Below are 55,772 nucleotides of genomic sequence, written 5' to 3' on the forward strand. Positions count from 1 at the left end.
CGCCAGCGTTCGTCCTGAGCCAGGATCAAACTCTCCAATAAGGATTGTGTTTGATCGCTCGAACAACACTGACACACAGACCGGAATATGGTCCGTGTTCATTGCCAGTTGTCCAGTCAATCTCAAAGGAAACCTCTTGACGAGGTTCATAAATTTACTGGCTATTCGGCACGCTGTTGAGTTCTCAAAGAACACGCGCTCGACATCGCTCCCCGCTGGAAAGCGGCTCGCTCCGAAGGCTTGTGCATTCAGTAAGCTTGTGTTTGAAACCGAACGCCCATGGCCACAGCGACTCGATGAGTCCGGGCTGGGTCTTCCCGTTTCGCGGTCACCCACTCTACCACACTAGGTGGGAGCTTGGTTCGTGACCCCCGCCGCACTCCGTTCCGGTTTTCCCGGCCCGTTCCGCGCTGGCAGAGAGAAAGTTACACGCACCCGAAGCGGAGGTCAAATCGGGGGCGCAGCGTGGCCACACGGACTGAAACCGCAGGTCAGCAGCCCGTGCAGCACTCGCCACCACGCTATCCGACCGGCTCTGCGCGCAACAGTGTGACCGCGATCACACCAGAACGCGCACGCCGGCCGTGTTCCGCTTGCCCCGGCGCACCACCAGCCACATGCCGTGCAGCAGGTCAGCGGTGGTCGGGACCCACTCCTCGTCGGTCACCTTCGCGTTGTTCACGTACGCGCCGCCCTCCTTCACGGTGCGCCGCGCCGCGCCCTTGCTGTCGGTCAGGCCGGAGCTGACCAGGAGGTCGACGATCGTCGGGCGGTCGGCCAGGCGCACCTCGCCGGTCGGCGCCTCCGCCATCGCGGCCTCCAGCGTCGAGAGGTCCAGCTCGCGCAGCTCGCCGCGCCCGAACAGGGCCTGGCTCGCCGCGATCACCTGCTTGGTCTGGTGCTCGCCGTGCACGAGGTCGGTGAACTCCTGGGCCAACCGCTTCTGCGCGGCCCGCAGGTGCGGCGCGGACGCGGTCTGCTCCTCCAGCTCGGCGATCTCCTCCCGGGACAGGAAGGTGAACATGCGCAGGTACCGCAGCACGTCGGCGTCACCGACGTTCACGAAGTACTGGTACCAGGCGTACGGCGAGGTCATCGCCGGGTCGAGCCACACGTTCCCGCCGCCGGTGGACTTGCCGAACTTGCGGCCCTCGGCGTCGGTCACCAGCGGCGCGGTCAGGGCGTGGACGGACTTGCCGTCCACCTTCCGGACCAGGTCCACGCCGCCGATGATGTTGCCCCACTGGTCGGAGCCGCCGATCTGGAGCCGCGTGCCGTACTTCCGGTTGAGCTGGAGGTAGTCGTGCGACTGCAGGAGCAGGTAGCTGAACTCGGTGTAGGACATGCCGTCGCCGTCCAGGCGGCGCTTCACCGTCTCGCGCGCGAGCATGACGTTGATCGAGAAGTGCTTGCCGACGTCGCGCAGGAAGTCCAGCACCGACAGCCCGCCGGTCCAGTCGAGGTTGTTCACCACGATCGCGCCGGTCGGCGAGTCGTCGAACTCCACGAACCGCTCCAGCTGGCCCCGGATGCGCTGGGCCCAGTCGGCGACGGTGTCGAGCGTGTTCAGGGACCGCTCGGCGGTGTCGCGCGGGTCGCCGATCATGCCGGTCGCGCCGCCGGCGAGGACGATCGGCCGGTGCCCGGCGCGCTGGAAGCGGCGCAGCATGAGCAGCGGGACGAGGTTGCCGGCGTGCAGGCTGGGCGCGGTCGGGTCGAAGCCGCCATAGAGGGTGAGCGGGCCCGAGTCGAGGTCCTCGCGCAGGGCATCGAGGTCGGTGGACTGCGCGATCAGGCCGCGCCAGGACAGCTCGTCGAGGATGTGCTCACTCACGGGTAGCCATTCTCCCCTACCAGGGCAAAGCGGTTTGGGCAGGTGCCCGGTGGGGTATGTCGGGGCGCGAGGAGCCGGGGGGACACACCTAGTCGAGAGGACTCGGCCGATGACCTACCCCGATCGCGACCCTCGTCCCGTCGACCGTCCCACCGAGGCGCTGCGCCCGGTGGGTCCGCCCGTGCACCACGAGGAGGTCGTCGAGCGCGGCGACAGCCGGGTGCGGACGGTGCGCGCGGTGTGCGCGGTGATCGACGTGATCTGCTGGGTGTTCGCCATCGTGCTGGCGGTGCACATCTTCCTGGTGATCGCGGGCGCCAACCCGGCCAACGGGTTCGCGCAGGTGATCGAGTCCTGGTCGGCCGGGGTGTCGCTGGGGCTGCGCAACCTGTTCACCCCGGCCAACGACGGTCTGCGGACGCTGTTGAACGACGGCCTGGCGGCGATCCTGTGGCTGGTGATCGGCGCGCTGCTGACGAACCTGATCACGCGGGTCGCGCTGCCGGCCGGCGAGCGCCGCGCCTGGTACCGGCGGACCGTCCGCTAGCACTACGTTCGGTCACCGGCGGCCTCACCCGGGTGAGGAAAAATCGCCCCGCTGGTCAATTGTCGTGCGGCCGGCGGCCCGCCAGGTTTGCTGGGTGGCCAGCGACTTGCAGAAGCGGAAGAGCTCCATCGTCTTCACGGCGATGGACGCCAACGACGACGGTCTCCTGGAGCGGGCGGACTTCGAGGCGCTCACCGACCGGTGGGTGGCGATCCGCGGCGACAGCGGCGAGCCGCGGTTGCGCGAGCTGATGATGGGGTGGTGGGACACGCTGCTGTCGGCGTCGGACCAGGACCGCGACGACAAGGTGACCTTCGACGAGCTGCTGGGCGTCGTGGACAACCTCGGCACCATGCTGGACCTGGTGGTGGCGACGGCGGAGTCCATGTTCGAGGCGGTGGACGAGGACGGTGACGGCCGGATCTCCGCCGAGGAGTACTCGTGGATGATCCGGGCGTGGACCGGTGCCCAGACGCCGACGGACGAGGCGTTCGCGCGGTTGGACCTGGACGGCGACGGGTGGCTGTCGAAGAACGAGTTCGCGCGGCACTGGGTGGAGTTCTGGGCGGGCGACGACCCCGACGCGCCGGGCACGCACGTGTTCGGGGCCGTCTGACCCGGCTCAGATCGTGACGGCGAGCTTGCCGACCGCGCCGCGGGTGAACTCCTCGACCGCGCGGGTCGTGTCGGCCGGGTCGTGGACGCCGGCGAGCGGGACCCGCAGGCGGCCGGCGACGACGTCGTCCGCGAGCGCCGCCAGGGTGGCGGGGTTCGGGTCGGCCATGACCGCCGCGAGGCGCGCAGGACGTCGGTGGCGGCGGGGGCCTCGCGGCCCGTGGTGGTCGGGCGGGTGCCGGGTCTGGTCATCACGGGTGTACCGGCGGGTCGCGGCGGTACTCCGAACTGCAGCGCGCGATCGACGGGATCTCGCAGCGGATGCTGACGCTGACCCTGCGGTCGCTGGAGCGCGACGGGCTGGTGTCGCGCACGGTCACGCCGACCTCGCCGCCGCGGGTGGACTACGCGTTGACGCCGGTGGGGGTGACGCTGTCGGAGCAGGTCAGCGCGTTAAGGCGGTGGGCGGAGGAGCACCGGGGGTAGGTGGCGGAGTCGCGCGTGCGGCACGACGCCGGCAACCCCTGAGTTCAGCTCACGCGGGTGCGGCGGGTGCCTCGGCGGTACGTGCTCACCGCGGGTGAGTCGATCCAGAAGCGCCACGGCACGTCCACCGCCACCGCCACGCCGACGCGCGGCCCGGTTCGGATCTCGGTCGCCGGTTCGCCCGCGAAGAGCCGCACGGACGCGTCGGCGGACGTCAGGTCGACGCCGTTGTGCGCGCGGTCCAGGCCGAGGACGCCGGTCAGTCTGGCGGGCCCCTTCGCGAGTTCGGCGTGGCTGCGTGCCGACGGGCGGCGCATCTGGGCCAGGTCCTCGCCGTAGACGACCTCGCCCGCCCTGAGCAGCACCGCGCCGGGAACGCCGTCGGTCAGCGACACCACGTTGGCGCAGAAGTGCATGCCGTACACGAAGTACACGTACAGCCGCCCCGCCGGGCCGAACATCACCTCGTTGCGCGGCGTCTTGCCCCGGTAGCAGTGGGACGCCGGGTCGTCGCCGCCCCGGTACGCCTCCACCTCCACGATGCGCACGCCGACGACGCCCTCGGGCGTGGTGCTCTCGATGGTCGCGCCGAGCAGGAGCCGGGACGCGTCGACGGGATCGACGGCCAGCTCCCGCTCGGTGAGCTGTCTAGGCGTGTCGAGCAAGGCGTGCCTTGTCCCGCAACCGCTTGAGCTGTTCGGCGACCCGGTCGGGCGCGGTGCCGCCGTGCGCGTCGCGTGACGCGATCGAACCTTCCACGGTCAACACGCTACGCACCTCGGGCGTGAGGTGTGGCGAGATCCCCGCGAACTCGTCGTCGGTCAGGTCCTCCAGGCCCACGCCGCGCGCCTCGGCGACGCGGACGCACTCCCCCGCCGCCTCGTGCGCCACGCGGAACGGGACGCCCTGCCGCACCAGCCACTCGGCGATGTCCGTGGCCAGGGTGAACCCGGCGGGCGCGACCTCGGCCATGCGGGCGGTGTCGAAGCGCATGGTGGCGATCATCCCGGCCAGCGCGGGCAGCAGGAGTTCCAGCTGCTCGACGGAGTCGAACAGCGGCTCCTTGTCCTCCTGCAGGTCGCGGTTGTAGGCCAGCGGCTGGGCCTTGAGGGTCGCGAGCAGGCCGGTCAGGTTGCCGATCAGCCTCCCGGACTTGCCGCGGGTCAGCTCGGCGACGTCGGGGTTCTTCTTCTGCGGCATGATCGAGCTGCCGGTGGCCCACGCGTCGTCCAGCACGGCGAAGTGGAACTCGGCCGTGGTCCAGATGATGACCTCTTCGGCGATCCGGGACAGGTTCACGCCGATCATGGCCAGCACGAACGCGATCTCGGCGGCGAAGTCGCGCGACGCGGTGCCGTCGATCGAGTTCTCCGCCGGGGCGTCGAACCCGAGGTCCGCCGCGACCGCGGCCGGGTCCAGGCCCAGCGACGACCCCGCGAGCGCGCCCGAGCCGTACGGGGACACGGCGGCCCGCTTGTCCCAGTCGCGCAGCCGGTCGATGTCGCGCAGCAGGGCCTGGCCGTGGGCGAGGAGGTGGTGCGCGAGCAGCACGGGCTGGGCGGACTGGAGGTGCGTGCGGCCGGGCATGACCGCGGTCGGGTGCGCTTCGGCCTGGCCCGCCAGGGCGTCCACGACGTCCAGCACGCCCTCGGACACGCGGTGCGCGGCGTCGCGCAGCCACATCCGGAACAGCGTCGCCACCTGGTCGTTGCGGGACCGGCCGGCGCGCAGCTTGCCGCCCAGCTCGGGGCCGGCGCGTTCGATGAGGCCGCGTTCCAGGGCGGTGTGCACGTCCTCGTCGGCCAGCGTCGGGGTGAACGCGCCGGAGGCGACGTCGGCCTCCAGGGTGTCCAGCGCCGCGATCATCCGGTCGCGCTCGTCCTCGGTCAGCAGGTCCGCGCGGTGCAGCACGCGGGCGTGCGCGCGGGAGCCCTTGATGTCGTAGGGGGCGAGCCGCCAGTCGAAGTGCGTCGACGCCGACAGCAGCGCCATCGCGTCCGCCGGCCCGCTGGCGAACCGCCCACCCCACAAAGAACTCACGTCTACCTCTTCACCGTTTCCCAGCCGTCACGGCTGCGCGTATGCCTTGGTCGTGGCTCGGCCGCCGTGCAGCACGAGCCGGATCTCGCCGGACACGTCCCCCTGGGTGTGCTCGATGAAGGTGTCCAGCGCGTCCTTGAGGGGCGAGTACCACAGCCCGTCGTGCACCAGTTCACCCCAGCGCCGCTCCACCCGCCGTTTGAAGCGCACCAGGTCGCGCTCCAGGGTGATCTCCTCCAGCTCGCGGTGCGCGGTGATCAACGTGGCCGCGCCGTGCCCGCCGGAGCGCAGGTTGACCTCGCGCAGCGCCTGCATCGCGGTCACCGTCTCGCCGTCCAGCGCGACCGGCACACCCCGGTCGAAGGTGACCACGAGCTCCTGGGGGTCGTCCTCGTGCGGCACCGCGCTGCCCGACCACACCGTCCGCGCGGTCGCGGGGGCGTGGTCCAGCACGATCACGCGCAGGTCGGGGGCCAGCGCGCGCAGGCAGGTGTCGAGGCGTTCGCCGCCGCTGTGCGCGACGGTGGTCGCGCCGTGCTCGCGCGCCGCCGCGACGACGTGCTTGGCCACCAGCGGGTCGGCCAGCGCGGAGCCGGGCGCTTCGGCGGCGTTGGCCAGCAGCGCGGGCACGCAGAAGGAGTCGGCGAACTCGTCCGCGGCGTCCGCGAGCAGCTCGTCCACCGCGACCACGACCACCTCGGCGGCGGCCAGGGCGACGGCGAAGGTCTCGAACGTCTCCCGGCCGACCACGACGACCCGTTCAGCCACTGCCCTGGTCCTCGCCGGCGGCCAGGGCCAGCACGCGGGCCGCGAGGTCCGCGCCGGTCATGGGCTCGCGGGCGACCACGATGATGGTGTCGTCGCCGGCGATGGTGCCCACGATCTCGGTCAGCGCGGCCCGGTCCAGGGCGCTGGCCAGGAACTGCGCCGCGCCCGGCGGGGTGCGCAGGACGGCCAGGTTGCCCGACGAGTCGGCCGAGACCAGCAACTCGCCCAGCACCCGGACCAGCCGGGACGTGCCGCCCTGGACGCCGCGCACGGGGCTGCCGTCCTCGGGGATGACGTAGACGGGCGCGCCGCCGTCCGGGCCGCGCAGCTTGACCGCGCCCAACTCGTCCAGGTCGCGTGACAGCGTCGCCTGGGTGACCTCGATGCCTTCCATGGCGAGGGTCTTGGCCAGCTCGGACTGGCTGCGGATGGCCCGCTGGCTGACCAACTCGACGATGCGGGCCTGCCGCGCCGTTCGGGTCATCGGCTGTTCTCCAGCAGCCAGACCAGCAGGGCCTTCTGGGCGTGCAGGCGGTTCTCCGCCTCGTCCCAGATCGCGCTGTCCGGGCCGTCGAGCACCTCGTCGGTGATCTCCCAGCCGCGGTGCGCGGGCAGGCAGTGCAGCACGGTCGTCTTCACGCCGGTGGACGCGACCAGCGCCGAGTTGACCTGGTACGGGCGGAACGGGCCGACGCGGTCGCGGCCGTCGTTCTCCTGGCCCATGGACGTCCAGGTGTCGGTGACCAGCACGTCCGCGCCCTCGACGGCCTTGCGCGGGTCGATGACCACCTCGACCGACCCGCCGGTCTCGGCGGCGCGCTTGCGGGCGTCGTCCAGGGCCCACTGCTCGGGCTGGAACCCGGCCGGCGCGGCGATGCGGACGTGCATGCCCGCGGTCGCGCCGCCCAGCATGATCGAGTTGGACATGTTGTTGGCGCCGTCGCCGAGGTAGGTGACGGTGAGGCCGGCGAGCCTGCCGTGCACGCGCCGGATGGTCTGCAGGTCGGCGAGCACCTGGCACGGGTGGAATTCGTCGGTCAGCGCGTTGATCACCGGGATGCGCGACACCGACGCCATGGCCTCGATGCGCTTCTGCGCGAACGTCCGCCACACCACCGCGTCCACGTAGCCGGACAGGATGCGGGAGGTGTCCTCGATGGTCTCCTCGCGGCCCAGCTGCATGGAGCGGCCGTCGATGATGACCGGGTTGCCGCCGAGCTGGGCGATGCCGACCTCGAAGGACAGGCGGGTGCGGGTCGAGTTCTTCTCGAAGATCACCGCCACCGATTTGGGCCCGGCCAGCGGCTTCGCGCCCAGCCGGTCGGCCTTGTAGGTGTCGGCGAGGTCGAGGACCGCGGTCTGCTCGGCGGGGCTCAGGTCGTCGTCACGCAGGAAGTGCCGGACCATCAGGACTCCTCGCTGGGCGACGGCAGGAAGGACGGGAGGTCGGCCACCAGGCGGTGGGCGTCGGCCTCGTCGAGCACCAACGGCGGCGCGAGGCGGATCACGTCGGGCTGGATGGGGTTGATCAGATAGCCGGCCTGCTGCGCGGCAGCCGCGATCTTCGCCGAGACCGCCTCGCGCAGCGTGATCCCGAGCAGCAGGCCGGCTCCCCGCACACCGGAGATGAGCGGGTGGCCCAACGCCTCCACGCCGGCGGCGATCTCCTTGCCGACGGCGGCGGAGTGCTCCAACAGGCCTTCGGCGGCGATGGTGTCCAGCACGGCCAGGGCCGCCGCGCAGCACACCGGGTTGCCGCCGAACGTGGTGCCGTGGTGACCGGGCTGGAACAGGTCCTTGGCCGGGCCGAACGCGATGCACGCGCCCAGCGGCAGACCGCCGCCCAGGCCCTTGGCCAGCGTCATCACGTCCGGGACGATGCCGAAGCGCTGGAAGGCGAACCACGAGCCGACGCGGCCGACGCCGGTCTGCACCTCGTCGAGCACGAGCAGCGCGCCGTGCCGGGCGGTGATGGCGCGGGCGGCCTGGAGGTAGCCCTCCGGCGGCACGACGACGCCCTGCTCACCCTGGATCGGCTCCACGAAGAACGCGGCGGTCTCGTCGTCGATCGCGGCTTCGAGGGCGGCCACGTCGCCGAACGGGACGTGCACGACACCCGGCACCAGCGGTTCGAACGGGCCGCGCTTGGCGGGCTGACCGGTCAGGGCGAGCGCGCCCATGGTGCGGCCGTGGAACCCGCCCTCGGTGGCGACGACCTTCGTGCGGCCGGTGCGCCGGGACAGCTTGAACGCGGCCTCGTTGGCCTCCGCGCCGGAGTTGGCGAACAGCACGCGGCCGTCGCCGTCCTGACCGGTCAGGTCGAGCAGGCGCTCGGCGAGCTTGAGCGCGGGCTGGTTGATGTAGAGGTTGGACGTGTGGCCGAGCTTGCCGATCTGCTCGGTGACCGCGGCGATGATGGCCGGGTGGGCGTGGCCCAGGGCGTTGACCGCGATGCCGGTGAGCAGGTCCAGGTAGCGGTTGCCGTCGGCGTCCCAGACGTAGGCGCCCTCGCCTCGTTCGAGGGTGAGACCGGGGGTGCCGTAGTTGTTCATCATGGTGGCTTGCCACCGCTGCTGGTCAGTCACTCTCGTCCCCCAACACCATCGTTCCCACACCTTCGGAGGTGAACACTTCGAGCAGCACGGAGTGCGCCAGCCGCCCGTCGATGACGTGCGCCTCGGGCACGCCGCCGCGCACCGCGCGCAGGCAGGCTTCCATCTTCGGCACCATGCCGCTGTCCAGGTCCGGGAGCAGCTTCTCCAGCTCCGACGAGCGGATCTGGTGCAGCAAGGAGCTCTTGTCCGGCCAGTCCGCGTACAGGCCCTCGACGTCGGTCAGGACCACCAGCTTCTCGGCCTTGAGCGCCACGGCCACCGCACCGGCGGCGGTGTCGGCGTTGACGTTGTGCACCACGCCGTCGACGTCCGGGGCGACCGTGGAGACGACCGGGATGCGGCCGGCGCGCACGATGTCCAGCACCGCGTCGGGGTTGACCTCCACGATGTCGCCGACCAGGCCGATGTCCACCGGTTCGCCGTCGATGATCGCGGGCCGGCGGGCGGCGGTGAGCAGGTGGGCGTCCTCGCCGGACAGGCCCACCGCGTACGGGCCGTGCTCGTTGATCAGGCCGACCAGCTCGCGCTGCACCTGGCCGACCAGGACCATGCGCACGACGTCCATCGCCTCGGGCGTGGTCACGCGCAGGCCGCCGCGGAACTCGCTCTCGATGCCCAGCCGCTTGAGCATGGCCGCGATCTGCGGGCCGCCGCCGTGCACCACGACCGGGTGCAGGCCGGCGAGCTTGAGGAACACCATGTCCTGCGCGAACGCTCGCTTGAGCTCGTCGTCCACCATGGCGTTGCCGCCGTACTTGACCACGACCGTCGCGCCCCGGAAGCGCTGCAACCAGGGCAGCGCCTCGATCAGGACCTCGGCCTTCTCGCGCGGGTTCATGAGCTGTAGGCGCTGTTCTCTTCGACGTAGGCGTGCGAGAGGTCCGTGGTCAGGACGGTGGCGGTGCCGTCGCCCAGGTTCAGGTCCACGACGATCCCGATGTCCCGGCCGGACAGGTCGGCCTCGCTGCGGTCGGCGGCCTTGTGGCCGTCGGCGAACAGCGTCACACCGTTGATCGTGATGCCGAGTTTGTGCTGGTCCACGGTGGCCTGGGAGCGGCCGACGGCCATCGCGATGCGACCCCAGTTCGGGTCGGAGCCGAACAGGGCGGTCTTGACCAGGTTGTCCTCGGCGACGGTCTTGGCGACCACGACGGCCTCGGCCTCGTCCACCGCGCCGTTGACGGTGATGGAGATTTCCTTGGTCACGCCCTCGGCGTCGCCCTGGAGCTGCTTGACCAGGTCGCCCGCGACGACCGTGAGCAGTTCGGCGAAGTCCTCGGGGCTGGGCGTGACGCCGGACGCGCCGGAGGCCAGGACCAGGACGGTGTCGTTGGTGGACGTGCCGCCGTCGACGTCGAGCCGGTCGTAGGTCTTGGCCGTGGTGGCGCGCAGGGCCGCGTCGAGCGCGTCGCCGTCGATGACCGCGTCGGTGGTGATGACGCTGAGCATGGTGGCCATGTTCGGGGCGAGCATCCCGGCGCCCTTGACGAAGCCGCCGACCGACCAGCCGTCCGGGTGGGCCGCGAAGGACTGCTTGGGGCGGGTGTCGGTGGTCATCACGGCGGTGGCGGCGTGCAGGCCGGCCTCGGTGGTCGAGTCCAGCTCCTTGGCGGCGACCTCGATGCCCGCCTTGAGGTTGTCCATCGGCAGGCGTTCGCCGATCAGGCCCGTGGAGCAGACGGCCACCTCGATCGCGCCGACGCCGAGCACCTCGGCGACCTTCTCGGCGGTGGCGTGGGTGTCCTGGAAGCCCTCGGGGCCGGTGCACGCGTTCGCGCCGCCGGAGTTGAGCACGACGGCGTTGAGCTTGCGCTCCTTGAGCACCTGCTGGGACCACAGCACGGGCGCGGCCTTGACCTGGTTGGTGGTGAACACGCCCGCGGCGGCCTGGCCCGGTCCCTCGTTGACCACCAGCGCGAGGTCCAGCGCGCCGGACTCCTTGATGCCCGCGGCGACTCCCGCGGCCTTGAAGCCCTTGGGGCCGGTGACGCCCTTGTCACGGACGGGGTTGTTCACGGTGCCACTCCCACGGTGGACAGGCCGGTGGTCTCCGGCAGGCCGAGTGCCAGGTTCATGCACTGCACCGCGGCGCCCGCGGTGCCCTTCGCCAGGTTGTCGACGGCGGCGACCACGACCAGGCGGTTGAGGTCGGGATCGACGGTGACCTGGAGCTGCACGGCGTTCGAACCGAGCACCGCGCCCGTGGTCGGCCAGAGGCCTTCCGGCAGCAGGTGCACGAACGGCTCGTCCGCGTAGGCCTTCTCGTAGACCGCGCGCACGTCGTCGTCGCCGGTCAGGGTGGCCGAGCAGGTGGCGAGGATGCCGCGCGGGAGCGGCGCGAGGACCGGCGTGAAGGAGACCCCGACGTCCCGGCCGGCGACCTTGGACAGGTTCTGGGTGATCTCCGGGGTGTGCCGGTGCGTGCCGCCGACGCCGTACGCGGACAGCGACCCCATCACCTCCGAGCCGAGGAGGTTCGGCTTGAGCGACTTGCCCGCGCCGGACGTGCCGGACACGGCCACCACGGTGACCTCGGGCTCGACCAGGTGGATGGCGGGCGCGAGCGCCAGGGACGACACGGTCGGGTAGCAGCCCGGGACGGCGACCCGGCGCGCGGTCTTGAGGACGTCGCGCTGACCGGGCAGTTCGGGCAGGCCGTAGGGCCAGGAGCCGGCGTGCGCGCCGCCGTACCAGCGGGTCCAGGCGGCTTCGTCGGTGAGCCGGTGGTCCGCGCCGCAGTCGATCACCAGGGTGTCCTCGCCCAGTCGCGCGGCGATCTCGGCGGAGTGGCCGTGGGGCAGGGCGAGGAAGACGACGTCGTGGCCGGCGAGGTTCTCGGCGGTGGTCTCGCCCAGGACGCGGTCGGCGAGCGGCAGCAGGTGCGGTTGGTGGGCCAGGAGCGGGGTACCCGCGTTACCGCCGGCGGTGAGCGCGCCGATCTCCACGTCCGGGTGGCCGAGCAGGAGGCGCAACAGCTCGCCCCCGGCGTAGCCACTGGCACCCGCGACCGCGATCCGTACCGTCATGCGGATAAGTATGCACGCTCGTGCAAAGTCACTCAAATAGCCTTTCCCGATGGGTGGTCGCGACCTTCGTCACGGCGTGGTGACGAGGATGATCTCCGGACTGCCGTCGCCCACCGGGGAGCCGTCCCAGTCGCCGTACTGCTCCACGACCTTGAGCCCGACCCGTTCCACCAGCCTGACCAGTGGTTCGCGTTCAAGGAACCGCAGCGTGCTCCAACTCACCGCGTCTTGCGCCCATGCTGCGCTCCGGTACGTGGCGGAGAAGGTCACCAGCTCACCTTCCACGGCGTGCACCTTGTACGACACGCCCACGACGGCCCCGGAGCCGTCCACCACCTCGGTCTCCCGCTCCGCCTCCCACCTCTCCCACCCCCGTACCAGGGGGTTCCGCGTCTCGAACACGAACCGCCCACCGGCCTTGAGCGCTCGCCGCACGGCCCGCAACGCCCCGAGCACGTCGTCGTCGGTCAGCAACACCTGGAACGCGTGCCCGGTCATGACGGCCAGCTCGAACGCCCCGTCCCAGGCCACCGTCGAGAGGTCGCCCAAGATCCACTCGACGTCCTCCCGCCGCCGAGCCAACGCCACCATCGCCGCCGCGGGATCCAGCCCGCACAACCGCCCCCGATGCCCGGCCTCCCGCGCCAGACCGAGCAACTCCCCCGTGCCGCACCCGATGTCGAGCACGGACGACGCGCCCATCACCAACGGCAGGTAGAACGCGAAATCCCGACGTCCGGCGCACAGGTCGTCGTAGAGCGCGGCCAGCTCGGAATCGGCGAACAGACGATCGACCATGCCCGCCACCCTGGCAGCGCTCGCGCCGAGCGGTCGAGCCGAATTCGCCTCGCCGGGCGGTCGAGCCGAATCCGGGTTCGCCGGGTAGTCGAGCCGAATCCGGGTTCGCCGGGTAGTCGAGCCGAATCCGGGTTCGCCGGGCGGTCGAGCCGAATCCGGGTCGCCGCCGCCCGCCCGGCCGCTAGGTTGCCCCCATGAGGGCAGTGATCTTCGACTGGCGGGGCACCCTCGTGCTCACGCCCACCTTCCGGGGCTGGGTCACCGAGGCGTTGCGCCGACTGGGCCGCGACACCTCCGCGGCAGCCGACATCGTCGCGTCGATCGACGTGGACCGCCTGGACGCACCCGGGGTCGACGCCGACGCCACCCGACACCGCGAGACGTACTACGGGGCGTTCACCGACGCCGGCCTGGACGCCGACCTGGCCGACGCACTGTACGAAGTGGAGTCCGACGCAGCTTTCAACCCGTTCGCCGCGGACGCCGCGGCTACCCTGAAGTCGTTGCACGACAACGGGATCCGGATCGGAATCCTGAGCGACATCCACTTCGACATCCGCCCCGCGTTCGACGGCCTGCCGGTCGACTCGTTCGTGCTGTCGTTCGAGCACGGCGTCGTGAAGCCGGACCCGGCCATCTTCCACATCGCCTTGGGCGAGCTGGGCACAACCCCGGACGAAACCCTCATGGTCGGCGACCGCGCCACCCACGACGGCGCAGCCGTGAACGTCGGCATGCCCACCCTCCTGGTGCCCCCGCTGCGCGACGTGGACGACACCCGCCTCCACCTGGTCACCAACCTAATGCTTGCAACCGCCTCCAACCGTTAGATACCGTGGGCGCCATGCTGCTCCCCAAGATCTTCCACCGGCACGTCGAGATCGATGGCGTCCGGGTGTTCTACCGGGAGACGGGCCCGGCGGACGCGCCCACACTCCTGCTGCTGCACGGCTTCCCGAGCGCGTCCCACCAGTTCCGCCGCCTGATGGACGCACTCGGGACCCGCTACCACCTGGTCGCCCCGGACTACCCGGGCTTCGGGCACAGCGGCGACTTGGACCACCACACGTTCGAGCGCTTGGCGGACGTGGTCGAGGGCTTCGTGCGGGCGGTCGGCCTGACCGGGTTCGCCCTGTACGCGTTCGACTTCGGCGGCCCGGTGGGTTTCCGCCTGGCGACCAGGCACCCGGAGTGGATCACCGGCCTGGTCGTGCAGAACGCCAACGCCTACGCGGAGGGCTTGTCCGAGGCGGCCCAGGCGTTCGTGGCCAACCAGGACCGCGACGTGGCCCGCTCCCTGATGACCCTGGCCTTCACCAGGTCCCAGTACGAGGACGGCACCACGGACACGACGTTGGTGAACCCGGACGCTTGGACCCTGGACCAACACTTCCTGGACCAACCGGGCCGCACCGAGATCCAGGTGGACCTGGCCCTCGACTACCACACGAACGTGGCCGAGTACCCGCGCTGGCAGGAGTGGCTGCGCACGCACCAGCCACCCACCTTGATCGTGTGGGGCCGAGGCGACGGCATCTTCACCGAGGCGGGCGCGAAGGCCTACCTGCGAGACGTGCCCAACGCCGACCTGCACCTCTTCGACACCGGCCACTTCGCCCTGGAAGAACACGCCCCAGAGATCGCCCCCTTGATCGCCCAGTTCCTGGACCACCTCCCCACCTGACCACTCCAGCCGGAGGCGCAGCGGCGCTGCGGCGCGGGGACGGGGTGTGGTGGGGCTGCGCCGCACGCGGGGTGGCGCGGCTGAACTGAGGTCGCGCGGCTCGCCACGCCGGCGCGCCACCAGCCCGGCCCCGGCCGCCCCCGCTCGGCCCCCGACTGGCCCCCGGCGGCCCCACTCGCCCCGGCGGCCCCGGCCGCCCCGCTGGCCCAGCCGCCCTCTGGCCCGGCCGCCCTCGCTCGGGCCGCCCGCCCCCGCTCGCCCTCGCTTGCCCCGCTCGCCCCTGCTCGCCCCGGCCGCTCGCGCCTGCCGGACCGGCCTGGCCCGTCGTCGGGGTCAGGAGCCGAAGCGGTCCAGGGCTCGGATCTTGTTCGTCACGTCCAGGGCCGCCACCTTGTAGGCCTCGGACAGGGTCGGGTAGTTGAAGACGGTGTCCACCAGGTAGTCCACCGTGCCGCCGCACGCCATGACAGCCTGTCCGATGTGGACGAGGTCGGTCGCGCCCGTGCCGAACAGGTGCACTCCCAGCAGCTTGCGGTCCACAGTGGACACGAGCAGTTTGAGCATGCCGTAGGCGTCGCCGACGATCTGGCCGCGCGCCAGTTCGCGGTAGCGGGCCAGGCCCACCTCGTACGGGGTCGCCGACGCCGTCAGCTCCGCCTCGGTCGCGCCGCAGTACGAGATCTCCGGGATCGTGTAGATCCCGATCGGCTGCAACCCCGACAGCTCCTTCACCGGCTCGCCGAACGCGTGGTACGCCGCCAGCCTGCCCTGGTCCATCGACGTCGCGGCCAGCGCCGGGAAGCCGATCACGTCGCCCACCGCGTAGACGTGCTCCACCGACGTGCGGTAGTGCTCGTCCACCGTCAGCCGACCCCGGTGGTCGGCCTCCAGGCCCGCCGCGGCCAGGTTCAACTCCTCGGTCGCGCCCTGGCGGCCCGCCGAGTACATGACGGCCGCCGCCGGGATGCGCTTGCCGCTCGCGAGGGTGGTCACGGTGCCCTGGTCGGACACGGCGACGTTGACCACCTTCTCCCCGAACCGGAACGTGACCGCCAGGTCCCGCAGGTGGAACTTCAGCGACTCCACGATCTCCGGGTCGCAGAAGTCCAGCATGCGCTCGCGCTGCTCGACCACCGTCACCCGGCTGCCCAGGGCGGCGAACATCGACGCGTACTCGATGCCGATCACCCCCGCCCCGACCACGACCAGCGACGACGGGATCTCCTCCAACGCGAGCACCTCGTCCGAGTCGAGGACGCGCTCCTCGTCGAAGTCGACCTGCGCCGGCCGGGCCGGGCGCGTGCCGGTGGCGATCACGATCTTGTCCGCCGTGACCGTGTGGTGCTCGGCCCGGTGCGCGCCCTGCACCGCCACCGTGTGCGGGTCGACGAACCGCGCCGTGCCGGAGAGCAGATCGACCTGGTTGCGGTGCAGCTGCGCCCGCACGACCTGGACCTCGCGCCCGATGACGTGCTGGGTGCGGGCGAGGAGGTCGGAGATCGTGATGTCCTTCTTCACCCGGTAGTCCGCGCCGTACAGCTCGCGCTGACTCATGCCGGTCAGGTACATCACCGCTTCCCGCATGGTCTTCGACGGGATCGTGCCGGTGTTGGCGCACACGCCGCCGACCATGTCCGCCTTGTCCACGATCGCGACCCGCTTGCCGAGCTTCGCGCCCGCGATGGCCGCCTTCTGCCCGCCGGGACCCGATCCGATGACAAGCAGGTCATAGTCGTACTCGCTCATGACCGAAGCGTGTCACACCGAGCCGCTCTACGGTGGTGTCGTGAACGGACTCGTCACGGCGATCCACGAAGGACTGAGGTCGGCCGCCGACCCGGCGAAGGCCCCGGAGATGCAGCGCTACATGAAGTCCGAGATGCCGTTCCTCGGTGTGCCGAAGCCCGAGCGCGCCCGACTGGCGCGGTCGCTGTTCGGCGAGTTCCCATTCACCTCCCGTGACGAGTGGTTGGACGCGGTGCTGGAGCTGTGGCGCGGTGCCACCTACCGCGAGGAGCGGTACCTGGCGCTGGACCTCGTGGGCCGCTACCCGAAGTGGCAGGACCCGACCCTGCTGCCGGTGTACGACGAGCTGGTCGTGACCGGCGCGTGGTGGGACTTCGTGGACGAGATCGCGTCCCGCCGCATCGGCCCGCTGCTGCGCGCGCACCCCGACGACGTCGAACCGGTGGTGCGCACCTGGATGACCGACCCGGACCGCTGGCGGCGGCGGGTGTCGATCATCTGCCAACTGGGGTCGAAGGGCGAGACGGACCTCGACCTGCTCCGGGACGCGATCGAGGCGAACATCGCGGACCCGGACTTCTTCCTGCGCAAGGGCATCGGCTGGGCGCTGCGGCAACACGCCCGCGTCGATCCCGGCTGGGTGCGCGCGTTCGTCGAGGCGCACCCGGAACTGTCTCCTCTCTCGCGACGTGAAGCGCTGAAGCACCTGTGACGGGGAAGCACCTCTCAAGGGGAAGCGCGTGTGAGGGGAGCGCTTGTGACGGGGTGGCGGGCGCAGCGTGACGGCCGGGAGCTGGGTGGTCGCGGGAGGCGGCCGGTGCCTACCGCGGACCGGGGACGGCCGGGCTGCGTGCGCTGGACTGGGCGGCGGTCAGTCGAGCACCCCCAGGGAGTTGCGGCGCACGGTGGGCGTCGGGTTGGTGGCCGGGGTGTAGGCGTGGCGCAGGTGGTCGGCTATCAGGCTGATCGCCTCGCGGGCCACCTCGACCGGACGCGCGTGGGTGAAGCCGTGGTCGACGCCCTCGAACTCGCGGTAGGTCACGGGCACGGCCTCGGACTCCAGGATCTTCGCGAAGTCGCTCATCTCCTCTCGCAGTGTGTCGTGCTGGGCGGTCAGCACGAGCGTCGGTGGCAGGTCCGCGAGCCTCGGGTGGCGGATCGGCGAGGCGTGCGGGTGCTCGGGGTCCACGCCCGCGAAGTACGTGCGGCGGACCAGGGACATCAGTGACCGACGCACCACGGGTTTCTCCAGGATCGAGGTGCGGCTGGAGTCCGGGCGGCCGAGATCGACCGTCCCGCACTCGACGGTCAGCGCCACCGGCACCGGTAGCCGGGCCTCCGCCGCCCGCAGCGCGACGTTGACCGCGAGCTTGCCGCCGGCGCCGGCGCCGCCGACCGAGACGCGGGCGCCGTCCCACCCGTACGTGGCCGACCGCAGCCACCGGTACACGTCGAACAGCTCGTCCTCCGCCACCGGGAACCGGACGGCGGGTGCGGTCGAGTAGTCGGGCACCACCACGTACGCCCCGACCTCCGAGGCCAGGAACCGCGCGACGTTGTCCTCCTGCTCGGGCACCCGCGCGATGAACGCCCCGTCGTGGGCCACCAGGTGCACCGGCGGGCGGTCCACCGGATCGGGTGGCGCGTACACCAGGGCACGGACCTCGCCGTGGCGCGTGGGGATGCGGATCTTCGCCGGTCTGGCCACCTTCCTCGGGGCGAACTGCAACTCGGGCGACGCGTACCGGAGCCGGTGCAGGACCGGGAACGCCGCCCGGAAGGCGGCGGCCGACAGCGCGGGACGCCAGGCGATCAACGGGTCTTTGCGGATCATGACGAACCTTCCTTTCCAACTGGTTGGTTAGGAGCTTGCCGGCCCTGTCCGGATTTGTCAACTAACCGGTTAGAAGATAGTCTCGCCGGCGTGATCAGAGACGCGGACGCCACCCGCCAACGCCTGCTCGACGCGGCCCTCGCCGAGTTCGCCGAGCACGGCATCGCCGGCGCGCGGGTGGACCGGATCGCCGCCCAGGCCAGCTCGAACAAGGCGCAGATCTACCACTACTTCGGCGGCAAGGCGCAGCTCTTCGACGCCGTCTACGGCTCGATCGTGCGACGGCTGGTCGAATCGACCCCGATCGACGTGCACGACCTGCCCGGGTACGCCGCGAAGCTCGCCCGCATGTACGACGTGCACCCCGAGGTCATGCGGCTGGCCGTGTGGCACCGGCTGGAGCCCGGCGAGTCCGAGGTCAGCGCCCTGGCGGTCGAGGCGACCGGTCGGAAGGTCGAACTCATCGCGACAGCGCAGGCGGAGGGGGTGCTGCCGAAGCGCTTCCCGCCCGCGGTGCTGCTCGGGCTGGTGCTGCACCTGGCCGCGACCTGGACGGAGGCCAACCCGGAGTTCCCGGGCGAGCTGCCCGAGGCTGAAGCACGCTACGAGTACGTCGCCGAAGCGGTGCGCAGGTTGATCGAGGCTTAGCCGCAGGGGCCCGGCCCGAGTTCGAGGCCTAGCGGCGGGAGGCCCGGCCCGAGTTCGAGGCCTAGCCGCGGGTGGCGCGGCCCGAGTAGGTCAGCGGGAACACCGAGTCCTTGCAGGCGTCCGGCACGTCCGGGGAGATCTGCACGACCATCTCCACCTCGACCACCCCGGCGGGCGGGATGGCCACCGGCTCGGCCATCGGTCGCACGCTCAGCACGCCGGACGGGCAGTCGACCACCCGGTTGTGCGCCTCGTCCAACGGCTGCCCCGGCACGGCCTGCAACGTCATCACGACGATGTCGACGCTGTTCGGGTTCGACAGCCGCACCAGCCGCGAACCGACCCCTCCGGGCGTCAGCTCGACCGGCGCGCCGGACACGTCGTTGATCTCGAACGGCTTGAGGTCGGAGACGCCCGGCTCGCCGTTGCTCACCGCGTAGGCCATGGCGGGCAGTTCGGGCTCGGGCCAGGTCAGGTGCATGGCGGCCACCACGGCGGCACCGACACCCAGGATGGTCATGGCGACGGCGACTTCCATCCGTGGTCCCAAGCTGCGCATGAGGCAACCTCACTAGATTGCTGCATCAGGCGGTGGGTTCGCCGCTAGCTCCCCGTCGGACCGGCGACCAGACTCGCCCGGCGGTTCATCGCTTCGCCCCTCGGCCCAGCGGGCCGCGAAGCCAATCTTGGAGAACGTTCAACCTTGGCGCAAGAACCAAGCAGGCCCGGAAATACAGGTCCAAAGACCCCTTGACACGTCACGCAGGGTGGCCTGAACAGCGCGTTCCCTCTACCTCGGCGACCGCCGGTTTCACCCGGACGGCGCAATCCTGGACCCGCACTGCTGCGGGTCCAGGAACTCTGCGTCAGCCTCTCAGGACCGCCCCGAAGCGGGACGACGCTTCCGCCACCGCCGCGTCACGGGCCACCGTGGCCTCCTCGACGGTCAGCGTCCGGTCCGGCGCGCGGAACCGCAGCGCGTACGCCAGCGACCGCTTGCCCTCGCCGACCTGGTCGCCCGTGTAGACGTCGAACAGGCGCAGGTCTTCCAGCAACCCGCCACCGCCGGCGGTCAGCGCCAGGGCCACCTCGGCGGCCGGCACGGCGGCGTCCACCACCACGGCCACGTCCAGCAACACCGGCGGGTACGGCGACACGATCGGGGCGGGACGGCGGTCCTCCACCGGCAGCGCGTCCAGGTCCAGCTCGAACGCCACGGTCCGCTTGGGCAGGCCCAGCGCTTCCAGGACCTTCGGGTGCAGCTCGCCCGCGTGACCCACCGGCCAGTCGCCGACGCGCAGTTCAGCGCACCGACCCGGGTGCCACGGCGCCAACGAGGACGCCTTGACGGTCAGCTCGACGCCATAGGCCTCACCGACCAGCCGTGCGGCCTGCACCGCGTCCGCCCAGTCCGCCGGACGACCCTTGCCCCACCAGCCCGCGTGCTCACGCAGCCCGGTCAGCACCGCGGCGACGTGCACCGGCTGCTGCGGCAGGGACGCCACCAGCGACGCGACCTGCTCGTCGGACGGCCGCGCGCCCACGCCCACCTCGGGCACCGGCACCGGCTGCGTACGCGGCAGCGTGACCTGCGCGACCGTGTAAAGGGCCACGTCACGCGCGCCACGCGCCAGGTTGCGCTGGAGCGTCTCCAACAGGCCCGGCACCAGCGTGGTCGCCAGCGCGTGCTTGTCCGCCTCCAGCGGGTTCAGCGCGCTGACCGTGCGCCGCCGCACGTCGTCCTCGGCCAGCCCGAACGCGTCGAACACCGAGGGCGCGATGAACGGGAACGGCTTGACCTCGACGAACCCGTTCTCGGCCAGCGCCCGGGCGACCGTCCGGCGCCGCCGCTGCTGCTCGGTCAGACCGCGACCGGCCGGGGCGGGCGGCAGCGTGGACGGGATCGTGTCGTACCCCTCCAGCCGCAGCACCTCCTCCACCAGGTCGGCGGGCTGGGTGAGGTCCGAGCGCCACGTCGGCGGCACCGCGGTGACCAGCGTCGCGCCGTCGTCACCGGTCGAGACCTCGACCTGGCAGCCGATCTGGCCCAGCCGCCGCGCCGTGACGCCGCGCGCGTAGCGCACGCCTGCCACCCGGTCGGGCAGGTCGATCGGCATGGTCACCGGACCGGGCAGCACCGGGGAGCCCACGTCCGTGCGACCCGGCTTGATGCTGCCCTCGGCGAACATGTGCAACAGGCGCGCCGCGCGCTCCAACGCCACCGGAGCCAGCGCGGGGTCCACGGTCCGCTCGAACCGCTTGGCCGCCTCTGAAGGCAGCTTGTGCCGCCTTACAGTGCGCGCGATGGACGCCGGGTCCCAGTTCGCCGCCTCCAGCAGGATGTCCGTGCTGGTGTCGCGGACCTCGGTGGACGCGCCGCCCATGACGCCCGCCAGCGACACCACGCCGCTGTCGTCGGCGATCACGATGTCGTCCGGGTCCAGCGCCCTGACCTGCTCGTCCAGCGTGGTGAGCTTCTCCCCCGCCGCCGCGCGCCGCACGACCAGGCCGCCCTGGACGGTCGCGCCGTCGAACGCGTGCAGCGGCTGGCCCAGCTCCAGCATCACGTAGTTGGTGACGTCGACCGGCAGCGAGATGGACCGGATGCCGGCCAGCATCAGCCGCCGCCGCATCCACCACGGGGTGGGCGCGGTCGGGTCCACGCCGGTGACCCGCCGGGCCACGAACCGCGAGCACGCCGACGCGTCCTCGATCCGGACCGGCAGCACCTCGCCCTCGGCCTCGGGCACCTCGGCCAGGCCGGGGTCGCCGAACGGCACGTCGAACGCGCAGGCGATCTCGCGGGCCAGGCCGCGCACGGAGAACGCGTAGCCGCGGTCCGGCGTGGGCGCGACCTCGATGACCGTGTCGTTGAGGCCCAGCAGCTCGACGGCGTCGTCACCGGGCTGCGCGGTGCCGCTGGGCAGCACCAGGATGCCCGAGTGGTCGTCGCCCAGGCCCAGCTCGCGGGCCGAGCAGATCATGCCCTCGCTGACGTGGCCGTAGGTCTTGCGCGGGGTGATGGCGAAGTCACCGGGCAGCACCGCGCCGGGCAGCGCCACGACGACCGTGTCGCCCTCGACGAAGTTCGACGCGCCGCACACGATGCCGTTGACCTGGTCGGGACCGACCTCGACCTGGCAGTAGCGGATGGGCTTCTTGAACTCGGTGAGCTCCTTGATCTCCATCACCCGGCCCGCGACGAGCGGACCGGTGACGGGACCGAGCTGGTGGACGTCCTCCACCTCCAGGCCGATCCGCACGAACGCCTCGGCGAGCCGCTCGGGCGTCGGGGTCTCGGGGAATTCGAGGTTCTCGACCAGCCAGGTAACCGGGATACGCACCGGTCATGCCTCCGTTCCGAATGGCTGGGTGAAGCGGACATCGCCTTCGACCATGTCGCGCATGTCGGGCAGGCCGTTGCGGAACTGCAGCGTGCGCTCCAGGCCCATGCCGAACGCGAACCCGGAGTACACGTCCGGATCGACGCCGCAGTTGCGCAGCACGTTCGGGTTGACCATGCCGCAGCCGCCCCACTCGACCCAGCCGGCGCCGCCCTTCTTCTCCGGGAACCACACGTCCACCTCGGCGGACGGCTCGGTGAAGGGGAAGAAGCTGGGCCGCAGGCGGGTCTTGGAGTCCTCGCCGAACATCGCGCGGGCGAACGCGTCGAGCGTGCCCTTCAAGTGCGCCATGGTCAGGCCCTTGTCCACGGCCAAGCCCTCGACCTGGTGGAACACCGGCGTGTGGGTGGCGTCGAGCTCATCGGTGCGGAAGGTGCGCCCGGGGCACACCACGTACACCGGCAGTTCGCGTTCCAGCAGCGTGCGGGCCTGCACCGGGCTGGTGTGCGTGCGCAGCACCAGGCCGGAGCCCTCGGGTGCCACGTAGAAGGTGTCCTGCATGGTGCGGGCCGGGTGGTCCTTGCCGAAGTTCAACGCGTCGAAGTTGAACCACTCGGTCTCCAGCTCGGGGCCCTCGGCGACCTCGTAGCCCATCGCGACGAACACGTCGGCGATGCGCTCGGCGAGGGTGCTGATGGGGTGGCGGGCGCCGCGCGGGACCCGGTCCCAGGGCAGCGTGACGTCGACCGACTCCTCGCGCAGGACCCGCTCGTCGCGCTCGGCCTGGAGCACGGCGCGGCGCTCCTCGAACGCGTTCTTCACCGCGTTCTGCGCCTCGTTCACCCGCTTGCCCGCCTCGGCCTTGGCGGCGGGCGGCAGCGCGCCGATCTCCCGCCTGGCCAGCAGGACGGGCGAGCGGTCACCCAGGTGGCTCGGCTTCACGGCGGCGAGCTCGTCGAGGTCGGCCGCCTTGGCGAAGGCCTCCCGCGCTTGCTCCACCGCCGTGTCGAGCGCCTCCGGTGAGAGCGCCGCGACCTGCTTGGGGTCGTACGGGTCGTTGGCTCCGGACATGGTTGGTGGACAGCTCCCGTCGCGTGCCGCGTGTGGAAACCACCCCGTGAAGGGCACGGAGCGGCGGGTCGATCCTAGGTGATCGGGCCGGGGCGGGATCCACCGCGGCCGTGACTGCGCCGTTACCCCGGCGGGTCGGCCGCGCGGGATTGTCGTACCCCTCGTGCACACTGATCTTCGAGTGAGCCGCCGGCCCGGCGGGCGAAGCGCCGAAAACCGGGTCCGCCGCCACCGTGGCGCACCTAGAATCGACCGTCCTACGTGACCTGACCCGAGGTGGATTCCACTCCCATGGCACACACCTTCGGTGTCGACCTGCGCGGGATCATCGATCTGCTCAGCCACCACCTCTACAGCAGTCCGCGCGTGTACGCGCGGGAGTTGCTGCAGAACGCGGTGGACGCGATCACCGCCCGCCGAGCGCTCCAGCCGGACGCGCCGGGCGAGGTGGTGATCGAGCCGATCGACTCCGGCACGGGCGGCACCCTCCGCATCTCCGACACCGGCATCGGCCTGACCGAGCGCGAGGTCCACGACCTGCTCTCGACACTGGGCCGCACGTCCAAGCGGGACGAGCTGGGGTTCGCCCGCCAGGGCTTCCTCGGCCAGTTCGGCGTGGGCCTGCTGTCCGCGTTCCTGGTCGCCGAGCGCATCCGACTGGTGTCCCGGTCGGCCAAGGGCGGTCCCGCCGTGCGGTGGACAGCCGACGCGGCCGGGAACTACGAGGTCGAGGTCGACGAGACGGCGCGCGCCGAGATCGGCACCACGATCGAGCTGGTGCCCAACCGGGACTCCGAGCACTGGCTGGAGCACGCCGTCGTCAAGGCGCTGGTCAGCGAGTACGGCGAGTTGCTGCCGGTCAAGGTCAGCGTCGGCGGCGAGGTGCTCACCGCGGAGCGGCTGCCGTGGCTGGACGAGCCGCTGGAGTACGGCGCGAAGGTGCTGGGCGTGCGGCCGTTCGACGCGATCCCGGTCGAGGTGCCGACGGTGGGCCTGACCGGCGTGGCGTACGTGCTGCCCGGCGGCGTGCACCCCGGCGCGCGCCAGTCCCACCGCGTGTACCTCAAGCGGATGCTGGTCGGCGACGCCATCGAGGGCCTGCTGCCGGAGTGGGCGTACTTCGTGCGGTGCGTGGTCGACTCGTCGTCGCTGCGGCCGACGGCGAGCCGCGAGGCGCTCTACCAGGACGAGACGCTGCTCGCGGTGCGCGAGGAGCTGGGCCGGCAGGTGCGCGACTGGCTGGTGCGGCTGGACGCGACCGACCCGGACCGCACGTCGGCGCTGCTGGACGCGCACCACCTGGGCATCAAGTCGCTGGCGCGGGTGGACGACGAGATGCTGCGGCTGGTGGAGCGGTGGCTGCCGTTCGAGACCACCGACGGCGGGCAGTCGCTGCGCCAGTTCAAGCGCAAGCACGGCTCGATCGCGTACGTGCCGGACGTGGACGAGTTCCGCCAGCTCGCGCCGGTGGCCCACGCGCAGGGGATGGGCCTGCTCAACGCGGGCTACGCCTACGACGTGGAGATCATGGACCGGCTGGTGGCGCTGGACGGTCCGGCGGCGGCGCGGCGGGTCGCGCCGACCGAGGTGCTGGCCGCGCTCGGCGACCCGGAGCCGGAGCTGGAGCGGGCGCTGCGCGACCGGTTGGCGCTGGCCAAGGAGGTGCTGGAGCGGCACGACTGCGAGGCCGTGCCGCGCGACTTCGACCCGGCGTCGCTGCCCGCCCTGCTGGTCACCAACGTGGAGGGCGAGCGCCGGCGCGACGTCGAGCAGGTGGGCGAGCAGGCCGACCCGCTGTGGGCGGAACTGCTGGGCAGCCTGGTGTCGCGGGAGTCCGACGCGGCCCAGCGGCTGGTGCTCAACGTGCGCAACCCGCTGGTGCGGCGGCTGGCGGGGCTCAACGACTCGGCGCTGGTGGAGCTGACCGTGGAGTCCCTGTACGTGCACGCGCTCCTGCAAGCGCGCCGGCCGATGCGCCCCAAGGACACGGCCGCGCTCAACCGCTCTTTCCTGGAACTGCTGGACCGCGCTGTCGGAGGGCAATCGTGAGCGAGGAGAAGACCGCGGCCGAGCAGCAGTTCGTCGAGGCGTACCACATGCCCGAGGGCATGGCGCGGCACGAGGCGCTGGAACGCGCCGCGCGCACCGCGGACGCCGTCGACCACCTGCCGCTGGGCGTGAGCTGCCGGATCGCGCTGATCCGGTCCGCCTACGACCTGGGCCGCTACGACCTGATGCTGGCGCCGTTCGCGTGGTGCGGCGCGGCGGAGAAGCGCGACCCGACGGCGTTCGACGAGTGGGAGACCCACAGCTTCGACTGGGCCCACAAGTGGATCGTCAGCGGGCTGATGGCCGACCCCCGGTTCACGCTGGAGCAGGTCCGGTCGGTGATCGCCCAGCTCGGCGAGCGGTACCAGTCCCACGGGTACTCGATGCAGCCGGTGTACGGGGCGCGGGCGCAGCTCGCCGAGCACATCGGCGACGAGGAGGGCTACCGCGACCACTTCGCCCGGTACCTGGCCATGGACCGGGGCCCGATGAGCGACTGCGAGGCGTGCGTCGTCGAGGACCAGGCCGGGCACCTGATCCGGCAGGGCCGGTACGCGGAGGCGGTCGCGCACGCCGAGCACCAGTTGGAGAAGGACACCGGGTGCGCCACCCAGCCGCAGGGCATCCTGACCACGCTGACGCCGGCGTTCGTGGCCCTGGGCGACCTGGACCGGGCGCGGCAGGCCCACGTGGTGGCGCACCGGCTGGTGCGGGACGACCAGTACGGCGGCTACGTGGACGACCACCTGGTGTTCTGCGCGACCTCGGGCAACGTCCAGCGCGGCATCGACCTGCTGCACCGGCAGGTGCACCGGGTGCACCACTCGCCGTCGCCGTCGCAGGAGATGCACTTCGCGGCGGGCGCGGCGGTGCTGCTCAGCCGCGTGGACAAGCACCAGGACTTCGTCGTGCCGCGCGACGGGCAGACGGAGATCCACAGCGCGCCGAAGCTCCGGGAGCTGCTGGAGGCAAAGGCGCTGGAGATCGCGGAGCGGTTCGACCGGCGCAACGGGACGGACGCGGTGAGCCGCCGCATCCGCGCGAAGCTCGCGTCGGCCGACACACCGCACGTGCCGCTGGCGGTGCCGGTGCCCGCGGTGGTCGCCCCGGAGCCGGAGGAGGAGCCGACGCCGGTCGCCGACCCGGTCGAGCTGGCGCACGACATGAACCGCGCGTTCGACCACGGCGACTTCATCACCGGCATGCGGCTGCTGCGGTCCCTGCCCCGCGACCTCGACCCGCTGCTGCCGGAGGGCCTCGCGGCGCGGGTCGCGGCCCGGCGGGCGCTGGCGGCGCGGCAGAGCCCGCTGCACGAGGAGCACACGACCGCCCTGGACGAGCTGGACGCGGCGGTCGCCCGGCTGGCGGCGGCGGGCGAGCACGACTACGCCAACCGGTACCGCAGCCGGGGCACGGCGATGCGGGCCGAGCAGGTCGGGGTGGAGGCGGCCCTGGCCGAGGCGCGGGAGTGCGTGGCGGAGGCGGACCGCGCGGGCACCCCGTACACGCGGGTGCTGACCCGGCTCGTGGTGGTCGACCTGCTGGGTGAGCTGGACGCGACCGACGAGCGGGGCGAGCTGGTGCGGGAGGCGTTGGCGCTGGCCGAGGCGGACGTGCCCGAGCTGGTGTCGCGGGTGCGGTGCGACGTCGCGCAGCACCTGGCGTCCATCGGCGAGCTGGACGAGGCGTCCGCGGTGGTCGCCGAAGTGCTGGCCGGTGCGCCCATGCCGGGCGTGCGGTTCGACGCGCTGCGGCTGCGGTTGAAGATCGAGACCGTGCTGGGGCTGCCCGCCGCGCTGGAGACGGCGGAGGAGTTCGTGGCCGCCTTCAGCACACCGCGCGGTCCGTGGACGGCGGAGGCGCACCGGCAGCGGGTGGCGTCGATCGACCGGCTGGAGGTCGAGGACCGGCAGTTCGAGCAACTGCGCGAGGCGATCTCCGTGGGGCACGAGCTGGGCGTGCCCGAGGACGTGGCGCACGCCTGCTACACGCTGGCCGGCGGCTACCTCAAGACCGGGCGGTTCGTGGAGGCCGCCGAGGCGCTGGAGGAAGCGGTCCGGGTCATCGAGAGCCACGACGTGCGCGACGACATCGAGGTGCCGGTGCGGTACCGGTTGGCGCAGGCGTGCTCGCGGCTGGACGAGAACGAGACGGCGCGAACACACCTGGAGACGGCGCTGCCGCTGATCCCCGAGGAGGAGCCGTGGCGGCGGGCGCTCGCCTACGACCTCCTGGGCGGCGTGCTGCGGCGGCTGGACCGCGCGTCGGCCGGCGCGCGGGCGTACGCGGAGGCGGCGCAGCAGTGGGAGCGGGTGCCCGACCCGGCGGAGGCGGCCGGGTCGTGGGTCGAGTCCGCGGCGGCGCTGCCGGACGACGAGCGCGACCGGTGCGGTGCGGCACTGGACGCGGCGGAACGGCTCCTGCCCGCGATGGACAACGAGGACCACCGGACACACCTGTCGGCGCGCATCGCGGCGATCCGGGCGTTCCTGCACTTCCAGGCCGGGGAGTACGCGGAGGCGCTGGAGCGCAACGGGGTGGCCGAGGAGTTGGCGGCGCGGCTGGGCGACGTCGACTGGCAGTCGTTCCTGGCGCAGCGGGGTGCGCGGTTCCTGTTGCAGTCGGGCGACGCGGTCAACGCGGAGGCGGAGGCGCGGCGGGCGGCCGGCTTGCTGACGGAGAACGCGCCGCTGCAGATCGTGGGCGACACGGCCAACGTGCTGGAGGAGGTGCTGCGGGCTTTGGACAAGCCGGTCGCGGGCGACCCGGTGCTCCGAGCACTCAACGCACGCCTGCAGGACTGACGGCGAGTCGGGACGCGCGGCTGGACGGCGGACGCGCGGCTGGACGGGCTGGGCACATCGAGGCGAGGTGCCCAGCCGGGTCCAGACGTGCGGAAGCAGCGGCGCGGATGGTGGGCGCGGCGCAGGTGGCGGCGGCGCTCGGGCGGCGCGGCGCGCAGGTGGCGGCAGCGGGCGGCGTGGCGCGGCGCTCGGGCGGCGCGGCGCGTGGTCAGGTGCGTTGGGCTCGCGCGGAGGCGTAGAGGCAGACCGCGGCGGCCGTGGCGAGGTTCAGGCTTTCCGCGCCGCCGTAGATGGGGACCTTCAGCGACGTGTCGAGCTTGGTCACCACGTCGTCGGGTAGGCCGTGGGCCTCGCTGCCGAACACCCACGCCGTGGGTTGGGCCAGGTCGCCGCGCAGGTCGGCCGTGACCAGGTCCTCCTCGGCGTAGCCGTCGGCGGCCACCAGGCGCAGGCCGGCGGCTCGGCACGCCGCGAAGACCTCGTCCGCGTCGCGCGAGCGGGAGATCGGCAGGTGGAAGACGCTGCCGGTGGACGCGCGCACGCACTTGCCGTTGTGCGGGTCCACCGTGTCGCCGGCGAAGATCACCGCGTCGGCGCCGGCCGCGTCGGCGACCCGGGCCACCGTGCCCGCGTTGCCGGGGTCGGCCACGCCGTGCAGGACCGCCACCAGCCGTGCGCCGGTCAGCGACAGGGGCACGTCGAGCAGGTCGCACACCGCGACCAGGCCCTGGGGCGACACCGTCTCCGACAAGCCCGCCGCCGCCTTCTCGGTGACGGCGCTCACCGGCACCCCGGCGTCCACCGCCGCCCGGACCAGCTCGGGGTTGCGGTCGGCGGCCACCGAGGTGACGAACAGCTCGTGCACCCGACCGCGCCCGGCGGCGGCCCAGGACAGTGCTTCGCGCACCGCCTGCGCCCCCTCGGCCAGGAAGCGGCCCGCCCGTTCCCGGCCGGACCGCCGCGTCAGGTGCCGAGCGGCAACGACCCGGGGTGTCCGTTCGGTGAACGGAGCAGCCCCGGGTCGTGGTGCGTCGCTCAGGCCTTGTCCTCGACGGGCGCGTTCACGTCGGCGGGCAGCGCGGCCTTCGCCAGCTCGACCAGCGCGGTGAAGGCGCCGGGGTCGCTGACGGCCAGCTCGGCCAGGATCTTGCGGTCGACCTCGATCTCGGCGAGGCGCAGGCCCTGGATGAAGCGGTTGTAGGTCATGCCGTTGGCCCGGACACCCGCGTTGATGCGCTGGATCCACAGCTTCCGGAAGTCACCCTTGCGCGCGCGGCGGTCGCGGTACGCGTAGTTGAGCGAGTGGAGCACCTGCTCCTTGGCCTTGCGGTACAGCCTCGAACGCTGGCCGCGGTAGCCGCTGGCGAGCTCAAGGGTGGTACGGCGCTTCTTCTGGGCGTTCACGGCCCTTTTGACGCGTGCCACGGGTCCATCCTGTCGATCTCGTGGGGCTCGTGGCCCCGGTGTTCATGGGGGAGCGGGAGGATCAGATGCCGAGCAGCTTCTTGATCCGCGGCACGTCGTTCTTGGCGACCTCGGTGGTGCCGCTGAGGCGACGGGTCAGCTTGCTGGACTTCTTCTCCAGCAGGTGGCGCTTGCCCGCCTTCTCACGGATGATCTTGCCGCTGCCGGTGACCTTCACGCGCTTGGAGGTACCGCTGTGGCTCTTGTTCTTCGGCATTCCTGTCCTCGTCTCCTGCCGGCCGCCCCGCAGACGCGGGACGGCCACGCTTGCGCCCGACCGGGAGCCGGGCCACTGCTTGCGCCCGGCCGCGGTGGCCGGGGTCACTCCTCGACAGACTCCGCCGGGGCGTCCTGGTCCTGCTCGTGCTTCACCGGGCGGGTCTTCGTGGTCTTGTGCGGCGCCAACACCATGATCATGTTGCGGCCGTCCTGCTTCGGGTTCGACTCGACGAAGCCCAGCTCCGCGACGTCCTCCGCCAGCTTCTGCAGCAGCCGGTAACCGAGTTCGGGCCGGGACTGCTCTCGGCCGCGGAACATGATGGTCACCTTGACCTTGTTCCCGTGCGACAGGAAGCGGGCCACGTGGCCCTTCTTCGTCTGGTAGTCGTGCGGGTCGATCTTCGGCCGGAGCTTCTGCTCCTTGATGACCGTCAGCTGCTGGTTGCGGCGCGACTCACGGGCCTTCTGGGCGCTCTCGTACTTGAACTTCCCGTAGTCCATGAGCTTGCAGACCGGCGGCCGAGCCTGCGCGGCGACCTCGACGAGGTCGAGATCCGCTTCCTGCGCGAGTCGGAGCGCGTCCTCGATGCGAACGATCCCGACCTGCTCGCCGTTCGGCCCGACCAGACGAACTTCCGGCACGCGGATGCGCTCGTTGATTCGCGGCTCGGTGCTGGCGGGAGCACCTCGGTTCGAGGGACTTGTCATTCACGTCCTTTGTGACTCGTTGTGCGCCAAAGACAAGAGGCCCCACACCTGCCCGGTGTGAGGCCCGCTTCCGACCGATCGCACAACGAAGGGCGCAGTCCACCCGTCGAGGTGACCGGACCCGGCCACCTTCAGGCGGTGGAACGCGGGTGGGAGCGGGGCTCCACTTGCCGTCCCCACGTGGGTGGGGACTGGTCGCGCGGAGAATAGTAGCAGACCGGCTTGTCAACCCCCGAACCGGCGACCGGCGAGGCGCGGTTGCGACAATGGCCGACGTGACCGACCTGCCTCCGAACAACGTCCGCGAGCTGTCCGATGTTCCCAGCATCGAGGTGATCAGCAAGGCGGCCATCATGCTGCTGTCCGCCGCCGCCGAGCGCCTCGGCCTGGCCGACGAGGACCCGGACTCCAGCCCCCGCCGCGACCTCGACGAGGCCCGCCGCCTGATCACCGCCCTGGCCGGCCTGGTCACCGCGTCCGCCGAGTACCTCGGCCCGCACGCCGGCCCGCTGCGCGAGGGCCTGCAGTCCGTGCAGCGCGCGTTCCGCGAGGCCTCCGCCGTGCCCGACGAGCCGGGTCAGGGCCCGGGCGAGAAGTTCACCGGACCGGTGTACTGACCGGCCGACACCGCACCCCCGCGCGTTCGCTGGGTCGCCGCGCTGAGTGACCCAGCGAACACAGCAGGACACCTGCGGATAAGTTGTGAAAGTCCTCCTGGGAAGCCCGTTCGTTGTGGTTGGCTGTGCGCGCGAGAGGGATCACTCGATCGAGTGAGATCACCTCTGGCTCGCACTTGGCAGCCACATTGAGGGGGCACCCAGTCATGGGAGATTTCGGCGCGTCCTGGAGACGGATCGCCGGTGTCGGGACGGTGGCGGCGATCGCCGCCCTGGGTCTCAGCGCGACGCCGGCGAACGCGCAGCAGGGTGAGATCATCGGCGCCAACAGCGCGAACGCGGTCGAGGGCCGCTACATCGTCGTCCTGAAGGACCGCTCGCGCATCAACGCGGTCGCGGGCCGGTCCGGGGTCCAGGTGACCCACCGGTACCAGACGGCGCTCGACGGCTTCGCGGCCAAGATGAGCGAAGCTCAGGCCAAGCGGCTCGCGGGGGACCCCGACGTCGCCAAGGTCGTGCAGGACCAGCGCGCCAAGATGACCGGCACGCAGGCCAACCCGCCGTCGTGGGGCCTGGACCGGATCGACCAGCAGAACCTGCCGCTGAACAGCTCGTACGCCTACCCGAACCTCGGCGGCGGCGTGCACGCTTACGTGCTCGACAGCGGCATCCGGACCTCGCACACCGACTTCGGCGTGCGGGCCAGCTTCGACTACAACGCGATCCCGACCGAGCCGGCCGTGGACTGCCTGGGCCACGGCACGCACGTCGCCGGGACCATCGGCGGGGCCTCGTACGGTGTCGCCAAGGGCGTGCGCCTGCACGCGGTGAAGGTCCTCGACTGCGAGGGCTTCGGTTTCTTCTCGGAGATCGTCGCCGGTGTCGACTGGGTCACCAACAACCACGTGAAGCCCGCCGTGGCGAACATGAGCCTCGGCGCGCTGAACGACAATGGCGCCGCGTCCGTGGTCAACGACGCGGTGAGCCGGTCGATCGCGGCCGGCGTCACCTACGTGATCTCGGCCGGCAACGCCGGCCAACTGCCGGAGGGCGACGCCTGCCGGTTCTCGCCGGCCCAGGTCGGCAACGCTCTCACCGTGGGTGCGACGAACACCAGCGACGCCCGCGCCGCCTTCTCCAACCGCGGCTCGTGCGTGGACCTGTTCGCCCCGGGCGTGAACATCACCTCGGCGTTCATCGACAGCGACACCTCGACCCTGGTCGAGAGCGGCACGTCCATGGCGGCGCCGCACGTCGCGGGCGCGGTCGCGAACTACCTGTTCCAGAACCCGACCGCGACGCCGGCCCAGGTGCACGCGGCGATCGTGAACGGCGCGACGACCGGCAAGGTCACCGACACCCAGGGCTCGCCGAACCGCCTGCTCCACGCCTCGCCCACCCCGGAGTGGACCCCGGTCGCCGACCGGATCGTCCGCGGTGAGTCGTTGCTGCGCGGGCAGCAGAAGACCTCGGCGAACGGGCAGAACCGGCTGGCCCTGCAGAACGACGGCAACCTCGTGCTCTACGGCTCCTCGAACCAGGTCCTGTGGCACAGCCACACCTGGAACAGCGACGTCGTCCGGGCCGAGCTGCAGTTCGACGGCAACTTCGTGCTCTACAACGCCGCGGGCGCGCCGCGCTGGTACTCCGCCACGGGTGGCACGGCGGCCGACCAGGTCGTCGTCGGTGACGACGGCAACCTGACCATCCGCAACGCGTCGCAGTCCTTCTGGACCTACCGCGACAAGGTGATCCGCAACGAGAACCTCTACCGCGGCCAGCAGAAGACCTCGCCGAACGGCCAGTTCCGCCTGGTGCTGCAGAACGACGGCAACCTGGTGTTCTACAACGCCGCCAACCAGGCGCTGTGGCACACCTTCACCTACGGCACCGGCGTGGTCCGCGCGACGCTGCAGTCGAACGGCGACTTCGTGCTGTACGACTCGGCCGGCAACGCCCGGTGGCGCACCAACACCGCCGGCACGCCGTCCGACCGGATGGTCGTCCAGGACGACGGCAACCTGGTGCTCTACGGGTACTCGCAGTACTACTGGCACCGCTGGCAGTAAGTCCTCCCGGGCTCACCGACCCCGCACGCCCCTGGTCCGGAGGTAACGGGTCGCCAGGGCCGTGACGACCTCCGGGTCGCCGCGGCGCCAGGCGTCGGCGGGGTCGGTGGGGAACTTGGCCAGCTCTCGCGGTGAGAGGGTGGTCAGGGCCTGGAGGGCCAGCAAGTCCACTTGGCCGGTGTCGCGCAGACGTTGCGCGGCACCGGCCTTCTTCGCGTAGCGCAGGCGCAGCGGCAGCCACGTGATCAGCAAGAACGCCACCGGGATCGCGATCAGCGCCACCGCCAGCCACAGCGCCGTCGTCTCGACCGCTTCGACCTGGGTGTTGCCCGCGTCCACCAGGGTGCCGCCGGCGTCGCGGCCCTTGTCCAGCGCCTCCCCCAGCTTCCCGCCGACCAGGGGCACGTCGCGGGCCTTCGCGGCGGCGTCGGTGAACGTGTCGCGCAGGCCGTTGCCGGCCTTGGTCAGGCCGTCGCCGGGCGCCCGCAGGGTCAGCACGGCGTCCCGCGCGCCCAGCGCCACCTCGACCCAGAACCACACCCAGGCCAGCGCGATCAGGTCGGCCACCGCCTGGCGTGCCCGGCGCACCGGGGCGTCCGCGTACCACTTCATGCGAGACCAATACCACCGACAAGACCTTGTGACCCCCTCCCGCACTAATCTGGCGGGAGTGGGGACGACGTTCGGCGGTCTGCTGCGCGAGTACCGGCAGCGCGCGAGGCTGACCCAGGAGGAGCTGGCCGAGGGTTCGGGGGTCAGCGTCCGCGCGATCAGCGACATGGAACGCGGTCGGGCCAAGGGACCGCAGCGGCGCACGGTGGAGGCGTTGGCGGGGGTCCTGAACCTGTCCGACGAGGAACTCCGGCAGCTCGCCAGTGCCGCGAAGGACGGCCGGGTGCGCAAGCCGCCCCCGATCGCCCAGTGCGCGTTGCCGCCGGACATCGCCGACCTGACCGGGCGGGAGCGGGCGCTGGAGGTGCTGGCCACCATCGCCGACCGCGCCGAGACCTCGGTGGCGGTCGTGCACGGGCCGCCGGGGGCGGGCAAGACGAGCCTTGCGGTGCGGGCCGGGTACCGGTTGGCCGACCGTTACCCGGACGGGTGTTTCTTCTTCAACCTCCGGGGCATGGACGCGCGTCCGCTGCACCCGGCGGAGGTCGTGCACCGGATGCTGCTCGCGCTGGGCGTGGAGGAGTCGCGGGTGCCCGCGAGCGAGGCGGAGCGCTCGGACCTGTACCGGGAGCTGCTGCGCGACCGGTCCACGCTGCTGGTGCTGGACAACGCCGCCGACGAGGCCCAGGTGCGCCCGCTGCTGGCCACCGGCCGGCGGTCGCTGGTGCTGGTGACCTCCCGGCAGGTGCTGGGCGGGTTGGCGGCGGTGGCGCGGCTGGCGCTGGACGTGCTGGGGCCGGCCGAGTCGGTGGACCTGCTGGCCGCCATCGCGGGACCGCGGGTCGCCGCCGAGCCCGAGGCGTCCGCGCGGGTGGCCCGGCTGTGCGGGCACCTGCCGCTGGCGCTGCGCATCGCGGGCAACCGGCTGGCCAGCCGTCCGAAGTGGACGGTCGAGCACCTGGCGGGGCAGCTCGCCGACGAGCGCCGCCGGCTGACCGCGTTGACCGCGGGCGACCTGCAGGTCCGCACGGCGTTCGAGATGTCCTACCGGCAGTTGGGCGGCAAGGCGGCGCTGCTGTTCCGGCGGCTGTCGGCGGTGCCCGGGGCGACCTCCACGCCGGAGCTGGCGGCGGTCGCGGCGGGCATGGACCGGTTCGAGGCCGAGGACACGCTGGAGGAGCTGGTGGACGTGAGCCTGCTCGACACCGCCGAGACGCCCGGCCGGTACGTCTTCCACGACCTGGTCCGGGTGTTCGCCGGGGAACGGCTGGCCGAGGAGGAGCCCGACCACGAGGAGACCCGCGCGCGGGTGGTCCGGCACCTGCTGGGCACGGCGGTGGCGGCGGCCGGGTTCTACGGCCCCGACGCCCGCGACACGCCGACGGCGTTGTTGGCCGACAAGGACGACGCGGACGCGTGGCTGGCCGCGGAGACCTCCGGCTGGCTCGGTGCGCTGCGCTGGGCGTCGGCGCGCGGCCTGCACCGCGAGGTGCTGGACCTGGCCACCGCCATGCACTGGTACTCCGACCAGCGCGGACGTGGTGAGACGTGGGTGGAGGTGTTCACCGCGGGGGTGGCGGCGGCGCGGGCGTTGGGCAGCGTGCGCGACGAGGCCGTGCAGCTGAACTTCCTGACCTGGACGTTGTGCGTGCTGTTGCACCGGCCCGCGGACGCCCTGGCCCTGCACGACGAGGCGTGGAACGCGGCGGTCGCCAGCGGTGACGTGCGCGAACAGGCCTGGGCCATGCACTACCGGGCCGCGTCGGAGATGCACTCGGGCGAACTGGAGTCCGCGCGGGAGAGCGCGGGCCGGGCGCGGGAGCTGTTCCGGGCGGCCGACTACCCGTTGGGCGAGCAGATCTCGTTGTCCTGCCTGGGACTCGTGCTGCACGGGCTCAAGCGGTACGAGGAGGCGGTGGACGTGCACCGGAGCCTGTTGGCGGGCGTGCGCGCGGGGGTGCTGGACCTGTCGCCGGTGATGACCGCGGAAATGCTGGGCAGCCTGCTCGTGCGCACCGCCAACAGCCTGGCGGAGCTGGGTCGCTGGCCGGAGGTGTTGGAGACGGCGACCGAGGCCGTCGAGCACTCGGTCGCCGCCACGGCGCCCAACACCACGAGCGACGCGCGCGCGTTGCGCGGGCTGGCCCTGTTCCGGCTCGGTGAGCCGGTGGAGGCGCGGACGGAGCTGCTGGAGGCGGTCGCGGTGGCGACGCGGCAGCGGCACCGCCGGCTCGTGCACGCGTTGGAGGTGCTGGCCGAGGTCCACGACGAACTCGGCGACCCGGCGGCGGGAGGGGAGTGCCGAGCCCGGGCCGCCGAACTGCGGTCAGCCGATCGGTGACGCGTTCCTGGCCATCGCAACGCGGTCCTTTCGTGGGGGTGACCCCAGTCAACCGCCGCGGACGGGCGCGCACCACGCAGAAGTACCGGCAGAAGTACGCGCCCGTCTCACAACGTCAGTCGAGGACCGCGAGCGCGTCGATCTCGACCAGGAGGCCGGCGGGCAGGCCGACGTAGACCGTGGTGCGGGCCGGGAACGGCCGCTGCGTCACGACCTCGTTGTAGACCTCGTTCATCTCGGCGAACTGGGAGGTGTCGGTGAGGTAGACGCGCATCATCACGACGTCGTCCATGGACGCGCCGCCCGCCTCCAGCACGGCGGCGACGTTGCGCAGCGCCTGGCGGGCCTGCTCGGCGACGGTGTCGCCGACGATCGCGCCGGTGGCGGGGTCGAACGCGACCTGGCCCGCGACTTGCAGGACGTTGCCCTTGCGGACGCCCTGCGAGAACGACGCCACCGGGGTGGGCGCGTTCGGCGTGCGGATCTCGGTCTTGGCCATGCGTGTTCTCCTGTTAGTCGCGCGGTGTGTAGCCGCATTCGAGGGACGCCGCCCGCGCGGTCGCGAGCAGGTCGGGCAGGTGGCCCAGGAGGCCGTCGAAGTCGAGCAGCACCTTGGGCACGGACATCGAGACCGCCGCCAGGACTTCGCCGCGCGCGCCCCGGATGGGTGCCGCGATGCAGTGGATGAAGTCCTCGTGCTCGGCGTTGTCGATGGCGTAACCGCGTTCGCGGACGCGGGTCAGCTCCTCCAGGTACGCCTCGGGGGTGGTGATGGTGTTGGTGGTCAGCGGCACGTAGTCGATCTCCCGCGCGACCTCGCGGCGGCGCGGCTCGGGCAGGTCGGACAGCAGGACCTTCGCCACGGCCGTGCAGTGCAGCGGGGCGCGGCGGCCGATGCGGGAGTACATGCGCATCGGGTGGGTGCTGTCGTACTTGTCGATGTAGATCACCTCGCCGCCCTCGTAGGACGCCAGGTGGACCGTGTAGCCGAGTCTGGCGTTCAGCTCGCGCAGCGCGGGTTCGGCGGCGCGGCGCACGTCGCGTTCCTCCAGCGCCCGATTGGCCAGGTCGAACAGCGCCGCGCCCAGGCGGTAGTGGTGCACGCCGTCGCGGCGCACGAACCGGTGCGACTCCAGGGTGCGCAACAGCCGGAGCGTGGTGGACTTGTGCACGTCGATGACGGCGGACAGCTCGTCGAGCGTCTTGGCCCCCTTGGCCAACTCCCCCATCAACGTCAACGCCCGGTCCAGGCTCTGACTCATCACACTCTCCTCAGGTGCGCGGCGGCCCACGCCGGCGGGTCGGCGGACAGCAGCGGCCCGGTCACCTCGGGCGGCAGCGGTTCGCCCACATCTTCGCTGGTGAGCAGGGCGGCGGCGGCCTGGAGGTGCCCGGCGCGCAACCGGCGTGTCGGCGGCAGGCCCGCGAGGTGCGCGGCGAGGTACCCGGCGGCGAAGCCGTCACCGGCCCCGACGGGCTCCACGACGTCCACCTTCAGCGCTTCCTGGTAGGTGAACGCGCCGTCCTCGGCGAGCGTCGCGCCCTCCGCGCCCTGCTTGACCACCAGCGTGGACGGGCCGGGCAGCAGGGTGCGCAACTTCTCCGGGTCACCGGTCCCCCACACCGCCTCGGCCTCGTCCGCGCCGGCCAGCACGATGTCGGCGCGGCCGGCCAACTCCAGCAGGACGGTCGGGTCGCGGTCGGTCCACAACGCCGGCCGCCAGTTCAGGTCGAACGACACCAGGTGCTCACGCGGGCCACTCAAGACGGCCCTCAGCAGTTCGAGGCAACTGTCCGACAGCGCGGCCGTGATCCCACTGACGTGCACCAGCCGAACGCCGTCGAGAGCAAGCCCGTCCAGGACTTCCGGCCCCATCGCCGAAGCCGCCGAGCCAGACCGGTAGTAGCGCGCATGGCTGCCAGACGCGTCCGCTTCCTTCACGTACAACCCGGTCGGCCGCGAAGGATCAACCCGCACGCCCGACACGTCCACCCCAGCGCCACCGACGTAGTCGAGCACGGCACCGCCGAAGGCGTCGTCCCCCACCGCGGACACCCAACGGCTGCGCAAACCCAAGCGCGCCAGGTGGATGGCCACGTTCGACTCGGCACCGCCGATCGCCCGGTTCCACGTGCGCACCGAGCGCACCGGACCGGGTTCCGCCGGCACCAGGACGACCATCGTCTCGCCCAGGCACACCACGCCGCCCGATAGGTCGAACCGCATCCGCTGTCCTCCGGAGTTCATTGACGAGGCGGCAGGCGAATGTTACACATCTCGGCATCACATCGCGCAATAGCCGTTGCGAAATATGCAACGTGAGGAGCGAGACACGTGGACATCGACCGGGACGCCGTCGCCGCCCTCCGCGACGAGCGGATCGACTGGCGGTTCAAGGGCCTGCCCGCGAGCGCGTTCGGCGCGACCGTCGGCGAGGTCGCGGACCGCCGGCTGGACCTGTTCGCCGACGGCTTCGTCGGACCGCTGGTCGTGCTGGACGCCGCCGCGCTGGAGCACAACCTGGCGACCATGGCCGCGTGGTGCGACAAGCACGGCGTGCTGCTGGCCCCGCACGGCAAGACGACCATGGCACCGCAGCTGTTCGCCCGCCAGCTCGACCACGGCTCGTGGGGCGTCACCGCCGCCAACACCAGCCAGCTGCGCGTCTACCGGGCGTTCGGGGTCGGCACGGTCCTGCTGGCCAACCAGCTCGTGGACCCCGCCGGCCTGCGGTGGGTCGCCGACGAACTGGCCCGGCACCCGGACTTCGAGTTCACCTGTTGGGTGGACTCCGTCGCGGGCGTCGAGCGGATGACCGAAGCCCTCGGCACGCCCACCCGACCGGTGGACGTGCTGGTCGAGCTGGGCGCGGCGGGCGGCCGGACCGGCGCGCGGGACCTCCCGACCGCCATCGAGGTCGCGAAGGCCGCCCGGCGGAGCCCCGCGCTGCGGCTGGTCGGCGTCGGCGGCTACGAAGGCGCGCTGGCGCACGACGCCACCGACGACTCGCGGGCGACCATCGACGCCTACCTGGACAACCTGCGCGTGCTCGCCATCGGCATCCACGACCTGTTCGAGGTGGCCGACCCGATCGTCACCGCCGGCGGCAGCGCGTACTTCGACCAGGTGGCCACCGCCCTCACGCGGCCGTGGCCGTTCCCGGTCCGGCCGGTGCTGCGCAGCGGCGCGTACATCACCCACGACGACGGCTTCTACCGCGGCATCTCCCCGCTCGGCCGCACGCCCGGCGAGCAGCCGTTCCGCCCGGCGCTCAAGGCGTGGGCCCAGGTGACCTCCCGGCCGGAACCCGGTCTCGCGCTGCTGACCATGGGCAAGCGGGACGCGTCTTTCGACGAGGGCCTGCCCGAGCCGCAACTCCTGCGCACCCGCGACGGCGTCCGCCCGCTCACCGGCGAGGTGACCGCGCTCAACGACCAGCACACGTTCCTGGCCCTGCCCGCGGGCGAAGCGGTCGAGGTCGGCGACTGGGTGGGCTTCGGCCTGTCCCACCCCTGCACGGTGTTCGACAAGTGGCAACTGCTCCCGGTGGTCGACGGCACCACCGTCGTCGACCTGGTGCGCACGTACTTCTAGAGAGGGGACGGCGGCGTGGACATCGTCTTCAAGGGCGCGCTGGTGGTGGACGGCACCGGCGCGCCCGGCTACCGGGCGGACGTGGGGCTCCAGGACGGCCGGATCGCCGAGATCGGGCGGTCCTCCGGCCGGCGCGAGGTGGACGCGGACGGGCTGGTGCTCGCGCCCGGGTTCATCGACATGCACTCCCACTCCGACATCCAGGTGCTCGCCCAACCGGATCACCTGGCCAAGGTGTCCCAGGGCGTGACCACCGAGGTCGTCGGGCAGGACGGGCTGTCCTACGCCCCGGTGGACGACGACGTGCTCGCCGCCCTGCGCGCCCAGCTCGCCGGGTGGAACGACGACCCGGCCGGGTTCGACTGGGGCTGGCGGTCGGTCGGCGAGTACCTCGACCGGCTCGACCGGGGCATCGCCGTCAACGCCGCCTACCTGGTGCCGCAGGGCACGCTGCGGATGCTGTGCGTCGGCTACGACGACCGCCCCGCCACCGAGTCCGAGCTCAACGGCATGCGCGCGGTCCTCGCGAGGTCGCTGGAGGAAGGCGCGGTCGGCATGTCCGCCGGCCTCACCTACACCCCCGGCATGTACGCCGACGACGCCGAGCTGAAGGCGTTGTGCCGGGTCGTCGGCGAGATGGGCGGCTACTTCAGCCCCCACCACCGCAGCTACGGCGCGGGCGCGCTGGAGGCGTACGCGGAGATGGTGGACGTCTCGCGCGAGTCCGGCTGCCCCCTGCACCTCGCCCACGCCACGATGAACTTCGAGGTCAACCGGGGTCGCGCGGGCGAGCTGCTGGCCCTGCTGGACGACGCCATCGCGGCCGGCGCGGACATCACCCTCGACACCTACCCGTACCTGCCGGGCGCGACCTACCTGTCCGCGCTGCTGCCGAGCTGGAGCGGCGAAGGCGGTCCGGAGAAGACCCTGGAACGCCTGGCCGACCCGGACACGCGGGAACGCCTCCGCGCCGAGATCGAGGAGACCGGTTCGGACGGCTGCCACGGCGTGCCGGTCGACTGGGACGCCATCGAGATCAACGGCGTCCGCAAGGCCGAGAACGCCCATCTCGTCGGCAAGTCCGTGGCGCGGTCCGCCCGGGAGGCGGGACGGCCGCCCGCGGAGCTGTACTTCGACACGCTCATCTCCGAGCGCCTGGGCACCTCCTGCCTGATGCACGTCGGCCACGAGGAGAACGTCCAGGCGATCATGCGCCACCCCGCGCACACCGGCGGCAGCGACGGCCTGCTGGTCGGCGCCCGGCCGCACCCGCGCGCGTGGGGCACGTTCCCCCGCTACCTCGCGCGCTACGTGCGCGAACTGGGCGTGCTGAGCCTGGAGGAGTGCGTCGCCCACCTGACCGGACGGGCCGCCAAGCGCCTGCGCCTGACCGACCGGGGGCTGGTCAAGCAGGGTTTCGCGGCGGACCTGGTGCTGTTCGACCCCGACGAGGTGGCGGACACCGCGACCTTCGACGAGCCCCGGCAGGCCGCCGCGGGCATCCCGTACGTCGTCGTCAACGGGGTCCCCGTGATCGACGGTGGCAGGCGCACCGACGCCCTGCCCGGCCACTCCCTGCGAAACACCCGGAGCCGCGCATGATCGACTGGTTGCAGCATTCCACCGGCGGGCTGCTCACGCTGTCCGCGCTCAGCATCGCCCTGCTGCTGGTGCTGATCATCAGGGTGAAGGTGGAGCCCTTCATCGCGCTGCTGGTGGTCGGCCTGCTGGTGGCGCTGGCCGCCGGGCTGCCGGTGGAGCAGCTCGTCGGGTCGGCGCAGAAGGCGTCCACGTCGTTGCTGGAGACGGGGTTCGGCGGCATCCTCGGGCACGTCGCCGCGATCATCGGCCTGGGCACGCTGCTCGGCGCGATCCTGGAGGCGTCCGGCGGCGCGGAGGTGCTGACCCGGTCGCTGCTGCGGTCGTTCGGGGAGAGGCGCGCGCCGCTCGCGATGGGCCTGGCCGGGTTGATCTTCGGTGTGCCGGTCTTCTTCGACATCGGCATCTTCGTGCTGGCGCCGCTGGTGTACGTGGCGGCCAAGCGAAGCGGTCGGTCGATCGTGCTGTACGCGATGCCGTTGCTGGCCGGTCTTTCCGTGATGCACGCGTTCATGCCGCCGCACCCCGGTCCGGTCGCCGCGGCCGGGATGCTGAAGGTGTCGCTGGGCTGGATCATCATCATGGCGCTGGCCGTGGCGATCCCGGCCTGGCTCATCGGTGGCGTGATCTTCTCGGCGTGGGTGGGCAAGCGGATCGTGGTGCCCGTGCCCGAGGAGATGTTGGCGGCGGCGGAGAAGGTGCGGGCCGAGGAGGGCCGGGGCGAGCCGCCGCTGTCGCTGGTGCTCGGGATCATCGCGGTGCCGCTGGTGCTGATCCTGGCCGGCACGTTCGGGTCGATCCTGCTGGCCAAGGGTTCCACGCTGTACGGGGTGTTCACGTTCTTCGGCACGCCCGCCGTGGCGTTGACCATCGCGGTGCTGCTGGCGTTCTGGCTGCTGGGGTTCCGGCGCGGGATGACGCGGCAACAGGTGACCGAGCTGTCCGGCGCGTCGCTGCGGCCGGTGGCGATGATCCTGCTGGTGGTCGGCGCGGGCGGGTTCTTCGGCGCGGTGCTGTCGGCGACCGGTGTGGGCAAGGTGCTGGCGACCGAGCTGTCGGACCTGGGGCTGCCGGTGATCGCACTGTCCTATGTGATCAGTTGCGGCATGCGGATCGCGCAGGGTTCGGCGACGGTGGCGATCGTGACGACGACCGGGATCGTGGTGCCGGTCGTGGGCGACCTGAACTACTCGCAGCCGCAGTTGGCGTTGGTGGTCATGGCGATCGCGGCCGGGTCGATCATCGCCTCGCACGTCAACGACGGCGGGTTCTGGATCGTGTCGCGGTACTTCGGGTTGTCGGTCAAGGAGACGCTCCAGACGTGGACCGTGCTGGAGACGATCCTGTCCGTGGTCGGGTTCGTGGTGGCGGCCCTGTTGAGCCTGGTGGTGTAGCCGGGAGGAGCGCCTGTGCCCCGGCGGGGGCACAGGCGCGTCCCGACTCAGGCCTTCGAGCCGTCGGGCCTGGCCGCGAACCACACGCCGCCCACGCCGTGGCCCTTGGCCTCGCCGCACACCTTGTCCTCGGCGAACAGGTACAGCGGCCAGCCGGCGACCGTGACCTGCTTGGTGCCGTCCTTGCGCGTCACCGTGCCGACCAGGGACTTGTCCACGCCCTGCACGTCGAAGTTCTCCGACTCCACGAGCAGCGGCGGCCACTTGACGGCGCAGTCGCCGTCGCAGTTCGACGTCGGCGGCTTGGCGGTGTCCTTGTCGAACCGGTACAGCGTCATGCCGTCCTTGTCGGTCAGCACGGTGCCGAGCTTGCCCACGGACGCCGTGGTCAGCGCGAGGCCGTTCGACGCCTGCTGCGCCTTCTTGCCGTCCGGCGCGGCGACGAACCACGTGCCGCCGACGCCCTGGCCCTTGGCGTCACCGGGCGCCTGGTCCTGGGCGAAGCGGTACATCGGCCAGCCGCCGACGGTGATCTGACGGGTGCCGTCGGCGCGTTCGATCGTGTTGACGAGCTTGTCGTCCACGCCCGCGAGCTTGACTTCCTCGTTCTGGGCCACGGCGGGCGGCCACTTCTGCGCGCAGTCCCCGTCGCAATTGGACACCGACGGACTGGCGGTGTCCTTGTCGAACCGGTAGAGCGTGAGCCCGGTTCCGTCGGTGAGCACGGTGCCCAGGCCGGGCACGACCGCCGTGGCCAACTCCACCTGCTGCTGGAGCGTGTTGGCACCTGCCTGCGCGGCAACGGTTTCCTGCGCCGCCGGCACCGCCGTCCCGGGCTGCGCGGCCTGGCCGCACGCGCTCAGCAACGCGACCCCGACGAGCGCCCCGAACAAGGCCGCACGAGTGCGGATCATGGTGAACCTCCTTGGATGATCGCGCTTCAGCGACCGACTGCCACCAACACGGATGGCAGGCCCAGGCGGTTCAACCGACTTCTCAGTCCACGCTCGGCTCGCGGAACGCGGCGCGCTTGAGCGGCGGGACGGCGTCGAACAGCCGCAGCACCGACTTGAACGCGACCTTGCCCGCGCGGTTGCCGGACACGAACTGCTTGGCGCTGCGCAGCGACGCCTTCACCGCCGCGAACCCGTAGTCCCGCATCTGCCGCTCGTAGTCGGCGATCGCGTCCAAGGGCGCACGCTCCACCAGGTTGCGGCACAGCAGCCGTGCGTCCCGTAGTGCCGTGTTGGCCCCGATGCCGCGCATGGGCGTCATGCTGTGGATGGCGTCACCCAACAGGGTGACGGTCGTCGGCCGCCAGGGCGCGACCGGCTCGGACGTTCGGATCGGCCAGTGCGCGACCTCCGCGGCCGGCGTCTCGCCCACGATGCGCCGCAGGTCCGGGTGCCAGTCCGCAATCGCTTGCGCCACCACGGCCTTCAGGTCGCCGGACGTGGTGAGCCCGTCCGCCGCGTACGCCCACATCAGGTAGCCGTCCCCGTCGAGGACGTGCGGCGCGAGGAACATGCCCGCCGCGCTGCGCGGGATGACCGACAACGGGTTGTCCAGCACCTGCCGCGACAGCCACGCGCGGGTGTGGTCGTCCAGGGGCAACTTGCCCGCCACGGCTGTGATGCCGGTGTCGATCCGGCGCGCGTGCGGCAGGTACTGGGCGCGCACGGCGGAGTTCGCGCCGTCGGCGCCGACCAGCACGTCGCAGCGCACGGTGGAACCGTCGGCGAAGTGCGCGGTGATCCGGCCGTCGACGTGCTCGTAGCGGGTGAACCGGCGGTCGAAGTGCACGTCGAGGCCGTCGAGCAGGATCTCGCGGAGGGTGACGCGGCTGACCGAGTGGTGCGCGCGCTCGGCCGGGGCCGGCGGGACGTCGAGGGTCAGCAACGGCGTGAGGCGGTCGTCCACGAACCCGAACCCGGCCGCGAACCCGGCGGTTTCGACGAACCGCTCCCACAGGTGGGGCGGCAGGCAGTCGTGCAACGCCTGGGACCCGTGCGGATCGATGTGCAGGCGGTACCCCTGGAGGCGGTCGGTGGGCGTGCGGTCGCGCTCGTGCACCGACACCTCGACACCGGCCCGCTTCAACCCCTGGGCCAGGCACAGCCCGCCGACACCGCCGCCGATCACCGCTACGTGGATGCTCATGCGGTCCACTATCATCCGGTTGGATAATTAAGTCAACCCGACAGATGAAAGTGGTGATCGGTTACCGTGACGACCGTGCCCCGCCGCTCCCCCGACCCGGACGACCGCAAGCGCGACCCCGAGCGCACGAAGGCGCGCATCGTGGAGGCCGCGGTGGCCGAGTTCGGCGCGAAGGGCTTCGCCGCGACCAGGGTCAGCGCCATCGCCGAGCGCGCGGGCGTGAACAAGCAGCTGATCTCGTACTACTTCGGCGGCAAGGAAGGCCTGTTCAAGGAGATCACCGGGCGCTGGCTCCAGCACGCCGACGTGCTGCGCGAAGGGCCGCTGGCCGAGGTGGTGCGCCGCTTCGCCCTCAGCACCGCCACCCACCGGGACTGGGCGCGACTGCTGGTGTGGACGAACGTGACGGAGGACGACTCGCCGCCCGACCAGGGCGAGACGGAGTACTTCACGGCCCAGGTCGAGGACGTGCGGCGACGCCAAGCCGAAGGCGAGATCCCGGCGGACCTCGACCCGGCCGCGTTCCTGCTGGCCGTGACGGCGGCGGCGAGCGCGACCGTCTTCATGCCGCAGATGGCCCGGCGGATCACCGGGCGGGACCCGGCGTCACCGGAGTTCACCGAGCACTACGCCGAGCAACTGGCCCGGCTCATCGGCCACCTGGGCTGATCAGCCCCCGGACCGCGCCTCCTGCACGCCGAGCACGGCCAACCGGTCGGCGCGCTCGTTGTCCACGTGCCCGGCGTGGCCCTTCACCCAGTGCCACTCGACCTGGTGGGGTGCGGCGGCCTCGTCCAGCCGTCGCCACAGGTCGGCGTTCTTGACGGGCTGCTTGGCGGCGGTCTGCCAGCCGTTGCGCTTCCACTTGGCCATCCACGACGTCACGCCGTTGCGCACGTAGGTGCTGTCGGTGTAGATCCGCACGACCGACGGCCTGGTCAGGCTCTCCAGCGCCCGGATCGGGGCCATGAGCTCCATCCGGTTGTTGGTGGTGGGCCCGGCGTCACCACCGTGCAGGTCCTTCTCGTGCCGCCCGTACCGCAACACGGCACCCCACCCACCGGGACCGGGGTTCCCACTGCACGCCCCGTCGGTGTAGATCTCGACCACGCCCTCACCCACCCGGGCAAGATACCTACTCCGCCACCTCGGCCCACCAGAGGTGGTCGCGCGCCCGGGTCGCCGCGACCAGGCGCTGGCGCGCGAGCAGTTCGGCCTGTTCGGCGGGCGCGGTGCCCGCGCGGGTCACCTCCACCACCAGCACGCCCTGGAAGTCCAGGCCCTTCGCGCGGTGCACGGTGCCGACCTTCAGGCGGTCGTCCGGCTCGCCGGCGAAGTCCTCCAGCGCGCACACCGGGACGCCCGCCGCCTTGAGCAGGCCCGCGCACCGGTGGGCGGCGGTGTTCGAGAACGTGATCAGCGCGGCCTGCCCCAGCGGCACGGGCAGTTCGCGGACCGCCTTCGCCAGCGCCTCGTCGAGTTCCGCCCACGTGCCGCGCCACCGCTTCGCCTCGCCGCCGGGAGCGGCGACCTCCGCGTCCCGCAGGGTGACGCCGGCCGCGCCATCCAGGTCGTCCACCGCGTTGTCGGCGTCGAACCCGCGGGCGAAGTCCAGCACCCGCTCGCGGTTGCGGTAGTTGACCCGCAGCACCTCGCCCCGCCCCTGCACCGGGATGCCCGCGTCGGACAGCCGCCAGCCGCCGGTGTAGACCTGTTGCTGCCCGTCGCCGACCAGCAGCAACCCGTCCGGGACGTCGCCCGCCAGCTCGCGCAGCAGGCGCAGGCCGTTCAGCGGGATGTCCTGGACCTCGTCCACGACGACCGCCGCGTACCGCGGCCCGTCCGCCCGCACCTCGTCCAGGGCCGCGGCGACCAGGTCGTTGTGGTCGTGGACGCCGCGTTGACGCAGGTACTCCTGGTAGGTCTCGTAGAGCCGCCAGACCTTCGCCTTCTGGCCCGCGTCCAGCCGCACCCGGCGGCCCTTGCGGACCACGGCGAGGTACTCGTCCAGCGCGCGCAGCCCGCGTCCCTTGATCACGCGGTCGATCTCGGTGTGCCAGTAGGCGGGGTTGGGTTCCAGGTCGGCCAGGTCGTCGCGGTGCACGGTCCACGCGCGGTTGAACTGGGTGGCGGCGGCGCGTGCGTCGACCGGCAGCGGCCGGCCGCGCGCGTCGAGCAGGTCGCGGGCCCACGAGTGCAGGTTGGTGAACTCGACGCGGTCGGCCAGTTCGGGCGCGAACCGGGCGAAGGTGGCCCGGTGCACCGCGGGCAGGGTGCGGACGAAGGTGGTGAACAGCAGCGGGCCGGTGGTGCGGCGGGCGAGGTGGCGCAGGCGGTGCAGCGCGACCACGGTCTTGCCGGTGCCCGCCGGACCGCTGATCCGCGCCGGGCCGTTGTAGCGGCGGGTCACCAGGGCTTGCTGGTGCGGGTGCAGGAACGTCTGCCACGTCTCGAACGGCCGTTGCCGGGCGGCGGTGAGCTGGTCCTCGGCCACGTCGGCGACGTCGAGCAGCCCGCGTTCCTCCGGCGCGCTCGGGGTCGCCTTGACGCTCAGCTCGGCGTAACCGGTGAGGCGGGGCGCGAGGCGGGCGGTGATCGCATCGACCTGGGCGCGGGTGAGGTGGGCGTTGTCGCGGCGGAACAGCAGCGGCACCTCGGCCTCGGTCAGCCGCCGGAACGGGTCGGGCGCGTGACCGCCGAGCACGGCGTAGTGGATGGCGCTGCCCGCCAGCACCTGCCCCTGCGGGCCCCGGATGCCCGCGCAGGACTCCTCCGCGTGCCTCACCGCGGCGGGCCCGTCGTCCAGCGAGCCGACCACGACGGCGGTGACACCGTTGGCGCCGACCAGGAACAGGTCCGCGCGGTCCCGCCGCGCGAGGTCGCGGCGGGCGAGCACGCGCCGGCCGTCCGCGGTGTGCGCGACGACGGCGCTGATGATCCGGCGCACCGCCGGGTCGGCTCCCGGCCACGCCCGCCCGACCAGGTCGCCCGCCTGCCGCTGGGCCTGCCGCCACGCGTGCGCGCTGAGTGCCACCGAACCTCCGTGCCGTCACGTTGTGTGACGACCATAGCCAGGTGCAGTGTCACCGGGTCGTGGATCAGGGGTCGATCACCCGGATGCCGCCTTCTTGATCTTCCGCCACCCGCCGGCGCGGTTGTTGGCGATGATGTGGCGCAGCAACTCGACCAGGGCCGGGGCGTTGATCGGGTCGTCGCGGTGGATCGAGATCATGCGGCCAGTCTTGTTGTCGTGGCCCGCGGTGATGATGCCGTGCGGGTCGGGGACGATCGCGCCGTCGTACAGGAAGACGTTGACGTGGTCCTTCGTCGCGAGCAGGGCGCAGACGTTGCCCTGGAGGACGAAGTACGGGCGGTTGGTGAACTTGATCGTCTCCTCGATGTCGGGGTCCGCCTCGTGCGCCAGTGCGCGCACGCGGCGGCAGATGTCCTGCTGCCACTCGGGCAGGGCGTCGATGTAGTCGTCCACCCGCGGATCGGTCATCGGCCCGCTCCCTTCTCTCCTGGACGAGTAGAAACCCGGTCGCGGATTTCGACACGATCGGACGAGAATCCGCCCTCGTGTTCCCCGACTTCGCCCGCGCGCCGAACATCGCCGACCACCCGGACGTGTACGAACGGGAGAACGAGGCGATCGACCCGACCGGCGTGCTGTGGCGGGCGTTGCGCGCCGAGGCCGACTGGGCGGGCCGCACGATCGTGGACCTGGGCTGCGGCACCGGCTTCTGGCTCCCCCGCTACGCCGCCGACCCCGCGACCACGGTCATCGGCGTGGAACCCGACCCCGACCTGCGCGCCCGAGCCGCCGCCCGGGTCACCACCCCGGTCCTGGCCGGCTCCGCCGAACACCTCCCGCTGGAGGACGCCTCGGTGGACGTCGTCCACGCCCGCTTCGCCTACTTCTTCCCACCCGACTGCGAACCGGGCCTGCGCGAGGTCCTGCGGGTGCTCAAGCCGGGCGGGCGGCTGGTCGTGATCGACAACGACTGGCGCCACGGCGAGTTCGGCGCACTGCTGAGCCGCTCCGCGTGGGCGACGGCGCAGGGCACCGCGGACACGACCGACGAGTGGTGGCGCCGGCACGGCGCTAGTCGCACCGAGGTGATGTCGTCGTGGCGCTGCCGTGACGCGGCGGAACTGGAGTCCGTGCTGCGCATCGAGTTCCCGTCAGACGTGGTGGACCAGTGGCTGACGACCCACCCCGACCGCCACGAACTGACGTACGGCTACACCCTCTTCACCGTGACCGCCTGACCAAGGGGCCGCAGAGTGGAAGTCTTCCTGCTTTGGCACGTCCGCCACGCCCGGTACCCGGACGGCACGGCCGACCACTTCGGTGACGACGGCGAGCTGATCCGGGACGAGGAGGACGGCGACGACGTGAAGGTGCTGGGCGTGTACTCGACGGAGCAACGCGCCCGCGAGCGCATCGAGCGGGCGCGGAAGACGCCGGGGTTCGCCGAAGAGCCGGACTGCTTCCACATCTCCCGGTACACGGTGGACGAGGACCAGTGGACGGAAGGCTTCACCACCATCGTCCACTAGCGCCCACCCACGTTGGCCTCGTGGTTCCGCGCCTTGTCGCCGGGGCTGCCCGACAAGGTTGAGCAGCCCCGGATCGCGTCCGGTTCACCAGCCGCGGGTGCGCCACTCCTCCAGGTGGGGGCGTTCGCGGCCCAGCGTCGAGTCGTCGCCGTGGCCAGGGTAGAACCACGTGTCGTCCGGTAGGACGTCGAACACGCGTTCCTTCACGTCGGTGAACAGCGCCGTGAAGTCCTCCGGCGATGTCGTCTTCCCTACGCCACCAGGAAACAGCGAGTCGCCCGTGAACAGGTGGGCACCGTCCACCGGCGACCGGTACAGCAGGGCGATAGAGCCCGGCGTGTGGCCGCGCAGGTGGATCACCGTCAGGGGCACCTGGCCGACCATCACCGTGTCGCCGTGCGTCACCAATTGGTCCGGCGGGATCGGCAGGACCGAAGCGTCCAGTTCGTGGGCCACCGTGTTCGAGCCGTTCGCGCCCGCCACGGCACCGAGGGCGCCCCAGTGGTCCTGGTGGCGGTGGGTCGTCACGATCGTCTTCAGGCGTGGGCGTTCCACTGAGTGGCCCACCAGGTCCGAGATGCGGGTCGGGTCGGCTGCCGCGTCGATCAGCAACGCCTCGTTGGTCGCTCGGCACACCAGCAGGTAGGCGTTGTTGTCCATCGGGCCCACGCTGATCTTCGTGATCGTCAGGTCGCTCAGCGTGCGGCGCGCGGCGGGGCCGTTCGGGGTGACGTGTCCCGTGTAGTCCTCAAGTACGTCCACGTGCGCCGACGTTAGTCCAAGGGGCACCCTTCAGGACCCGTACAGGTTGCTCCAATAGGCTTAGTAACGATCACGCCAGTCAAGACGATGTAATTTGATTACGCACCGAACTGGGTAACTCAGCCTCGTGCCTCCTCCTCGCCGGATCAACTGGGACGTCCTGCGCATCCTGGCCGTGGCGGCTGTCCTGCTCCAGCACGCCACCCACGCCGGCCCGGCCGTCCACCCCGAACTCAGCCCGCCCCTGTTCACCGTCTCCCTGGAGATGGGCGCCAGCACGCTCGTCGTCATCTCCGCCTTCTTCGCCTGCGCCTCCCTCGCGAAGGGGCAACCCGCGCGCTTCCTGCGCAACCGCCTCGCCCGCCTGGTCCCCGCCTACGTGGTCGCGGCGATCTGCACCTACGCCGTCCTCACCCGCCTCGCGCCCGAGGGGTGGAGCCAACTCGAACCGCGGGACCTCGTGGTCAACGCCCTCATGCTCCAGAACTGGTTCCCCGACGCCCGCCTGGTCGACTTCTCCTACTGGACCCTCCCCGTGCAAGTCACGGGGTTCATCGCGGGCGCGCTGCTCGCTTCGCGCGTCCGCGGTCGGGCGTTGAAAGCACTGCTCTGGGCGTTGGTCGTGGCACCTCTCGTGCTGCGCGTGTGGACCGCCGAACCCGGCGCCGTCCGCACCCTCTACGACGGGTTCGGCATGCACCGCGGCCAACTGTTCGCCGCGGGCGTGAGCCTGTGGCTGTGGTCCAAGGGCCGGCTCGGCTCACGGCACCTCACGGCGTTGCTGCTCGCCGCCCTCACGGCGCAGGCCGTGCACAGCGCGGACATCGTGTCCACGGTCGCCTTGGGCGTCCTTCTAGTGGGCGTGGCCGCGTGCGCCAAGGGACCGGACTGGGACATCGGTCCCGTCCGGTTGCTGCGCCGGCCCGTCAAGTGGCTCGCCGGCATCTCCTACGGCGTCTACCTGGTGCACCAGGAGATCGGGTACGTCGCCATGGCCGGGGTCGCCCGGTTCGGACCCGCCGTGGAGCTCGCGACGTTCCTCGGCACGGCCGTCCTCCTCGGCTGGCTGTTGACCAGGTTCGTGGAGAAGCCCGCGTTCAGGGCGCTGACCGCGAGCCACCGGCCGGTCGTGGTGCGGCTGGTGCTGGCCGCCCGCCTGCGCTCCGCTCAAAGCCACCTGGGCAGCGCGGGCGCGGCGCCGTCGAGCAGCGCGCCGCTCTGGCGGCCGGTCAGCCACGCCAGCACGTCCGCGGCGGACCCGCTGACCTCGATCGAACCGCTCCTCGCGGTCAGCTCCCAGCTGCGCTGACGGCCGTCGGGCAGGGCCACCTCCACGCGCACGTCGGGGACGTCGGCGCGGTCGGCGAACTGGCCGACCGCGTCGTCCACGAACGCCTCCAGCAGGTGCTCGGGCAGGTCGCCGAACCCGACGCCCGCGTCCAGGTCGACCAGGTGGAACCACACCTCGCGCAGCCGCAGCCACGGCACCCGGTGGGCCAGGAACACCCCCGTGACCGGGTGCACGACCTCCGCCTCCCACGCGGTCGGGGGCAGGTCGCGGGCGGCGGCGGCGAACCGCTGGCACGCCGCGTCCAGGTCGGCGCGCAGCAACTGCGGCTGGCGGGCGGCGCCCTCGGCGATGTCGGCGTCGCGGTCCGCCCAACTCAGGTACATGGGGTGCTCGACACCGGTCTTCGCCCACGTCAGCAAGTTCACCAACGCGTCCGCGTTGCGTGCGAGATGCGTCACGACGTGCGCCCGGCTCCAACCCGGCAGCAGGCTCGGTCCGCGCAAAAGCACGTGGTCAAGGGCGTCGACGGCCGCGTAGAGAGCCTCGGTCGCCCGCTCGACTTCGGCGAGGCCGGCGACGGCGTCCTGCGCGGCGGCCGACTGTTCGCGCGGCGCGGGTACGCTCGTCTCGGCGGATCGGACCTGGGCGGCATCAGCGAAGCTCATGGGCACCTCATCCCCGACGTCTGCGGCCGAATGGCCTATCGTCCCAGCGTAGGGGCGATCGCTACCGACCGGTAGAGCCGTTGGCGCACGATCGCGGTGGGACCCACCCGTTTTTGTCGGTGCCCGCCCCTAGCATGGGACGCGCCCTCCCCGACAGGCCTGTCGAGGTGGTCCAGTACGCTTTTCGAACGTCTGTTCGGGGGATGGCCGAATACCGAAGGGAACCGTCGTGGCTGACCGCCTCGTCGTACGCGGCGCACGCGAGCACAACCTGCGAGGGGTGGACCTCGACCTGCCGAGGGACAGCCTCATCGTGTTCACCGGGCTGTCCGGCTCGGGCAAGTCGAGCCTCGCCTTCGACACGATCTTCGCGGAGGGCCAGCGGCGCTACGTCGAGTCGCTGTCGGCCTACGCGCGGCAGTTCCTCGGGCAGATGGACAAGCCGGACGTCGACTTCATCGAGGGCCTGTCGCCGGCGGTGTCGATCGACCAGAAGTCGACCAGCCGCAACCCGCGCTCGACCGTCGGCACCATCACCGAGGTCTACGACTACCTGCGCCTGCTCTACGCCCGCGCGGGCAAGCCGCACTGCCCCACCTGCGGCGAGGCCATCTCCAAGCAGACGCCGCAGCAGATCGTCGACCAGGTCCTCGCGATGGAGCAGGGCACCAAGTTCCAGGTGCTCGCGCCGGTCATCCGGGGCCGCAAGGGCGAGTACCTCGACCTGTTCTCCACGCTGCAGTCCCAGGGCTACTCGCGCGCGAAGGTCGACGGCGTGGTCCACGCCCTGGGCGAGGTGCCCAAGCTCAAGAAGCAGGAGAAGCACCACATCGCCGTGGTGATCGACCGGCTCACCGTCAAGGCGAGCTCCAAGCAGCGGCTCACCGACTCGGTGGAGACCGCGCTGCGGCTGGCCGACGGCCTGGTCGAGCTGGAGTTCGTCGACGTCCCGGAGAACGACCCGGGCCGCGTGCGCGGCTTCTCCGAGAACCTCGCCTGCCCCAACGGCCACCCGCTGGCGATCGAGGACCTGGAGCCCCGGTCGTTCTCGTTCAACTCCCCCTACGGCGCGTGCCCCACCTGCACCGGCATCGGCGTGCGCAAGGAGGTGGACCCGGAGCTGGTCGTCCCGGACGACGAGCTGTCGCTGTCCGAGGGCGCGATCGCGCCGTGGGCCACCGGCCAGACCGCCGAGTACTTCGCCCGCCTGCTGGAGGCGCTGGCGCTGACCATCGGGTTCCGCATGGACACCCCGTGGCGGCAACTGCCGGCCAAGGCGCAGAAGGCGATCCTGCACGGCGTGCCCGAGCAGGTGAACGTCCGCTACAAGAACCGGTACGGCCGCGAGCGCTCCTACTACGCCAACTACGAGGGCGTGATCCCGTTCCTGGAGCGCCGCCAGGAGCAGACCGAGTCCGAGTACATGCGGGAGAAGTACGAGGGCTACATGCGGGAGGTGCCGTGCCCGGTGTGCCAGGGCACCCGCCTCAAGCCGGAGATCCTCGCCGTCACGCTGCACCACGCCCGCAAGGGCGACAAGTCGATCGCCGAGGTCTGCGCCATGTCGGTGCAGGAGTGCTCGGAGTTCCTCGACGGGCTCAAGCTGGGCAAGCGCGAGGCGATGATCGCGGGCGCGGTGCTCAAGGAGATCCAGGCCCGCCTGCACTTCCTGCTCGACGTCGGCCTCAACTACCTGTCCCTCGACCGGGCCAGCGCCACACTTTCGGGTGGTGAAGCGCAACGCATCCGGCTGGCCACCCAGATCGGGTCCGGCCTGGTCGGCGTGCTCTACGTGCTGGACGAGCCGTCCATCGGCCTGCACCAGCGCGACAACCACCGCCTGATCGAGACCCTGACCCGCCTGCGCGACCTGGGCAACACGCTGATCGTGGTCGAGCACGACGAGGACACCATCCGCACCTCGGACTGGGTGGTCGACATCGGTCCGGGCGCGGGCGAGCACGGCGGCCAGGTCGTGCACAGCGGCCCGTACACCGACCTGCTCAAGAGCAAGAAGTCGATCACCGGCGAGTACCTGTCGGGCCGCAAGCAGATCGCGCTGCCGACCTCGCGGCGCAAGGTCGACAAGAAGCGCCAGCTCACCGTGGTCGGCGCGCGCGAGCACAACCTGCGCGGCATCGACGTGTCGTTCCCGCTGGGCTGCCTGGTGTCGGTCACCGGCGTGTCCGGCTCGGGCAAGTCCACCCTGGTCAACGACATCCTGGCGACCGTGCTGGCGAACAAGCTCAACGGCGCGCGCCAGGTGCCGGGCCGCCACACCCGGGTCAAGGGCCTGGAGCACGTGGACAAGCTGGTGCAGGTCGACCAGTCGCCGATCGGCCGCACCCCGCGGTCCAACCCGGCCACCTACACGGGCGTGTTCGACCACATCCGCAAGCTGTTCGCGGCCACCACCGAGGCGAAGGTGCGCGGCTACCAGCCGGGCCGGTTCTCGTTCAACGTCAAGGGCGGGCGCTGCGAGGCGTGCGCCGGCGACGGCACGATCAAGATCGAGATGAACTTCCTGCCGGACGTCTACGTCCCGTGCGAGGTGTGCAAGGGCGCGCGGTACAACCGCGAGACCCTGGAAGTGCACTACAAGGGCAAGACCATCTCCGAAGTGCTGGACATGCCGATCGAGGAGGCCGCCACCTTCTTCGAGCCGATCAACGCGATCCACCGGCACCTGCGCACGCTGGTCGACGTCGGCCTGGGCTACGTGCGGCTGGGCCAGCCCGCGCCCACCCTGTCCGGCGGCGAGGCGCAGCGCGTGAAGCTGGCGTCGGAGCTGCAGAAGCGCTCGACCGGCAAGACGGTCTACATCCTCGACGAGCCGACCACGGGCCTGCACTTCGAGGACATCCGCAAGCTGCTGGGCGTGATCAACGGCCTGGTCGACAAGGGCAACACGGTGATCGTGATCGAGCACAACCTCGACGTGATCAAGGTGTCGGACTGGCTGGTCGACATGGGTCCCGAGGGCGGCTCGGGCGGCGGCACGGTGGTCGCCGAGGGCACCCCGGAGGACGTGGCCGACGTGGAGGAGAGCTACACGGGCCAGTTCCTGCGGGAAGTGCTGGGCTCGGACGCGGCGGTCGCGGGGTAGGGCCGTGTCGCTGCACCGCTACCGGTTCCGCAGCGTCTGGACGGTGGACAGCCCGCCGGCGCGGACCTTCGACGTGCTCGCGGACCTCGGGAGCTACCCGCGGTGGTGGCCCGAGGTCCGCGCGGCGCGCCAGGTGGGTGAGCGGGCGGCGGAGCTGCGGTGCCGCTCGGTCCTGCCCTACGACCTGGTGTTCGAGGCGCACCACAACGCGCGGGAACCCGAGTCCGGTCTGCTGCGCGCCGACCTGGTGGGCGACCTGGAGGGCACGGCGAGCTGGCGCGTGTTCCCGGAGGGCCGGTCGGGCACGCGGCTGGTCTACACGCAGGAGGTCGAGGTCACCAAGCCGCTGGTGCGCCGGTTGGCGCTGGTGGCCCGGCCGCTGCTCAAGGCGAACCACGCGGTGATGATGCGCAACGGCCACCGGGGTCTGCGCGGCTACCTCGCGGGCCGCTAGATCCGCGGGCACACGTCGTACATGATCTTGAACAGGCGTTCGGACTCGGGCGAGTCGCCCACCGGCAGCTTGAAGTAGGCCTTGGTCGCCTCCACGCACTGGGTGAGCAGGTCGTGTTCGGCGTCCAGGGCGGAGTGCTGGGAGCGCTTGTCCGCGAGGGACTTGTCGGCGTCCTCGCGTTCCTTCGCCACGTCGGCGGCGGTGCTGTCCTGGGCGGCCTTCGCGCTGGTCAGGCGGTCGGTCT

General features: G+C 71.7%; 53 protein-coding genes and 2 pseudogenes (1 of these 55 running past the window's edge). 21 read left to right on the top strand and 34 right to left on the bottom strand.

Annotated elements, in window-relative coordinates; genetic code table 11:
- Nucleotides 1-336 (bottom strand): hypothetical protein (locus AB0A74_RS18570; protein WP_358250914.1); only part of this gene is annotated, 336 nt, incomplete at its 3' end.
- Nucleotides 337-559: 223 nt separating this feature from the next.
- A complete protein-coding gene (gene tyrS / locus AB0A74_RS18575) occupies nucleotides 560-1,834 on the bottom strand; it encodes a tyrosine--tRNA ligase (RefSeq protein ID WP_358250916.1) in 1,275 nt (424 codons plus the stop codon).
- 109 nt (nucleotides 1,835-1,943) lie between these two features.
- On the opposite strand from tyrS, the gene AB0A74_RS18580 reads away from it, so the two are divergent.
- Nucleotides 1,944-2,381, top strand: coding sequence for a hypothetical protein (locus tag AB0A74_RS18580; protein ID WP_358250918.1), 438 nt, complete (start codon nucleotides 1,944-1,946; stop codon nucleotides 2,379-2,381).
- A gap of 94 nt (nucleotides 2,382-2,475) precedes the next feature.
- Nucleotides 2,476-2,997, top strand: coding sequence for an EF-hand domain-containing protein (locus AB0A74_RS18585; protein WP_358250920.1), 522 nt, complete (start codon nucleotides 2,476-2,478; stop codon nucleotides 2,995-2,997).
- 6 nt (nucleotides 2,998-3,003) lie between these two features.
- Here the strand turns inward: AB0A74_RS18585 and AB0A74_RS18590 are convergent, their stop codons facing one another.
- Nucleotides 3,004-3,165 carry a hypothetical protein gene (locus AB0A74_RS18590; RefSeq protein ID WP_358250922.1) on the bottom strand — a complete coding sequence of 54 codons (162 nt, stop codon included), beginning with the start codon at nucleotides 3,163-3,165 and terminating at the stop codon, nucleotides 3,004-3,006.
- Between the two features lie 107 nt (nucleotides 3,166-3,272).
- Between AB0A74_RS18590 and AB0A74_RS18595 the strand changes: the two are divergent.
- Nucleotides 3,273-3,482: pseudogene (locus AB0A74_RS18595) on the top strand (helix-turn-helix domain-containing protein); the annotation flags it as partial.
- Between the two features lie 44 nt (nucleotides 3,483-3,526).
- On the opposite strand, the gene AB0A74_RS18600 reads toward AB0A74_RS18595, so the two are convergent.
- From AB0A74_RS18600 to AB0A74_RS18645, 10 genes are all read right to left on the bottom strand, one after another.
- Complete coding sequence (locus AB0A74_RS18600; protein WP_358250923.1) at nucleotides 3,527-4,147, bottom strand: DNA-3-methyladenine glycosylase; 621 nt, start codon at nucleotides 4,145-4,147, stop codon at nucleotides 3,527-3,529.
- On the bottom strand, nucleotides 4,131-5,522 hold the full coding sequence (argH, locus tag AB0A74_RS18605; protein ID WP_358250925.1) for an argininosuccinate lyase: 1,392 nt from the start codon (nucleotides 5,520-5,522) through the stop codon (nucleotides 4,131-4,133). Before argH ends, AB0A74_RS18600 begins: the two co-directional genes overlap by 17 nt.
- 27 nt (nucleotides 5,523-5,549) lie before the next feature.
- On the bottom strand, nucleotides 5,550-6,290 hold the full coding sequence (locus AB0A74_RS18610; protein WP_358250926.1) for an argininosuccinate synthase domain-containing protein: 741 nt from the start codon (nucleotides 6,288-6,290) through the stop codon (nucleotides 5,550-5,552).
- Entirely contained in the window at nucleotides 6,283-6,774 is a 492-nt protein-coding gene (locus tag AB0A74_RS18615) for an arginine repressor (RefSeq protein WP_358250928.1), read from the bottom strand. Before AB0A74_RS18615 ends, AB0A74_RS18610 begins: the two co-directional genes overlap by 8 nt.
- On the bottom strand, nucleotides 6,771-7,697 hold the full coding sequence (argF, locus tag AB0A74_RS18620; protein WP_343934239.1) for an ornithine carbamoyltransferase: 927 nt from the start codon (nucleotides 7,695-7,697) through the stop codon (nucleotides 6,771-6,773). Before argF ends, AB0A74_RS18615 begins: the two co-directional genes overlap by 4 nt.
- The gene (locus AB0A74_RS18625; protein WP_358251055.1) at nucleotides 7,697-8,845 is read right to left on the bottom strand and encodes an acetylornithine transaminase; all 1,149 of its coding nucleotides are present in this window, start codon (nucleotides 8,843-8,845) and stop codon (nucleotides 7,697-7,699) included. Before AB0A74_RS18625 ends, argF begins: the two co-directional genes overlap by 1 nt.
- A gap of 22 nt (nucleotides 8,846-8,867) precedes the next feature.
- A complete protein-coding gene (argB, locus tag AB0A74_RS18630) occupies nucleotides 8,868-9,743 on the bottom strand; it encodes an acetylglutamate kinase (RefSeq protein ID WP_358250930.1) in 876 nt (291 codons plus the stop codon).
- The gene (gene argJ / locus AB0A74_RS18635) at nucleotides 9,740-10,921 is read right to left on the bottom strand and encodes a bifunctional glutamate N-acetyltransferase/amino-acid acetyltransferase ArgJ (RefSeq protein WP_358250932.1); all 1,182 of its coding nucleotides are present in this window, start codon (nucleotides 10,919-10,921) and stop codon (nucleotides 9,740-9,742) included. Before argJ ends, argB begins: the two co-directional genes overlap by 4 nt.
- Nucleotides 10,918-11,931: an N-acetyl-gamma-glutamyl-phosphate reductase gene (argC, locus tag AB0A74_RS18640; RefSeq protein WP_358250934.1), complete on the bottom strand. Its 1,014-nt coding sequence runs from the start codon at nucleotides 11,929-11,931 to the stop codon at nucleotides 10,918-10,920. Before argC ends, argJ begins: the two co-directional genes overlap by 4 nt.
- Nucleotides 11,932-12,000: 69 nt before the next feature.
- Nucleotides 12,001-12,729 carry a class I SAM-dependent methyltransferase gene (locus tag AB0A74_RS18645; protein WP_358250936.1) on the bottom strand — a complete coding sequence of 243 codons (729 nt, stop codon included), beginning with the start codon at nucleotides 12,727-12,729 and terminating at the stop codon, nucleotides 12,001-12,003.
- Between the two features lie 194 nt (nucleotides 12,730-12,923).
- Here AB0A74_RS18645 and AB0A74_RS18650 point away from each other — a divergent pair, with 194 nt between their 5' ends.
- On the top strand, nucleotides 12,924-13,559 hold the full coding sequence (locus AB0A74_RS18650) for an HAD-IA family hydrolase (RefSeq protein ID WP_358250938.1): 636 nt from the start codon (nucleotides 12,924-12,926) through the stop codon (nucleotides 13,557-13,559).
- 14 nt (nucleotides 13,560-13,573) lie between these two features.
- Nucleotides 13,574-14,413, top strand: a complete 840-nt coding sequence (locus AB0A74_RS18655) for an alpha/beta hydrolase (protein ID WP_358250940.1) — start codon at nucleotides 13,574-13,576, stop codon at nucleotides 14,411-14,413.
- A gap of 333 nt (nucleotides 14,414-14,746) precedes the next feature.
- Here AB0A74_RS18655 and sthA read toward each other — a convergent pair whose 3' ends face one another.
- Nucleotides 14,747-16,159, bottom strand: a complete 1,413-nt coding sequence (gene sthA, locus AB0A74_RS18660; protein WP_358250942.1) for a Si-specific NAD(P)(+) transhydrogenase — start codon at nucleotides 16,157-16,159, stop codon at nucleotides 14,747-14,749.
- A 40-nt stretch (nucleotides 16,160-16,199) separates the two neighbouring features.
- On the opposite strand from sthA, the gene AB0A74_RS18665 reads away from it, so the two are divergent.
- Nucleotides 16,200-16,871: a DNA alkylation repair protein gene (locus AB0A74_RS18665; protein WP_343934247.1), complete on the top strand. Its 672-nt coding sequence runs from the start codon at nucleotides 16,200-16,202 to the stop codon at nucleotides 16,869-16,871.
- 159 nt (nucleotides 16,872-17,030) lie between these two features.
- Here AB0A74_RS18665 and AB0A74_RS18670 read toward each other — a convergent pair whose 3' ends face one another.
- Entirely contained in the window at nucleotides 17,031-17,993 is a 963-nt protein-coding gene (locus AB0A74_RS18670; RefSeq protein WP_358250944.1) for an alpha/beta hydrolase fold domain-containing protein, read from the bottom strand.
- Nucleotides 17,994-18,083: 90 nt separating this feature from the next.
- Between AB0A74_RS18670 and AB0A74_RS18675 the strand changes: the two genes are divergently transcribed.
- Nucleotides 18,084-18,641 carry a TetR family transcriptional regulator gene (locus AB0A74_RS18675; protein WP_358250946.1) on the top strand — a complete coding sequence of 186 codons (558 nt, stop codon included), beginning with the start codon at nucleotides 18,084-18,086 and terminating at the stop codon, nucleotides 18,639-18,641.
- A 61-nt stretch (nucleotides 18,642-18,702) separates the two neighbouring features.
- Here AB0A74_RS18675 and AB0A74_RS18680 read toward each other — a convergent pair whose 3' ends face one another.
- The 3 genes from AB0A74_RS18680 to pheS all read right to left on the bottom strand — a co-directional run bounded on the left by AB0A74_RS18680 (nucleotide 18,703) and on the right by pheS (nucleotide 23,056).
- The gene (locus AB0A74_RS18680) at nucleotides 18,703-19,179 is read right to left on the bottom strand and encodes a hypothetical protein (protein WP_358250948.1); all 477 of its coding nucleotides are present in this window, start codon (nucleotides 19,177-19,179) and stop codon (nucleotides 18,703-18,705) included.
- Nucleotides 19,180-19,507: 328 nt separating this feature from the next.
- On the bottom strand, nucleotides 19,508-21,985 hold the full coding sequence (gene pheT, locus AB0A74_RS18685; RefSeq protein WP_358250950.1) for a phenylalanine--tRNA ligase subunit beta: 2,478 nt from the start codon (nucleotides 21,983-21,985) through the stop codon (nucleotides 19,508-19,510).
- Nucleotides 21,986-21,988: 3 nt separating this feature from the next.
- Nucleotides 21,989-23,056, bottom strand: a complete 1,068-nt coding sequence (gene pheS / locus AB0A74_RS18690) for a phenylalanine--tRNA ligase subunit alpha (RefSeq protein WP_358250952.1) — start codon at nucleotides 23,054-23,056, stop codon at nucleotides 21,989-21,991.
- A gap of 291 nt (nucleotides 23,057-23,347) precedes the next feature.
- On the opposite strand from pheS, the gene AB0A74_RS18695 reads away from it, so the two are divergent.
- Together AB0A74_RS18695 and AB0A74_RS18700 are read left to right on the top strand one after the other, a co-directional pair.
- On the top strand, nucleotides 23,348-25,105 hold the full coding sequence (locus AB0A74_RS18695; RefSeq protein ID WP_358250954.1) for an HSP90 family protein: 1,758 nt from the start codon (nucleotides 23,348-23,350) through the stop codon (nucleotides 25,103-25,105).
- Nucleotides 25,102-27,909 (top strand): hypothetical protein, encoded by a 2,808-nt coding sequence (locus AB0A74_RS18700; RefSeq protein ID WP_358250956.1) that lies wholly within the window; start codon nucleotides 25,102-25,104, stop codon nucleotides 27,907-27,909. The genes AB0A74_RS18695 and AB0A74_RS18700 overlap by 4 nt, the downstream gene beginning before the upstream one ends.
- A 208-nt stretch (nucleotides 27,910-28,117) precedes the next feature.
- Here the strand turns inward: AB0A74_RS18700 and AB0A74_RS18705 are convergent, their stop codons facing one another.
- The 4 genes from AB0A74_RS18705 to infC form a co-directional block, all read right to left on the bottom strand.
- Nucleotides 28,118-28,948, bottom strand: a complete 831-nt coding sequence (locus AB0A74_RS18705; protein ID WP_358251057.1) for an RNA methyltransferase — start codon at nucleotides 28,946-28,948, stop codon at nucleotides 28,118-28,120.
- The gene (gene rplT / locus AB0A74_RS18710) at nucleotides 28,945-29,334 is read right to left on the bottom strand and encodes a 50S ribosomal protein L20 (RefSeq protein WP_121227296.1); all 390 of its coding nucleotides are present in this window, start codon (nucleotides 29,332-29,334) and stop codon (nucleotides 28,945-28,947) included. Before rplT ends, AB0A74_RS18705 begins: the two co-directional genes overlap by 4 nt.
- Nucleotides 29,335-29,395: 61 nt before the next feature.
- Nucleotides 29,396-29,590, bottom strand: a complete 195-nt coding sequence (gene rpmI / locus AB0A74_RS18715) for a 50S ribosomal protein L35 (RefSeq protein WP_121227294.1) — start codon at nucleotides 29,588-29,590, stop codon at nucleotides 29,396-29,398.
- A 104-nt stretch (nucleotides 29,591-29,694) separates the two neighbouring features.
- Nucleotides 29,695-30,300, bottom strand: a complete 606-nt coding sequence (gene infC / locus AB0A74_RS18720; RefSeq protein ID WP_358250958.1) for a translation initiation factor IF-3 — start codon at nucleotides 30,298-30,300, stop codon at nucleotides 29,695-29,697.
- A 266-nt stretch (nucleotides 30,301-30,566) separates the two neighbouring features.
- Between infC and AB0A74_RS18725 the strand changes: the two genes are divergently transcribed.
- Complete coding sequence (locus AB0A74_RS18725) at nucleotides 30,567-30,917, top strand: DUF1844 domain-containing protein (RefSeq protein WP_358250960.1); 351 nt, start codon at nucleotides 30,567-30,569, stop codon at nucleotides 30,915-30,917.
- A gap of 206 nt (nucleotides 30,918-31,123) precedes the next feature.
- Nucleotides 31,124-32,986, top strand: coding sequence for a S8 family serine peptidase (locus AB0A74_RS18730; RefSeq protein WP_358250962.1), 1,863 nt, complete (start codon nucleotides 31,124-31,126; stop codon nucleotides 32,984-32,986).
- Between the two features lie 12 nt (nucleotides 32,987-32,998).
- Here AB0A74_RS18730 and AB0A74_RS18735 read toward each other — a convergent pair whose 3' ends face one another.
- A complete protein-coding gene (locus tag AB0A74_RS18735; protein ID WP_358250964.1) occupies nucleotides 32,999-33,598 on the bottom strand; it encodes a hypothetical protein in 600 nt (199 codons plus the stop codon).
- 58 nt (nucleotides 33,599-33,656) lie between these two features.
- Between AB0A74_RS18735 and AB0A74_RS18740 the strand changes: the two genes are divergently transcribed.
- On the top strand, nucleotides 33,657-35,939 hold the full coding sequence (locus AB0A74_RS18740) for a helix-turn-helix domain-containing protein (RefSeq protein WP_358250966.1): 2,283 nt from the start codon (nucleotides 33,657-33,659) through the stop codon (nucleotides 35,937-35,939).
- A gap of 115 nt (nucleotides 35,940-36,054) precedes the next feature.
- On the opposite strand, the gene AB0A74_RS18745 is transcribed toward AB0A74_RS18740, so the two are convergent.
- From AB0A74_RS18745 to AB0A74_RS18755, 3 genes are read right to left on the bottom strand one after another with little or no spacing between them, the layout of a single operon-like run.
- Nucleotides 36,055-36,438, bottom strand: coding sequence for a Rid family detoxifying hydrolase (locus AB0A74_RS18745; protein ID WP_358250968.1), 384 nt, complete (start codon nucleotides 36,436-36,438; stop codon nucleotides 36,055-36,057).
- Nucleotides 36,439-36,451: 13 nt separating this feature from the next.
- A complete protein-coding gene (locus AB0A74_RS18750) occupies nucleotides 36,452-37,201 on the bottom strand; it encodes an IclR family transcriptional regulator (RefSeq protein ID WP_358250970.1) in 750 nt (249 codons plus the stop codon).
- Nucleotides 37,201-38,166, bottom strand: a complete 966-nt coding sequence (locus AB0A74_RS18755) for a sugar kinase (RefSeq protein WP_358250972.1) — start codon at nucleotides 38,164-38,166, stop codon at nucleotides 37,201-37,203. The genes AB0A74_RS18750 and AB0A74_RS18755 overlap by 1 nt, the downstream gene beginning before the upstream one ends.
- Nucleotides 38,167-38,274: 108 nt before the next feature.
- On the opposite strand from AB0A74_RS18755, the gene AB0A74_RS18760 reads away from it, so the two are divergent.
- The 3 genes from AB0A74_RS18760 to AB0A74_RS18770 are packed head-to-tail and all read left to right on the top strand — an operon-like array spanning nucleotide 38,275 to nucleotide 42,527.
- Nucleotides 38,275-39,534, top strand: a complete 1,260-nt coding sequence (locus tag AB0A74_RS18760; protein ID WP_358250974.1) for an amino acid deaminase — start codon at nucleotides 38,275-38,277, stop codon at nucleotides 39,532-39,534.
- Nucleotides 39,535-39,549: 15 nt separating this feature from the next.
- The gene (locus tag AB0A74_RS18765; RefSeq protein WP_358250976.1) at nucleotides 39,550-41,136 is read left to right on the top strand and encodes a D-aminoacylase; all 1,587 of its coding nucleotides are present in this window, start codon (nucleotides 39,550-39,552) and stop codon (nucleotides 41,134-41,136) included.
- Nucleotides 41,133-42,527 (top strand): gluconate:H+ symporter, encoded by a 1,395-nt coding sequence (locus tag AB0A74_RS18770; RefSeq protein ID WP_358250978.1) that lies wholly within the window; start codon nucleotides 41,133-41,135, stop codon nucleotides 42,525-42,527. The genes AB0A74_RS18765 and AB0A74_RS18770 overlap by 4 nt, the downstream gene beginning before the upstream one ends.
- A gap of 47 nt (nucleotides 42,528-42,574) precedes the next feature.
- Here AB0A74_RS18770 and AB0A74_RS18775 read toward each other — a convergent pair whose 3' ends face one another.
- Both AB0A74_RS18775 and AB0A74_RS18780 read right to left on the bottom strand, forming a co-directional pair.
- A complete protein-coding gene (locus AB0A74_RS18775) occupies nucleotides 42,575-43,441 on the bottom strand; it encodes a hypothetical protein (RefSeq protein WP_358250980.1) in 867 nt (288 codons plus the stop codon).
- Nucleotides 43,442-43,523: 82 nt separating this feature from the next.
- Nucleotides 43,524-44,687, bottom strand: coding sequence for an NAD(P)/FAD-dependent oxidoreductase (locus tag AB0A74_RS18780; protein WP_358250981.1), 1,164 nt, complete (start codon nucleotides 44,685-44,687; stop codon nucleotides 43,524-43,526).
- Between the two features lie 66 nt (nucleotides 44,688-44,753).
- Here AB0A74_RS18780 and AB0A74_RS18785 point away from each other — a divergent pair, with 66 nt between their 5' ends.
- A complete protein-coding gene (locus AB0A74_RS18785; RefSeq protein WP_358250982.1) occupies nucleotides 44,754-45,356 on the top strand; it encodes a TetR family transcriptional regulator in 603 nt (200 codons plus the stop codon).
- Here AB0A74_RS18785 and rnhA read toward each other — a convergent pair whose 3' ends face one another.
- From rnhA to AB0A74_RS18800, 3 genes are all read right to left on the bottom strand, one after another.
- Nucleotides 45,357-45,809 carry a ribonuclease HI gene (gene rnhA / locus AB0A74_RS18790; protein WP_358250983.1) on the bottom strand — a complete coding sequence of 151 codons (453 nt, stop codon included), beginning with the start codon at nucleotides 45,807-45,809 and terminating at the stop codon, nucleotides 45,357-45,359.
- A 13-nt stretch (nucleotides 45,810-45,822) separates the two neighbouring features.
- Nucleotides 45,823-47,721, bottom strand: coding sequence for a UvrD-helicase domain-containing protein (locus tag AB0A74_RS18795; protein WP_358250984.1), 1,899 nt, complete (start codon nucleotides 47,719-47,721; stop codon nucleotides 45,823-45,825).
- 75 nt (nucleotides 47,722-47,796) lie between these two features.
- Nucleotides 47,797-48,189, bottom strand: coding sequence for a DUF1801 domain-containing protein (locus tag AB0A74_RS18800; protein ID WP_358250985.1), 393 nt, complete (start codon nucleotides 48,187-48,189; stop codon nucleotides 47,797-47,799).
- A 77-nt stretch (nucleotides 48,190-48,266) separates the two neighbouring features.
- Between AB0A74_RS18800 and AB0A74_RS18805 the strand changes: the two genes are divergently transcribed.
- Both AB0A74_RS18805 and AB0A74_RS18810 read left to right on the top strand, forming a co-directional pair.
- Nucleotides 48,267-48,959 carry a class I SAM-dependent methyltransferase gene (locus tag AB0A74_RS18805; protein WP_358250986.1) on the top strand — a complete coding sequence of 231 codons (693 nt, stop codon included), beginning with the start codon at nucleotides 48,267-48,269 and terminating at the stop codon, nucleotides 48,957-48,959.
- 15 nt (nucleotides 48,960-48,974) lie between these two features.
- Complete coding sequence (locus tag AB0A74_RS18810; RefSeq protein ID WP_358250987.1) at nucleotides 48,975-49,250, top strand: hypothetical protein; 276 nt, start codon at nucleotides 48,975-48,977, stop codon at nucleotides 49,248-49,250.
- Nucleotides 49,251-49,334: 84 nt separating this feature from the next.
- On the opposite strand, the gene AB0A74_RS18815 is transcribed toward AB0A74_RS18810, so the two are convergent.
- Nucleotides 49,335-50,012: an MBL fold metallo-hydrolase gene (locus AB0A74_RS18815; protein ID WP_358250988.1), complete on the bottom strand. Its 678-nt coding sequence runs from the start codon at nucleotides 50,010-50,012 to the stop codon at nucleotides 49,335-49,337.
- A gap of 127 nt (nucleotides 50,013-50,139) precedes the next feature.
- Between AB0A74_RS18815 and AB0A74_RS18820 the strand changes: the two are divergent.
- Nucleotides 50,140-51,075 (top strand): annotated as a pseudogene (locus tag AB0A74_RS18820) (acyltransferase); the annotation flags it as partial.
- A 104-nt stretch (nucleotides 51,076-51,179) separates the two neighbouring features.
- On the opposite strand, the gene AB0A74_RS18825 reads toward AB0A74_RS18820, so the two are convergent.
- Nucleotides 51,180-51,968 (bottom strand): maleylpyruvate isomerase family mycothiol-dependent enzyme, encoded by a 789-nt coding sequence (locus tag AB0A74_RS18825; RefSeq protein WP_358250990.1) that lies wholly within the window; start codon nucleotides 51,966-51,968, stop codon nucleotides 51,180-51,182.
- A 229-nt stretch (nucleotides 51,969-52,197) separates the two neighbouring features.
- Here AB0A74_RS18825 and uvrA point away from each other — a divergent pair, with 229 nt between their 5' ends.
- Both uvrA and AB0A74_RS18835 read left to right on the top strand, forming a co-directional pair.
- A complete protein-coding gene (gene uvrA, locus AB0A74_RS18830; RefSeq protein WP_358250992.1) occupies nucleotides 52,198-55,074 on the top strand; it encodes an excinuclease ABC subunit UvrA in 2,877 nt (958 codons plus the stop codon).
- Nucleotides 55,075-55,078: 4 nt separating this feature from the next.
- Nucleotides 55,079-55,528 carry an SRPBCC family protein gene (locus AB0A74_RS18835; protein WP_358250994.1) on the top strand — a complete coding sequence of 150 codons (450 nt, stop codon included), beginning with the start codon at nucleotides 55,079-55,081 and terminating at the stop codon, nucleotides 55,526-55,528.
- Here AB0A74_RS18835 and AB0A74_RS18840 read toward each other — a convergent pair.
- On the bottom strand, nucleotides 55,525-55,772 hold the 3' portion of the coding sequence (locus AB0A74_RS18840; RefSeq protein ID WP_358250996.1) for a hypothetical protein. Its footprint extends 97 nt past the window's final position; only the last 248 of its 345 coding nucleotides appear in the window; its start codon lies off the right edge, out of view; it ends in the stop codon at nucleotides 55,525-55,527. The genes AB0A74_RS18835 and AB0A74_RS18840 overlap by 4 nt on opposite strands.

The organism is Saccharothrix sp. NPDC042600 (genome assembly GCF_040647305.1).
Taxonomy (GTDB): Bacteria; Actinomycetota; Actinomycetes; order Mycobacteriales; family Pseudonocardiaceae; genus Actinosynnema; species Actinosynnema mutabilis.

What these genes read in the sequence shown, in the direction of transcription:
- AB0A74_RS18745 (WP_358250968.1), bottom strand. Translation starts at nt 36,438, where the DNA reads ATGGCCAAGACCGAGATCCGCACGCCGAACGCGCCCACCCCGGTGGCG.
- AB0A74_RS18645 (WP_358250936.1), bottom strand. Translation starts at nt 12,729, where the DNA reads ATGGTCGATCGTCTGTTCGCCGATTCCGAGCTGGCCGCGCTCTACGAC.
- AB0A74_RS18655 (WP_358250940.1), top strand. Translation starts at nt 13,574, where the DNA reads ATGCTGCTCCCCAAGATCTTCCACCGGCACGTCGAGATCGATGGCGTC.
- AB0A74_RS18775 (WP_358250980.1), bottom strand. Translation starts at nt 43,441, where the DNA reads ATGATCCGCACTCGTGCGGCCTTGTTCGGGGCGCTCGTCGGGGTCGCG.
- AB0A74_RS18680 (WP_358250948.1), bottom strand. Translation starts at nt 19,179, where the DNA reads ATGGAAGTCGCCGTCGCCATGACCATCCTGGGTGTCGGTGCCGCCGTG.
- AB0A74_RS18800 (WP_358250985.1), bottom strand. Translation starts at nt 48,189, where the DNA reads ATGACCGATCCGCGGGTGGACGACTACATCGACGCCCTGCCCGAGTGG.
- AB0A74_RS18670 (WP_358250944.1), bottom strand. Translation starts at nt 17,993, where the DNA reads ATGATCCGCAAAGACCCGTTGATCGCCTGGCGTCCCGCGCTGTCGGCC.
- AB0A74_RS18730 (WP_358250962.1), top strand. Translation starts at nt 31,124, where the DNA reads ATGGGAGATTTCGGCGCGTCCTGGAGACGGATCGCCGGTGTCGGGACG.
- AB0A74_RS18580 (WP_358250918.1), top strand. Translation starts at nt 1,944, where the DNA reads ATGACCTACCCCGATCGCGACCCTCGTCCCGTCGACCGTCCCACCGAG.
- AB0A74_RS18625 (WP_358251055.1), bottom strand. Translation starts at nt 8,845, where the DNA reads ATGATGAACAACTACGGCACCCCCGGTCTCACCCTCGAACGAGGCGAG.
- AB0A74_RS18780 (WP_358250981.1), bottom strand. Translation starts at nt 44,687, where the DNA reads ATGAGCATCCACGTAGCGGTGATCGGCGGCGGTGTCGGCGGGCTGTGC.
- AB0A74_RS18650 (WP_358250938.1), top strand. Translation starts at nt 12,924, where the DNA reads ATGAGGGCAGTGATCTTCGACTGGCGGGGCACCCTCGTGCTCACGCCC.
- AB0A74_RS18825 (WP_358250990.1), bottom strand. Translation starts at nt 51,968, where the DNA reads ATGAGCTTCGCTGATGCCGCCCAGGTCCGATCCGCCGAGACGAGCGTA.
- AB0A74_RS18750 (WP_358250970.1), bottom strand. Translation starts at nt 37,201, where the DNA reads ATGAGTCAGAGCCTGGACCGGGCGTTGACGTTGATGGGGGAGTTGGCC.
- infC (WP_358250958.1), bottom strand. Translation starts at nt 30,300, where the DNA reads ATGACAAGTCCCTCGAACCGAGGTGCTCCCGCCAGCACCGAGCCGCGA.
- AB0A74_RS18615 (WP_358250928.1), bottom strand. Translation starts at nt 6,774, where the DNA reads ATGACCCGAACGGCGCGGCAGGCCCGCATCGTCGAGTTGGTCAGCCAG.
- argC (WP_358250934.1), bottom strand. Translation starts at nt 11,931, where the DNA reads ATGACGGTACGGATCGCGGTCGCGGGTGCCAGTGGCTACGCCGGGGGC.
- argF (WP_343934239.1), bottom strand. Translation starts at nt 7,697, where the DNA reads ATGGTCCGGCACTTCCTGCGTGACGACGACCTGAGCCCCGCCGAGCAG.
- AB0A74_RS18590 (WP_358250922.1), bottom strand. Translation starts at nt 3,165, where the DNA reads ATGGCCGACCCGAACCCCGCCACCCTGGCGGCGCTCGCGGACGACGTC.
- AB0A74_RS18735 (WP_358250964.1), bottom strand. Translation starts at nt 33,598, where the DNA reads ATGAAGTGGTACGCGGACGCCCCGGTGCGCCGGGCACGCCAGGCGGTG.
- argB (WP_358250930.1), bottom strand. Translation starts at nt 9,743, where the DNA reads ATGAACCCGCGCGAGAAGGCCGAGGTCCTGATCGAGGCGCTGCCCTGG.
- rpmI (WP_121227294.1), bottom strand. Translation starts at nt 29,590, where the DNA reads ATGCCGAAGAACAAGAGCCACAGCGGTACCTCCAAGCGCGTGAAGGTC.
- pheS (WP_358250952.1), bottom strand. Translation starts at nt 23,056, where the DNA reads ATGTCCGGAGCCAACGACCCGTACGACCCCAAGCAGGTCGCGGCGCTC.
- AB0A74_RS18695 (WP_358250954.1), top strand. Translation starts at nt 23,348, where the DNA reads ATGGCACACACCTTCGGTGTCGACCTGCGCGGGATCATCGATCTGCTC.
- sthA (WP_358250942.1), bottom strand. Translation starts at nt 16,159, where the DNA reads ATGAGCGAGTACGACTATGACCTGCTTGTCATCGGATCGGGTCCCGGC.
- AB0A74_RS18725 (WP_358250960.1), top strand. Translation starts at nt 30,567, where the DNA reads ATGGCCGACGTGACCGACCTGCCTCCGAACAACGTCCGCGAGCTGTCC.
- AB0A74_RS18770 (WP_358250978.1), top strand. Translation starts at nt 41,133, where the DNA reads ATGATCGACTGGTTGCAGCATTCCACCGGCGGGCTGCTCACGCTGTCC.
- AB0A74_RS18755 (WP_358250972.1), bottom strand. Translation starts at nt 38,166, where the DNA reads ATGCGGTTCGACCTATCGGGCGGCGTGGTGTGCCTGGGCGAGACGATG.